Source organism: Verrucomicrobiia bacterium, from assembly GCA_036268055.1.
In the GTDB taxonomy this organism is placed as follows: Bacteria; Verrucomicrobiota; Verrucomicrobiia; order Limisphaerales; family Pedosphaeraceae; genus DATAUW01.
Genome location: DATAUW010000004.1, coordinates 1 through 57,671, shown reverse-complemented (window position 1 = coordinate 57,671; position 57,671 = coordinate 1). Strand labels below are relative to the sequence as shown.

Here is a 57,671-nt window from a genome sequence, read left to right as displayed (position 1 = left end):
GTTCGACATGCGCGAGAAGGACACCGACTCCGGCTTGAACACGTTCAACTCGCGCGACCAGCGGATCTTGCTCGCGAATGTTTATCGCCAGGATTTCATCTGGCACGGTTACACCGCGCAGGGCAGCATCCTCGCGAACTTCGACAACGGTCCGACGCATTACGACGAGAACGGCAACCTCGTTCGTCCCGAGCCGATCGGCACGATTCAGCAGCACAGCCTTCACGCGTATTATCTCGGCTGGGCGGGCGACGGACATATCGGGCGTTTCAATATCAGCCATCAATTTTATCAGGCGCTCGGTCACGACGATTTCAATCAACTCGCCGGCCATCCCGTGAACATCAATGCCCAGATGGCCGCGGTGGAACTTTCCTACGACCGCGATTGGATCCGTTACAAGAGTTCGGTCTTTTACGCGTCGGGCGATCACAATACCTCCGGCGGCACGGCGACGGGTTTCGATACGGTGATGGACAATCCCAATTTCACCGGCGGCCCGTTCAGTTATTGGGTGCGGCAGGGATTCAACCTCGGCGGCACGGCGGTGAATTTGAAGCAGCCGAACAGCCTTGTGCCCGACATCCGTTCGAGCAAGACCCAGGGGCAGGCGAACTTCGTGAATCCCGGCGTGCTCATGTTGAGCCTCGGGACGGAAATGGACATCACTCCAAAACTGCGGACATTTTTCAACGTGAATTATATCCGCTTCATGGAAACCGATCCGATCAAGGAAGCGCTGCTGACCGATACCGTCGCGCACGAAGTCGGCTGGGACTTGAGCGTGGGTTTGCAATACCGCCCGTTGCTGACGGACAACATCATCATCTCGGCGGGCTTTGGAACTTTGATTCCGGGCGCGGGATACAAGGACATTTACCGCACCGTGACCACGCCGGTGCCGGGCTACAATCCTCCGGAGAACGCGGGCCACGCGGATGATTTTCTTTACAGCGGAATTCTAGCAGTCACATTTACTTATTAACGGACAAACCGATGACTTCACATCAGACAAAGTGGTATCGGACGCTGCCGGTCTTTTTGGCAGTATTTTTCCTCGCCTTGGGTGCGGCCCGCGCCGAGGAAGAACCGTTTGGCCCGCCGATTTCCGTTCCGCACGATCTTCCCGCGCCGGGCGAAGACAAGCCGCATAATTGGATTGACCAGACGCGCGCCGAAGCGCACTTGAAGAGCGCGGGTTGCCTCGAATGTCATAAAGGCGTGGATGAACATTCCATGCACGCCAGCCCGAATGTCATCCTTGGCTGCACGGATTGTCATGGCGGCAATCCAACGCCCGGCCTGACCGAACGCAAGGCGCACGTCGCGCCGCGCAATCCGATTTTTTGGGAAAGCTCGGCCAATCCCAACGAGTCTTCCGTTCTCCTCAATCACGAATCCGCCGAGTTCATTCAATTCGTCAATCCCGGTGATTTGCGCGTCGCGGAAAAAGCCTGCGGCCTGTGCCACAAGGAATCGGTGGATCACGTCTGGCATAGCATGATGAACCATGGCGCAATGCTCTGGGGCGCGGCGTTATATAATAATGGTGGATCGCCTTACAAGAATTACCAGTACGGCCAGGCCTATGGTCTCGATGGTGTGCCGCTGCGATTGGTGAATCCTTATGTGCCCACGCCGGAAGAAACCTTGAAGCATGGCGTGTTGCCTTACCTCGATCCGCTGCCGCATTTTGAAGTGAGCCAGCCGGGAAATATTTTGCGCATCTTCGAGAAGGGCGGCGAGAAGCAGCTGACGCTCGGCATCCCGACGGTTGACGAAATGCCGGGCAAGCCGGACCACCGTTTGTCCGAGCGCGGCCTCGGCACGCTGATCCGCACCGACCCCGTTTATCTCGGCTTGGTCAAAACGCGCTTGCACGATCCGCTGCTCGGTTTCATGGGCTCGAATAATCATCCGGGCGATTATCGTTCCAGCGGTTGCTCGGCCTGCCATGTAATTTACGCCAATGACCGTTCGCCGACGCAATCGGGCTATTACAGCAAGTATGGCAACCAGGGCTTGAGCTTCACCGAAGACCAGATGATCCCGAAAAATGAGCGTGGGCATCCTATCAAGCATCAATTCACCCGTGCCATTCCCAGCAGCCAATGTATGACCTGCCACATGCATCAGGGAAATCTCTTCGTGAATCCGTATCTCGGCTACACCTGGTGGGACCAGGAATCCGACGGCGAATTCATGTATCCCAAGAAGCAGAAGAATCCGACGGAATCGGAGATCGCCACTTCCTTGCGCGAGAACCCGGAAGCCGCCGCCGCCCGCGGAAATTGGGGTAATCTCGACTTCCTCGAAAAAGTTTCCGAACTGAATCCCAAGTTGAAGGAAACCCAGTTCGCGGATTATCACGGCCACGGCTGGGTTTTCCGCGCCGTGTTCAAGAAAGATCGCAAAGGCAATCTGCTCGATTTGAATGACAACGTCATTCCGCATGACGACGACCATAAGTTCGCAAAAGCGGTTCACTTGAAGGACGTGCATCTGGCCAACGGCATGCAATGTGCCGACTGTCATTTCCTCAACGACGTTCACGGCAATGGCAAGCTCTACGGCGAGCCGCGCGCGGCCACGACCATCGAATGTATTGATTGCCACGGCACGATCAACCAGCGGCCCACGCTGACCACGTCAGGCAACGGCGGCGCGTTTGATTTGTTGAACACCAGTTCCACCGCCTGGGGCCCGCGCTTCGTGTGGGAAGGCAAAAAGCTTTATCAACGCTCCAGCATGAGCCCGGATGTGCGCTGGGAAATTCCGCAGACGATGGACACGATTGACCCGACGTCCTCGCATTACAACGCAAAATCCCGGTACGCAAAAACCATGCAGCGCGACGGCAAAAGTTGGGGCGCCGTTCCAGCAAGCGAAGCCGAGTGCAAACGCAATCTCGCGCACGATAACTCGAACATCTCCTGCCAGATTTGCCATACCTCATGGGCAACTTCCTGTTTCGGCTGCCACTTGCCGATGCGCGCGAACCAGCACGTCGCACTCAACAAATACGAAGGATTAACCACGCGCAATTATACGACCTACAATCCGCAGGTCATTCGTGACGACGTGTTCATGCTTGGCCTCGATGGCACGGTGAAGAGCAACCGTCTCGCGGTGCTGCGCTCGTCGAGTGCAGTCGTGGTGAGTTCGCAAAATTCAAACCGCGAATGGGTGTATTCCCAGCAGCAAACCATTTCGGCGGAAGGCTACAGCGGCCAGGCCGTGAACCCGCACTTCCCGCACACGACCAGTAGCGTCGGCACAACAAAGAATTGCACCGACTGTCATTTGTCCAAGGAGAAAGACAACAATGCGATCATGACTCAGTTGCTCGGCTTCGGCACGGGCACGGTGAATTTCTTTGGCCGTTATGCTTATGTGGGCGAGGGCAAACACGGCTTGGACGCGGTGATTTGGACCGAGCAGGACGAACCGCAGGCGGCTATCGGCAGCCATCTCCAAAAGCTCGCGTATCCCGACAATTACCAGAAACACGAAGACAAGCACGAGATATTGCAGGACGCCCATCATCACGACGGCGAAGATATTCTCGATCTGACCTTGCGCGGCGAATATCTCTACACGGCCAATGGCGCGGACGGTTTCCGCGTATTCGACGTGGCGAACATTGATCAAAAAGGCTTCTCGGAGCGCATGACCACGTCGCCGGTTTCCCCGCTGGGCCAGCGCACTTATGTGCATACGAAATTTGCCACGTCCGTAGCCGTGCCCTCGACGCTTGCGCTCGACCCGGCCCGCAAACGCCTGCCGGAAAATCAGGAACAGCCCATCCATTTCCTTTACGCTTACGTTTACATCACCGACCGCGAAGAAGGTTTGGTGATGGTGAATGTGGCGACACTCGTGGATGGCAATCCTGAAAATAATTTCCTGAAAAAAGACATCGTCTTCAATCCCGATAACAAACTCGCCGGCGCGACGCATTGTTTCATCGCCGGTCATTTGGTTTACATCACTTGCGCGCGCGGATTGGAAATCGTGGACGTGAATGAGCCGGCGAAGCCAAAGCTCGTTGGCGAATTGCTCGGCTTCAAGAATCCGAAACAGGTCGGCGTGCAATTCCGCTATGCGTTCGTCACCGATGACGACGGCCTCAAGACCATTGACATCACCGAACCCACGCAGCCGAAGTTCGTCCCGGGCGCCGTGGTTCCGCTCGCGCATGCCCAGCGCTTCTATCTCGCGCGCACTTACGCTTACGTGGCGAACGGTCCCGAAGGCCTGGCCATCGTGGACATCGAGAAGCCTGAGGAACCCAAGCTTTTCCAGATGTATAATGCCAATGGCGCGTTGAATGACACGCGTTCCGTGCAGATCGGTTCCATCAATGCCTCGATGTATGCGCTCGTGGCCGATGGCAAAAACGGCTTGCGCGTGCTGCAAATGATTTCACCGGAAAACGTGCCGGGCTACATGGGTTTCAGCCCCACGCCAAATCCGAAATTGATCGCAACCTATCCAACCCGCGGACCCGCCGTGGCGGTTTCTCGTGGCCTCGATCGCGATCGCGTGGTGGATGAAACCGGCGACCAGACGGTGGTGTTCGGACGGCGCGGCGCGCGGCCATTCCACATTGATGAAATGGAATCGTTCTATAAACATTATCCCAACCTGAATCCCGACAGTGGTTCGCGCGATAACGGCGAGCTTTACGAAGTCGAGGATGTCGTGACGAAAGACGGCAAGCTGGAAGGGCGCGACGGCTCGGCCCTGGGCAATCCGCTCGACTTCAAATCACCCGATCCCGAAGACACCGCCCCGGTCAAAGTGGCGGCTCGCGACCGGTTAGTGCGGAGGGGGCAATAATGCCGGTGAGGCCGCATATTTTTCGCGCCCGGAACTTCGCGTTCGGGTTGTGCGCGGCGAGCCTCGTGATGGCATCGAAGTCATCGGCGCAGGAAGCGGTGACAACGCTGGCGGGTTCCGTGCTCACCAGCGGCAGCGTGGACGGTCCGGCTGCCAGCGCGCTTTTTGGTGATCCAACCGGCTTGGCGATGGATGCCAGCGGGAATATTTACATCACCGATAATCAGAACAATACCATCCGCAAACTTTCCGCCGCCGGGCAGGTCACCACCATTGCGGGCCGCGCCGGTCAAATGGGCAGCGCGGATGGCGTCGGCACAAACGCTCTTTTCAACGGCCCATCGGGAATCGCGATTGCCGCGAACGGCGTTTTGTATGTCACCGATACCGGCAACAATACGATTCGCGCGATCTCAACCAGCGGCGCGGTGACGACCATCGCCGGTTTGGCGGGTGAAGTGGGCGCGACCAATAATGTTGGTTCGCTCGCGCGGTTCAGTTCGCCGCTGGGCATCGCCCTGGATGCGAGCGGCACGATTTATGTCGCCGACAGCGGCAATCATCTCATCCGCAAAGTGACTTCGGCGGGTGCAGTCACGACCTTCGCAGGCATGGCGCAAGTCTGGGGCACGGCGGACGGCGCCGGAACCAATGCTCTTTTCAATGGCCCAGTTGGTTTGGCTTTCGATGCGAGCGCGAATCTTTTTGTTTCGGATTCCGCGAATCATACGATCCGTAAAATCACTTCCGATGGCGTAGTCACGACTTTCGCGGGAATGGCTGGCATGGATGGCACGGCTGATGGAACGGGCAGCGCGGCGCGTTTCGGCAAACCGGCGGAATTGCGGATGGACCGCAATAATAATTTATTCGTGGTGGATTCGTTCTATCACACGATCCGAGAAATTTCCCCGGCAGGCGTGGTCACGACGGTCGCGGGTTTGGGCGGTGCGGGAGGTTCGGCCAACGGTCTCGGCAGCGGCGCGCGTTTCTTTAATCCGTACGGCGTCGTTATTGATCATAATGGCAACCTGCGCATTTCCGATACCTACAACGAGATCATCCGCTTCGTCTATAGTCCCATTCCCGTCACGCTCACGCAAAACGCCTCTGGTTTCGTCATCAACTGGCAAGCCGTTTCCGGCGATACTTACCAGGTGCAATTTCGCGATGCCTCGACCGGCAACGCTTGGCAAAACCTGGGTTCGCCAGTGACTGTGACCGGCGCTCTTGGTTCGTTTACCGATTCTTCCACCGCCTCCGCGCAACGCTCATACCGGGTCAAGTTGGTTCAGTAGTTTAAAGTGCTCAACTGTAGCGGCGCTTTATGAGCGCCGTTTTTTTGCACGAGCAAGGCGGTCATAGAGCGCCACTATAGAAGAAGGATAAACTTCACCCGCAAAAATGTCACAAGCATGGATGGAAATTCATCTCCCGCGTACAAAGGAAAAGGCCCGGGAAAAATTTCCCGGGCCCTTTATGAATCAGATCAAATCTCTTAGTTCAACACGTGGTTGGTCGTGGAGATTTTGCAGAGGGGAGCGGTCGAGAGGTTGCCGACAGTATAGCTCGTGTCGAAGGTGTTCTGCGAGTCGAGCGGGCAGGTCGGGAGCGATCCGCCAGCGCCACGGCCCATATAAGGCTGGATGTTGCTGTCAGCCGGGGTGGAGGTAGCAGACGCTTTGTTTTCCAAAGCCCATTCCTGCTTCGCGCCGTCAATCTGGCGGAGGTTGTTGATGCAAGCATTGGCCTGCGCGGTCGTGCGGGCGTGCACGAAGTTAGGGATGGCGATCGCAGCCAAAAGGCCGATGATGGCGACAACGATCATGATTTCGATAAGGGTGAAGCCCTTCTTGCTGGAGCGGTTGAGTTTCATACGATTTACTTTTTTTTCGCGCGGCGTGAACGTGGCAAGGGCTGGTTATTGTTATTATTTATTGCATAAGGTCGTTCACAAATTGCCCATTGCCGACCGCGACTCCTCTTGAGCAAACCGAATGCCATACACTAAGACACTCGGACGCGAAAAAAATCCGCAGAAAACACCAGCAGTAGTGTAGGTACGCGTGAAGCCCCAACAATTTTACCCCTGCATTGTCCCGAACTCGTGGACAGTGTCCAAAAATATGGCACGGCCCGGCAAAATTTTTTTAACTAGTCGAGGTGATGGTCTGTCGGCGAAATCAGGCAGGTCGGCGCGGTCTGAAGATCGTTCAGGCTGTAGCTCGTCGCGAAGGTGTTCGCGGGATCGGCAGGGCAGGTGGGGGCGGTTCCCTGAGTGCCGCGGCCAAGATAGGGCTGGATGTTTGCGATAGTCGGAACGGTGGCTTGGGAAGCGCGATTCTCGAGCGCCCAGGTTTGTTTCGCACCGTCAATCTGGCGCAGGTTATTGATGCACGCGCTTTGCTGGGCCTTGAGGCGGGCGCGGACGAAGTTGGGAATGGCGATGGTGGCGAGCAGGCCGATGATGGCCACGACGATCATGATTTCGACGAGCGTAAAGCCAGCGGCGCGGGACAATTTAATCTTCATGTTGCGTTCTTTCATTGCCGTGGCGCGAACGAGGCGGCGGACGGGTTTTTCCGTGTTCAATATTGTCCGCGCCCGCCACGGCGTGATCTGGCTGGGCCAGTCCACTGAATATAACACCAAAGTGGGAAACAAGTTGCAGCGAAAAAAGAAATACAATCGTGAAAAATGACTGCCGTCGGCGACGCCAAAACCCTTGCCGCTTAATTACTTCGTGCCCTTGAGCAGGGCCACGCTGTAATCGCGATTCATTTTGGCAATAAAACTGAGGCTGATTTCCTTTGGACAAACCGCCTCGCACGAACCGGTGACGGTGCAATTACCAAAACCCTCGACATCCATTTGCTTGACCATGTTCGCGACGCGCTGGTCTTTCTCAACTTGCCCTTGCGGCAACAAACTCAGATGCGAAACTTTGGCGGAGACGAACAGCATCGCTGAAGCATTCTTGCAGGCAGCCACGCACGCGCCACAACCGATGCATTGGGCGGCATCCATCGCGCGGTCGCTTTCGACCTTGCCGACGGGAAGCGCATTGGCGTCCGGTGTGCCGCCGGTATTCACGGAAACAAAACCACCTGCCTGGATGATGCGATCAAACGCGCTGCGGTCAGTAACCAAATCTTTCAACACCGGAAACGCCCGCGCGCGCCACGGCTCGACGGTGATGGTATCGCCGTCTTTGAACCGGCGCATGTGCAACTGGCAAGCCGTCGTGCCTTCCTGTCCGCCGTGCGCCTTGCCATTGATGACCAGCGAGCACGTCCCACAAATGCCTTCGCGGCAATCCGAGTCAAACGCAATCGGCTCTTCGCCGCGCGCGATCAAGCCCTCGTTCACCACGTCGAGCATTTCGAGGAACGACATGTCGGGGATGATGTCCTTCGCCTCGTAGGTCTCGATCCGGCCCGCATCCTGCGCATCCTTCTGCCGCCAGATTTTCAAAGTTAAATTCATAATTGCGGATGGTTGGTTGGGCGCGGTTATTTGTAACTCCGTTGCGACATGTGCACGTCCTCGTAAACGAGCGGCTCTTTGTGCAACAACGGTTTTTTGTCCGGGCCCTGATATTCCCACGCGCTGACGAACGAGAAATTTTCGTCGTCGCGCTGCGCCTCGCCGTCGGGCGTCTGGTATTCCACGCGGAAATGGCCGCCGCAGGATTCCTCGCGCGTGAGGGCATCGAGGCAAAGCAATTCGCCGAATTCCAAAAAGTCCGCCACGCGGCCCGCGGCTTCGAGATCCTGGTTCAGCGAGCCATTCTCGCCGGTGACTTTCACATTTTCCCAGAACTCCGCGCGCAACTCGGGAATGCGCTTGAGATTTTCCTCGAGGCTCGCCTTGGTGCGCGCCATGCCGCAGTTGTTCCACATCAATTTTCCAAGCTCGCGATGGAACGACGTGACGCTGCGCTTGCCGTTGATCGAAAGCAATTTTTTCGTCAAGGTCTGCACGCCTTCGAGCGCCTTCTTGAACTCAGCGTGATCGGTCGTGACCTTCGCAGGTTTGCTGGACGCAAAATAATTTCCGATGGTGTAAGGCAAAATAAAATAACCGTCGGCCAGGCCTTGCATGAGCGCGCTGGCGCCAAGGCGGTTCGCGCCGTGGTCGGAAAAATTCGCCTCGCCCACCACGAACAACCCCGGGATGCTGCTCATCAAATTATAATCCACCCACGACCCGCCCATCGTGTAATGCACCGCGGGATAAATGCGCATCGGCATGCGATAGGCATTTTCGCCGGTGATCTTTTCATACATGTCGAAAAGATTTCCGTAACGCTCGCGCACCACGTCTTCGCTGAGGCGCTTGATGGAGTCGGAAAAATCGAGATAAACCCCAAGTCCACCGGGCCCGACGCCGCGGCCTTCGTCGCAAGCTTCCTTTGCGGCGCGCGAAGAAATATCGCGCGGCGCGAGATTGCCATAACTGGGATATTTGCGTTCGAGAAAATAATCGCGCTCAGCTTCGGGAATTTGCGCGGGCGGACGGTTGTCGCCTTTTTTCTTTGGCGCCCAAACGCGTCCGTCATTGCGCAGCGATTCCGACATCAACGTCAGCTTGGATTGATGATCGCCGCTGACGGGAATGCACGTCGGATGGATTTGCGTGTAACAGGGATTCGCGAATGCCGCGCCTTTTTTATACGCGCGCCAGGTCGCGGTGACATTGCAGCCGCGCGCATTCGTCGAGAGATAAAACACGTTGCCATAACCGCCCGTCGCGAGGACGACCGCATCGGCCGCGTGCGAAGAAATTTCTCCTGTGACCAAATCGCGGACGACGATCCCGCGCGCCTGGTTGTCAATCACCACCACATCGAGCATCTCCGTGCGCGGAAACATTTTCACCGTGCCCAATCCGATCTGCCGGCTCAACGCCTGATAAGCCCCCAGGAGCAACTGCTGTCCCGTCTGTCCGCGCGCGTAAAAAGTTCGCGACACCTGCGCCCCGCCAAACGACCTATTCGCCAACAATCCCCCATATTCGCGCGCAAACGGAACTCCTTGCGCCACGCACTGGTCAATAATATTCACACTCACCTGCGCCAGACGATACACATTCGCCTCGCGCGACCGAAAATCCCCGCCCTTGATCGTATCGTAAAAAAGCCGGTAAACACTATCGCCGTCGTTCTGGTAATTCTTCGCCGCGTTGATACCCCCTTGCGCCGCAATACTATGCGCACGCCGCGGGCTGTCCTGAAAGCAAAAGCACTTCACCTTGTAACCCAGCTCCGCCATCGTCGCCGCTGCCGATGCCCCCGCCAAACCGCTGCCCACGATAATGACATCGAACTTCCGCTTATTCGCCGGGTTCACAAGTTTCATGTCGAACTTGTGCTGGTCCCACTTGCTGGCGAGCGGGCCGGAGGGAATCCTGCTGTCAATTTTCATTTCAGCACCTCTTTCAAATAACTGCTGCCGTAGCCAAGCTGAATGGCGATCGGTATGATCGCGTAACCCGCAAAAATCAACCACGCCACCACCCGCGCCCCCCTGTCCAGGCACGGCCCGTAAGCCGGCGTCTTCCAGCCCAGCGATTGAAACATCGCGCTCAAGCCGTGGCTCAAGTGCAGGCACAACAAAAACATCGCAAACACATAAAATGCCGCCACCAGCGGATTTTGAAAACCCAGCACCAGCATCGCGAAAATGTCATGTTGCTGCTTGGCATCATGCAAGTCCGCAAAATTTTTCCCCGTGAAATTGATTCCCGGCACCTGCGCCGTAAAATGCAGTAGATGATAAATGATGAACGCCAAAATGATCAGTCCGCTCATCAACATCGTGCGCGAAGCATAGCTTGCCGCCACTACTTCATAATGCGCGTAAGCCTGCGGTCGCGCCGCACGATTCTCCGCCGAAAGTTTGATCGCCGCCCAGATATGCAAGCCCACAATGACCAGCAAGCCGATGCGCGCCGGCCAGATCAGCTCGATATTCGTCTGCAAAAAATTGCCGTAACGATTGATGGCTTCCGGTCCGAGGAAGACTTGCAGATTTCCCGCCAGATGGGCCACGACGAAGAGGAAAAGCAGCAGGCCGGTGATGGCCATGATAAACTTCTTCCCGATGGAGGACGCAAATAAGTTCGTAAAGTTCATTGGGAACCGGCTAAGTTTGGCTAATTCATGTCCGACACGACGCCAAACGTGAGGCAATCTAATAATTCCCGCCCGCAGCGTCAATGAATCTTAACCAGTTATAAGCCCACCTTCGCCATCTGTTACGCCACCTTATCAAGTGCCAGCTCACTGGACGCATTCTTTCCGCAATCCGGCCGATGCGGTTGGCTAATCCGATTCATGCAAGGTTACTTGATCACCCATGAGTTCATTCCGATGTCCTGCAAACTCCACAGAAAGATGCAGAGCAAAAATACCGGCAAATGAAGCTTGGGAAATTTCCAGTGGCAAAACCAAAGCGTTAAGCAAGTGATGGCAGTTTCCAATCCTAACTCAGACACAATACGAATTATTTGAAAACCGGGAACCCACAGTTCTGCCAATATCGGCAAGCCTCGGACGCTTGAGTCGCGTAAATTTCCGTGATGGAACAACACCCAGGCCAATTCGATTACCGCAGCGGCGATCACAACCACAAAAGACTGCAATACCGCCAAAAAGCCCGGTGACAGCCTTAAATCCCTTAACCTGAACAATCCTCCCAGTCCCATAATCACCACTCGCACGCCTGATTGTTTTGTCAATCCGCCAAAGTAAGTAACGAGGGCATATTGTCCCAGCCTCCGATTCAAGTCCCCCCATGGGACGAAAGAATTCAATGAAAATGAGCGCGGCGTGCGCCGGGATAATTTCAGAAATGTTTCTTTCGTTGCTGGCGGGACTTGGATTGAACGGGACGAAGACCCCACCACTAAGTTCGGTTGTCCCTGCGGACTTCGACGGCGCGGCCGCGTCATCTTGCCATTTTGGGGCCAGTGCACGGATACGCCCGGAAAACAATGCGCAAGGCTCTCGGGAAAAATCCGCATTGTTCCAATCCAGCGGGCGTAATCTCAAGAACAGTGAGGAGTTGAGCGTCAAACCAGTGGCTGATTCCGATTGCGCTTGAATAATTCCAACCCGCAACTTAGACCAGTCATTGCGTGAATGCAGAAATGACCGTCCGGTTGGAAGATGTTGCCTCGCGCCATCGCATGACAGAAAAAACCACCACCGCGGCCATCCCCGGAGCGCCCGTTTCCAAACGGCTCATGTCGGTGGATGCCTTGCGCGGATTCGACATGTTTTGGATCATCGGCGCGGATTCGCTCGTCTATGCGCTCAACCGCATGACGAAATCGCGTCCGACCCAAATCCTCGCCGATCAGCTCGAACATGCCGAATGGTCTGGGTTCCATTTCTACGACCTGATTTTTCCGCTGTTCATTTTTATCATGGGCGTCTCCATCGTGTTTTCGCTCACGAAAATCCTCAAACAGGAAGGACGCGCTGGCGCCTTGAAACGCATTGCGCGCCGGAGCATTTTGCTTTTTATCGTCGCCTTGATTTATTCCGGCGGCGTCTCGCATCCGTGGCCGGACATTCGTCTGATGGGCGTGTTGAACCGCATCGCCATCTGTTATTTTTTTGGCGGAATCATTTTTTGCTTTTGCAATTTGCGCGCGATGGCGGCGATCGCTGCAAGCTTGCTGATTGGTTATTGGGCGCTGCTGACCTTCGTCCCGTTTCCCGATGTCCGCCCGGTTCCCGGCAGCAACGAAGTCATTACACAGGCCAATTACTCCAAGGTTTCACAACTCAATATGGACAGTACGAACAGGATTCGCGGTTCGTACCTTCAAGGTGTGAATCTCACCGATTATCTTGATCAAAAATATTTGCCCGGCAAGAAATGGGACGGCACGTATGATCCCGAAGGTTTCCTGAGCACGCTGCCGGCGATTGCCAGTTGTCTGCTGGGAATTTTTGCGGGCCTGCTGCTGGCCAACACCAATGTGCCGGACAATAAGAAAGTGATTTACCTGCTGGGCTTTGGCGTGGTAGGCGTGGCGCTCGGCTTTTTGTGGGGCACGCAATTTCCCGTGATCAAAAAAATCTGGACGTCGTCGTTTGTGCTCGTCGCGGGCGGTTATAGCGCAATATTGCTGGGAACTTTTTATTGGATCGTGGACGTACTGAAATTTCAGGCGTGGTGCCAGCCGTTTGTCTGGATGGGGATGAATTCCATCACGATTTACCTGGTAAGAAATTTTATCGGCGGCTTTGGTCCATTGAGTCAGCGGTTCGCCGGCGGGGACGTCAAAGCCTTCTTCGACACCCACGTGACCCAGGGTTTTGGCGATCTCATGATTTCCTTCGTTGGGCTGGCGCTCGCCTTCTGGCTCGTGCATTTCCTCTATCGCCGGAAGATATTTTTGCGCCTCTAAGATTCGCGAAAAATATTTCAAACATTTTTGCGACTTTCCTGTCTCTATATTGTTCCATAATTAGTTCTCATGGATTGAGAGAGATATTTGCGCTCGGACGGGCAAATTGCGGGTGCAATATGATGGAATCACGCGCGGTCGCAGGTGGCGAATCCAGCCACGGCTGCTTTCCACCGTCTATCCAGCGTTGCATCGCGCTCGCGTGAGGCGAATTGAAATCATTTCGCGATATTTTTTGCCCGGTGCATTTCCATGCGCCGGGATGCCGAGGAGGAACGGGAAGGGGCGCCACCGCAAGGTTGCGCACGGGATTGATGTGGAAGCGAGGTTTGCCTTCCACATCATCCCTTTTTAATTTTAAATGACCTTCGCCATGTTTGCGTCCCTTGCGTCCCGGAAAAATTCGGTGTTGATCGTGATCGCTCTTTTGCTTTTCTGTGCCGTCGCAGTTTTTGCCGCTGATAGTTCTGGCGAAGATTGGCCAAACTTCCTCGGCCCGCGTTCCAACGGCACTTCGACCGAAACCGGCCTGCTCGATAAGTGGCCTACCAACGGCCCGCCGATCGTTTGGGACAAAGCCCTCGGCGCGGGTTACGGCGCTCCCTCCGTCCTCGGCAATCGCCTCGTCGTGCATCACCGTATCAACAATGACGAAATCGTCGAATGCCTCGCCGCCGACACCGGCAAATCGCTTTGGCATTATGGTTATCCCAGCCAATTCGTTGATCCTTATGGCTACAACAATGGGCCGCGCTGCACGCCGCTGCTCACCTCGAATTTTTGTTTTACGTTTGGCGCGGAAGGGAAATTACTTTGCCTCGATCTCGCAACGGGAAAACTGGTTTGGCAGCGGGATACCGCCGTGGACTTCAAAGTGCCGGAAGCGTTCTTCGGCGTCGGCAGCACGCCGATTCTCGAAGGCGGTTTGCTGCTGGTGATGGTCGGCGGCCAGCCGAATTCCGGCATGGTGGCGTTCGACCCGGCGACGGGCAAAACCGTTTGGGAAAGCGTCGGCCAAAAAAATTGGGAGGGCGTGCCGATGACCGGCTGGCCCGGCGAACGCGTGGTGCATTGGCAGGATTGGGAAAAACAAGCGAGCTATTCCACCCCCATCGCGGTGACGATTCACGGCCAACGCCAGGTGCTTTGCCTGATGCGGCAAGGCCTGGTTTCGCTCGATCCGAAAACGGGCGCGGTTAATTTCAGTTTTTGGTTTCGCTCGGCGGCGAATGATTCCGTCAATGCGATCACGCCCGTCGTCGTGGACGATCTGATTTTTATTTCCGGCGCGTATTACAAAGTGGGCTCGGTCGTCCTGCGGGTGAATCCCGACGGCAAAGGCGTGAGCCAGGTGTGGCGCGGAACCTCGCTGGAGATTCATTGGAACACCCCCATTTATCATGACGGTTATCTCTACGCGTTCAGCGGGCGCAACGAACCGGACGCGCGGATGCGCTGTGTGGAGTTTGCGACCGGCAAGCTTATATGGGACGTGGATGAAAGCTGGGTGAAACACAGCACACTCACGCCCGCGGTCTTCGGGCGTGGTTCCAGCATTTTTGCCGATGGAAAAATCATCTCAGTCGGCGAAGGCGGAATCCTTGGACTGTTCAAACCGAATCCCCAAAACGCCGAAGAGATTTGCCGCTTTCAAGTTCCTCAACTCCATCATCCTTGCTGGGCCGCGCCCGTCCTCTCGCGCAAAAAACTTTATTTGCGCAGCGAAGACCATTTGGTGTGTGTTGATCTGGCAAAATAACGAAAGCCGCGTCTCGCAGATTGCAAGCTGAGTCCATCTCGAAACTTTTCTACGGGACGAGGTAAAAATGCATCCATTGGCCCACATGTCCGCCCTTTTTCATTGACTTTAGCCGCATTTAAGTGACCATCGGTGCTTACTAGATGGCCAAGCAATCTCAGGATTTTGCCGCCTCGCCAAAGACGTGAAAAAACTTTATCCACTCCGCTGCCTCGCACGATTTGTTTCGTTATTCTTATCGCTTCTGGCGATTGGTATTTCGCCCCTTGCCCTGGCTGGCTCTTCCACCGATGTCGGCAATCTCGTCAATGGCCGCCAGTCTGCAACCGCCACGTTATTGCCCAATGGCAAAGTCCTCATCGCCGGTGGTTTTGATACCAATACTTTGGCTCTCACTGATTGCGAACTTTACGATCCCGCGACCCAGACTTTCACCACCACCGGCCCGATGGCCCACGCCCGGTACAAACATTCCGCCACCCTTTTGTTCACCGGCCAGGTCCTCGTCACCGGAGGCATCAATGACTCCAACGATGTGCTCACCGCGGAACTTTACGATCCCAGCACCGAGGTCTGGACGAACACCGGCGCCATGAGCAACGCCCATGTCGGCAGCAGCGCGGTCTTGTTGAATTCCGGCCAGGTGCTCGCCGCGGGTGGCGGGATGTACACGAATATGTTTTCGGGCGTCGCTGAAATTTATGATCCCGCCACGGGCGTCTGGACCAACACCGGTTCGCTGATCCAACCGAGAGTCTCCGCCGCTCTCATCCCTTTGCCCAGCGGCAAAGTGCTTTTGGCGGGTGGCAATTTTCAAGGCGGTCTTCTCGCTTCCGCCGAGCTTTACGATCCCGCCAGCGGAACCTGGACGAACACCAATCCCATGCTCGAACCGCGCCAGCTTTTCAATGCCACCATCCTGCATAATGGCATCGTGCTCGTCGCCGGCGGCGATGGCCAAACCAATTATCTTTCCACCACCGAACTCTATAATCCCACTACTCAAATCTGGACCAACGGCGCTCCGCTCGTATTTCCCAGCGGAGGCGGTTCGCTCACGGTGCTCGTGGACGGCACGGTGCTCGTCGCCGGTGGTTCGCCCAATATTTTCCTGAATAGTGGCAGTCCTTATTTGCAGGTTTACAATCCCACCACCGGCGCGTGGACGCTTTCCGGCGCGCTCAACCAATCCCGTTCGGATTCTACGGCCACGGTGCTTCCTGATGGCACGGTGTTGATCGCCGGAGGCAGTGAAGTGTTTGCCGAGCCCACCGCAGAAATATACAGCACCGCCAACGGCTGGAACAGCGGCCCCGGAATGAGCATCGCGCGCGACGCCCATACTGCAACGCTGCTGCCAAATGGCAAATTGCTCGTCGCGGGCGGTTTTGGAATTCCGCCCTTTCCGGGTATTGCGCTCGCGCTTGCTTCGACGGAAATTTTTGATCCGCAAGCCGGGGTATGGTCGCCCACAGCTTCGATGCTTGAGCCTCGCGCCGCGCACACCGCGACCTTGCTCGCTGATGGCCGGGTGCTGGTCGCTGGCGGCGCTTCCGATGACACCAACACTCTTGCCACTGCGGAACTTTATGATCCGATTGCCGATACCTGGACAAACACCGGGTCACTGAATGTCGCGCGGTTTAGCTGCACGGCGACGTTGTTGCCAAACGGAAAATTGCTCGTCGCGGGCGGCACAGCTGATCAGATAAACGGTTTTTCCAGCGCCGAAATTTTCAACCCCGCCACCGGCAAATGGAGCCTGACCGGCTCGCTGAACGTCCCGCGTTTTTCCCATAGCGCCACGCTGTTGCCCAACGGCCACGTTCTCGTCGTGGGTGGTTACAACCAGACAGGACCGCAGCCCATTGACAGCGCCGAATCCTACGATCCTTCCACCGGCATCTGGACTTCCGTAAAATCCTTGCCCGAACCGCGCGGCAGCGGCATCAGCATACTTTTGACCAATGGCCTCGTGCTGGTCGCGGGTGGAGCCGATACAAACTTCAACGAGTTGCCCGCTTGCTTGCTCTATAATCCCGCGAACGATACCTGGACTGCGACCGGTTCGCTGGCTGAACCGCGAAGGGTTCCTTCCGTCACATTGCTGCCGGATGGCCGCGTTCTCCTCGCCGGTGGCTCGGTTGACTTCACCGGTATTTCTGATTCCGAAATCTATTCTCCCACGCAAGGGACCTGGAGTCCTGCCGGCAATCTGACTGCCCCGCGCGTGGAGCACACTGCCACGTTGCTGGCCTCCGGTGATGTCATCGTGACCGGCGGTGATGTCGGTTCCGGCCAGCCACAATCAACCACTGAAATTTTTTCCAACGAACGCTTCATGGCCGGTGTCGCTCCGCAGATTACTGCGGTGACATCGCCCGCGGCCCTTGGCAGTTCGATCACCCTGACCGGCTCGATGTTTCAAAGTTCCGGCAACACGAATTCGCCCGTGGTTCAACTGCACCAGCTCGAAACGGATTACACTCTGATCTTGAGCCCGGCGTCGTCAGCGGCATTCTCCGGCACGAATTTCATCTCCAGCGCGCTCGCGCATTTCCCGCCGGGGTATGCCTTCGCCACGGTGTTTGCGAACGGCATGCAAAGTCTTGCGAGCATCATCCAGGTTCCCGCGCCGATTACCGTGCCCGCCCTGATGGTTCCAGGTGTATCTCCATCGGCTGGTACTGCGCTGTTCACCTGGACCAACGCTCCCGGCTCGCTCTTCACCGTTCAAACCACTGCGAATTGGACGAACCTCCTCACCACCTGGTCCATCCTTGGCGGCGCCACCGAAACCTCTCCCGGCCATTTCCAATTCACCGACACCGTCGTGACAAACAGCGAACGCTTCTACCGTTTGCGCTCCCCGTAAACGCATTTCGCGGTGAACATTCTTGCCACCACAAAAAGCGCAAGACCGCCGCAAAAAATCCCAGACGCACTTGGTTCGGGAACTACAAGGTTGGAAAATTGGATCGAGTCTATCTCCCAAAAATTATTATTCCCTTGTGACGCCTGAAATTTCAATTCCTCAACCTGCCCCGCAAATGCGGAAATATCGGCTTCATACGTCGTAAAACCGGACCCAACTGACAGGACGGAATACGGAATATTTTGGCCGCCTAAACTGAGCAATAATGGACCGCCCGGCGGCGCGCCGTGTGTGCCGGCTTCAAAAAGGATGGTCTTCACATCCGCGGGAAGCATCGCCGTCTGGCTGATGGCTGCGCCTCCTGCCGGTCCCCTCCACGCCACCGTATAAATCAATGCTGTAAATTCCAGCCAGTGGCTGAAGGCCATAAACATTATTTTTGTCGAGGATGGCGATGCTGGTTGATCCTGTGGATAATTGATTATAAAAAATATCCGTCGTCATAAAGTCGGTGGTTGTCCATCCGGGAATTGCGTCGCTCGACGATACCGCTATTGGATAATAAACACTCGACGTATCCGGAACAATCGTTCCCTGATCAAAACCCAGATTGATAAAATCCTGCGCCGCGGCCTTGAACCCACAAGTTGCGGAACAAATTACGAAGCACGAAACGATTAGAGTTTTCATAATTGTAAACAATTAAATTAACCCACTAATTTCTATTTTCTTTTTCGCAAAAAACCTGAGATTTACTCTACCAACTTTTCCCGCACCGCATAGCGAATAATATCCGCATTCGTCTTGAGTTTCGTCTTTTCCATGATGCGCGTGCGGTAGGTGCTGATGGTCTTCACGCTGAGCGAAAGTTCGAAGGCGATTTCCTTTACGCTGCGGCCTTGCGCGATCATGCGCATCACCTGGTATTCGCGGTCGGACAACATTTCGTGCGGCGCTTTGCCGGCGGGAGCGTTCAGGCTCGTTGCCAGATTTTCCGCCAGCGCGGAACTGACGTATTTTCCGCCAGCCAAAACTTTTTTCACCGCGCCGATGACTTCTTCGGACGCCGTGTTCTTGGTGATGTAACCCGCCGCGCCGGTCTTGAGCACGCGCACCGCGTATTGATCTTCCGGGTGCATGCTCAACACGAGCACCGCAAGGTTGGGTTGCGCCTCGACCATTTGCTTGAGCACGTCGAGGCCGCTCTTGCCCGGCATGGTGATGTCCAGCAGCACGACGTCCCACGGTTGTTTGGCGACTTGTTCCATCGCGTGGTTCGCCGAAGGCGCTTCGCCAAAGGTGGCCTTGGGAAATGCGTCGGCAAGAATCTGCCGCAAGCCCTGGCGGATCATCACGTGATCGTCCACGATCAAAATGCGGATTTCTTTTTCCGCCGCGGAACGTGGCGGCGTGCCCCCGGTTGTCGCACCCTTTTTATTCATAGAGTTCTTTTTTTATTTTTCCGTTTTTTTCGGCTCACGCGTTTTGCGCGCGGCCGGTTCAGAAACAATTTGCTTCACTTCATCCGCCGCGGCTTCGCCGTTGGCTCCAGGCAGCGGCATCTTCACTTGCACCGTCGTGCCTTTGCCCGCCGCGCCGCGGATCTCCACTTCGCCGCCCAGGATGAACGCCCGCTCGCGCATGCCCAGCAGCCCCAGCGATTTCGCCCCCGCCAATTCGCTTTTCTTAATTCCCCGCCCATTATCTTTCACCATCAACGTAATCAGGTGCCCGGTTTTTTCCAGCGCCGCCTCGACGCGCGTGGCCTTCGCATGCCGCGCCACGTTCGTGAGGATTTCCTGGAAGATGCGGAACAGCGCAGTCGAGCGTTCCGGATCCACTTCCACTTCCCCCAGTTCGTGCCGCACTTCACACGCGATGCCCGTGCGGCTCTGATATTCCCGCGCCTGCCATTCCAACGCCGCCGTCAAACCCAAATCATCCAAAACTCCCGGCCGCAATTCCGTGCACAGCTTCCGCATCAAATTCGCCGTCTCGTCCAGCATCTTTCCCATCGTCGCGATTTTGTCGAGGATGGATTGCCGGATGACGCTCCATTCCTCCGATTGCATGCGATTGCGCATCCACGCCAGGTCCATCTTGAAACCGGTCAATGCCTGTCCCAATTCATCGTGGATCTCGCGCGTCATCACCTTGCGCTCTTCTTCGCGGACGGATTGCAGATGCGCCGCCAGCGCGCGCAGTTGTTGTTGCGACGCTTTTAAATCTTCCCGTACGCGCATGCGTTCCAGCGCGCCGCCGCAATAATCGGCCAGCGTCTGCAACGTCTGTAAACTCACATGGTCGTACGCCCTCAACCGGTAACTCTGCACCGACAATACTCCAATCACGCGCGTGCGATAGCGGATGGGCACATAGAGCAGCGAGGCCGACGGCCGGTTCAAATCTCCCACCGGCACCGCGCCATCCAGCATGCCCGCGCCCGGTTCGCGCAAAATTAATTCCGCGCCCTTCTCGATCACCCGGTGCATCACCGCGCTCGGCGCGCCATCCACGATTCGCGAGGGCACGTCCTGTTTTTCGCCGTCCACCGTGTCCACATTCAACACGGACTGGACCTGATCTTCCTTCTCGAAATACAAGTCGAGCGTGAAGGCATCCCACTTGAATAAATCGTCGGCGATGCGCCCAATCACGCGCGCCGCATCCAGCGGCGTCATCGCCGAGGCGAGGCTTTGGCCCAGTTTCGAGAGCGCCGCAACCGAAGTTTCCGCGCGGAGGCGCTCGGTGATGTCGCGCGCGATTTTCGCCGCGCCCACGACCGCGCCACTTTTGTCGCGAATCGGGGAAATGGTCAGCGACACATCAATGCGCCGCCCGTCTTTCGTGACGCGCACGGTTTCAAATCGTTCGACGATTTTTCCCGCGCGGATGCTTTTTAAAATATGTTCCACCTCGCCCGTGCGTTCCAGCGGCACGATTCCGACCAGCGGACGCCCTTCCATTTCCGCCGCGGTATAGCCGAACATGCGTTCCGAGCCAGCGTTCCAACTCGTCACGATGCCATCCAGGGATTCTCCCACGATGGCGTCGCCCGAAGATTCGACGATGGCCGCTAGCCGCGAATACGCTTCCTCGACATGCCGGCGCTGGCGGCGCGTTTCGGCATCGCGCAGTTCGCGCTCCACCGCCGGCACGAGGCGCGCGAGGCTGTTTTTGAGAATGTAATCGTGCGCGCCGGATTTCATTGCCGCCACCGCCGTCTCTTCGCCGATCGCGCCGGAGACGATGATGAACGGCAAATCGAGTTTGCTTTCCTGCAACAGGCGCAAGGCTTCGATCGCGCTGAACTGGGGAAGATTATAATCGGCGATGACGGCGTCCCAATGACGGTTCGCCAGCGCCGCCTTGAATTGCTTCTCCGTCTCGACGCGCTCGAACACCGGCTCGAACCCGCCGCGCTGCAACGTCCGCACGACAAAAATCACATCATGCTCGGAATCTTCGACAATCAAAATATGCAAAGGCTGTCTCATCCGGATTATCTGTCGCTCCCCGCCATAGGTCCCAAGGGAGAAACTTTGGCTAATCCTCGCATGTAAGCTGGCCAAAGAAAACCGAAAAGAATGTCACCTATAACCAGTGCGGAATGCGGAGTGCGGAGTGCGGAATTTTAAGAGGCGTGGGGAAATTTTTCGCGATGGGAAACTTGAAGCCAGGTTTTAGTTCTCATTTTTGCATAAATTATTTTAGCGTCTCAATTTTTCGAGAGCGTGATAAACGCTTCCGAAATTCCGCACTCCGCACTCCACACTCCCCATTGCCAGGACTCCGCACTCCGCATTCCGCACTTGACGAAGTCGGAGGTTGTGCTTGATTACCAGCGAATGAAACTAAAAATTAAAATTTTAGGATTGGTGCTGGTGAGCGCGCTGGCGGGATTGGCCACCGGCTGTGTTGACACTGTGGACGGCCGTTCGCAGGCTGGCGTGCCCTTCATCAAGGACACCATCACCGGCAGTTACGAGCGTTCCGTGCCGCAAGTCTTCGCCGCGGCCAAGGCGGTTTTGAAATTCAATGGCCGGCTCACCGCCGAGAATACCATCAACAATTCTCTCGAAGCCAAAGTCAATCAGGCCACCGTCTGGGTGCGCGTGGATGAGATTGATTCGATGAAGCCGGTGTCGCGTGTGGAAGTCCAGGTGCGCAATAACGCCGGGGGAAGTAATATTGATCTCGCCGCCGAAATTGAAAAACAGATCGCCTTGAAACTCGCCGGGCAATAAACGGCTTTTACAAATTGACTCCTTTTAAAGCGGCGCTGCGGCGCCGCTTTTTCGCGTACGCTCAATGCCGCATATTGGCGAAGTAAAGCGCGAAAGCCATGCCGAGCGAGACGATCAGTCCCGCGGCGATGGACCACGCGAGAAACATGGCGCGTTTGCGCCGCATGGCCCTTCCTCCCTGGCCGGGGAGCAGATAGAACCGCTCCTTTTCCTTATCACGTTTAAACCACATCAGCTCGTATTGATAAAATTTTGGTCGGTTAAGTTGCGCTATCAATGACACTAATGCCAGCAATTTCTTCATTTTCCGGCGAGTCGGCGCGGCGCGCCGAGCCAGACGAAACTTGGCAAATCGCGATAAAAGCGTTAAGCAACCAGCAGATGCGTTTATTGAAATCGTTTTGGCCGGTATTTGTGGTGCTGTTGCTGCTCAGCACCGCCGGCTGCGGCACTTTCATCGCCAATCAACTGACGCAGGCTCCCAAGGCTTATCCCACCTGGTTCGCGCCGAAAGCCCGGGTGATGCTGGGCTTCAGCCCAAAATTTCTGACCAGCTTTCCGCGAGAATATGTGCCGGTGGGACCGCCGGAAGCGAAGCTTTGTTATCGCGTGGTCGAGCCCGCCGATTATAACCTGCGAGCGACGGAGACGAATTGGTTCGAGCACGGCCATCACAAATTTGATTTCACTTTCGCGGCGGATTTTCCCGCGGCGCCCAATCGCTGGACGGCATCGCCGCGCGGGACGGTCGTCCTGCTGCATGGATACGCGCTCGCGCAATTTTCCATGGCACCGTGGGCGTTGCGGCTCGCGCAGGATGGCTGGCGTTGTGTGCTCGTGGACTTGCGCGGTCACGGGCGCTCCACTGGGGGACGCGTTTACTTTGGGTTGCATGAAACGCACGACCTCAGCCAGCTTCTCGATCAACTGGACCGCGATGGACAACTCACTGGACCGGTCGCCGCGATGGGAGAATCTTATGGCGCGGCGCTCGCCTTGCGCTGGAAAAACGAAGAGCCGCGCGTGAAAAGTGTGGTGGCCATCGCGCCGTACGCGGTGCTGTCGAACGCCGTGCTCAATCTCCGCAGCGATTACGCGCCGTGGGTGCCGAAATATTTTATCAAGGCGGGCTTGAAAAAATTGCCGAAGGTTTTGGGCGTGCAACCCGGCGCGCTGGATCCGGAAACGGTGATGGAGAAATCGCCTATCAGCGCACTTTTCATCGCGGGAACGGACGACAAGATCATGCCGCTTGCCGAAGTCCGGCGGCTGGAAAAACTCGCGCGTCCGGACAGCAAACTAATCGTCGTGCCCCATGCGACCCACGAGTCCATCATCTATTTTTTCCCGGACATCGCGCAGCCGATCCTCGCGTGGCTTGACGCGAGCGCGGGTGGGAAATAAATGCGTTTCACCGACTGGCATCCATTTGAGTGCTGTGTTACGCTGTGCTTGCGGACGACCGCGCACATATTGATATGTTGACGACTCCGGAATTGATTCGCGAAGCGACCCAGCGATCGCGCCTCGGCAAGGTATTGCCCGCGTGGCTGGACCGTGTGCCGCTTTATCAATCGCCAGCGTACGCACCGCGCGAATTGCGCACGCAGCTTTCCGCCGACGCTTTGCTGGGCCGCCTGCCGCTCATCACCAAGGCCGATCTGCGCCGCGAATTTCCGCATAACTTTCTCAGCGCCGATGCCGACCTGGATTCGCTCGTGGAAAAAAATCTTTTGGAAGTCGAGCACACCTCCGGCACCGCCGAAGAACGCACGCCGTTGTTGCTCGCGCGCGGCTGGTGGCCGGCACAGGAAGAATTGGCCTTGCGTCGAAACCAATTCGTCGCGGACATTCTCGATGCGAATCCCGAGGCGCGGCGCGTGACGATCAATTCACCGGTTTGCGGCGGCGATATTTGTTACACCGTCCTGCCTTCGCGCGCGGAACGCACGCTGGGAAATAATCTGTTCGTCAGCCTGTCGCGGTTTCCATTTTTGTGGGACGAAGCGGAACTCGAACGCATCGTCGCGGAAGTCGCGGAATGGAAACCGATTTTTCTCGATGTGGACCCGGTCTATGGCGTCATCTTTGCGCGCTTTTGCGAGCGCCGCGGCATACGGCTGCCGTCCTTGCGCTTCATCCTGTGCAGCTACGAATTTGTGAGCGTGGTTCATCGGCGCGTCCTCAATCGCGTTTTTGGCGTGCCGGTTTTTAATCTCTACGGCACGACCGAGACCGGCCATTTGCTGATGGAAAATGAAACTGGCGAAATGGTGCCGAGTCTCGAAACCGCATTTCTCGAAGTGGTGAATACCGATACGCAGGGCATCGGCCAGCTCGTCGCGACGACTTTGACCAATGATTACATGCCGCTCATCCGTTATCGCGTGGGCGACCTAGTTGAACAGCGCGCCGAGCCGTATCGCACGACTTACGTTGTGCATGGGCGCGAGCACGATGCGTTTCATACGCCGAAGGGCCGCGTGACGCCTTGGCAGATTGACGAATGTTTCTCGGACGTGGGCGGTTTTCTGCATTATCAGTTGCTTGAAGAAACCGACGCGCCCTGGCAACTCCGTTACGCTCCGGACGGCGACGGCCCATCTGCAAACGATTTGGAAAAACTTCGCGAGCGCCTCACACAAAAACTCGGACTGGAAAATGGCATCGAGTTTCAAGCCACGGATTTATTGCTGGCGGAAGGTTCCGGAAAATTCCGCCTGGGGTATCCACGGCAGAAGACTTAAAAAATAATTGGAGCTTTTGATTTCTAAGACAATGTGCGCGACAAAAGCTCACTCGAAGTGTCGTTGTAATTCTGGAAGTTGAATCGCTTTTGGAAAATCAGGGAAAAACTCTTGAAAACCAGCGGCAGTAAGACTGTCGCCACTCACAAACTCCCAGTGAGAATCTCCATTTTTTATGCCGAGTTGATAACTCGTTTGTTTAATTGTTTTCCCTGATATTTTCATCACTGACTCATACGGAATGACCGCATAGGTTCTGGATTCTCCCTGGACGTATTGATAGGGTTTTTTAACTTTCCACGAAACGATGACAATATGCTGCTGCTTTGCCTGAGCCATAACCGCTGTGGCGGCCTCGGTCACAGCTTTTCGCCCACCCATTTTTTCTACAATCGGGGTGTAAATGACTTCCGTTGCATAAGAATAATCACCAGCTTTAAAAGAACTTTCGAGTTTGTCCATAACCACGTCAATGGCTTTATCGTCGGGAGTCTCAGTCGAGGAAAGCATTGGTTCGGGCACATGTTCGTCCGAAAGGGCGTCTGGGGTAATCGCCACAATTTCCTTCTCGGTTATCTTTATTATTCGATACGGCGGGCCGATATGACCCGGGTTATAGCCAAGACGCGCTGCATTTTCTTTGTGCATCTGAAACATTTCCAAAATCAAGTCCGCTATCGCAGGGTCTGGAATTTTTTCATCTGCGGTCAGCTGTCGCACAGTTTGGCCAAAACCAGGAGGAACCAGGCTTGTCAATTCCGGTTTTTCCTCCGCAAGCAACGCAAGTAAAAATGTCGGCTCTCCTTGCAGGTATATAGGCTCTGGATCGCTTGATTGCCGATATTCCTTCACGGGTTTGATTGAGCATGTGTTTGTTCCGTCAATCAAACAGGAACTGACAAAAAAACATCGCTTGGATGGATTATAACCGGAAAATTCAAGAACGGTGGGTTGCCGGTCAAAATTCGTTCCGGCAATCTTTTTTGAACCCACGAAATAGGAACGATACTCTTGGTCCAATTTGCTAGTGATGAACTCGATCTTTTTATCCAGATTCATTGAGTTGGTTGATTGTTCGGCGCACAAATGCTCAAGCGAACCAAGAACATTCAAAGAAAAGGCAGCTTTTCCAGACGTGGTCTCAATCTCGTGAGTTGTCAATCCGACTATCGCCGCGCAGCACGTATCAGAGACCTTAAATAATTTTCGAATTGAAATATTAGTTTTGTCGCCAGAATGCCAAGTCGCCAGCGAGTCGCTTGCCAGATAAATCGCATCGTTATGATAAACCGTTATTGTCAGGCTGGCATGGCTTAAGAGTGGAGTTCCAAGCAAGAAAAGCAAAAAGCTTAACGGAAGCATACGACAAGAACGACCGATCTCGGCGAGAAACATTGGCATATTGTTTGCAGTCGTGTTTCCGCAATCGCCTTTACTCCGCGCCGGTCGCGTTGGCGATGTTCCAGCGGATGGCGAATTGCAGCAGCGCGAGGGAATCGTCCAGGTTCAACTTTTCCTTGATGCGGGCGCGGTAAGTTTCGACGGTGCTGACGTCAATGTGCAGCGCGGCCGCGATCTGCCGCGTGCTTTGGCCCGCGCCGATCAATTCGAAGACCTGCAATTCACGGTCCGCCAGCGTGTCCACCGAAGACGTGGTGGCCGCGCGCGTTGCCCGCGCGATTTTGGAAGCGACCTGGGCCGCGGCGCGTTCGCTCCAATAAATTTCTCCGCTCAGCACTTGCCGGATGGCGACCATGATTTTCTTGGTGGCTTCCTGCTTGGTGATGTAGCCGCGCGCGCCCGCGCGAATGGCGCGTTCGGCGTGAAGGGCTTCGTCGTGCATGGAGAGCACGAGGATTTGCACCTTGGGAAAACGGTCGCGCAAATCCTTGATGAGATCCATGCCGTTGGAGGATTTCAGCGTGAGGTCCACGATGGCGAGATGCGGCTTGGCGCTGGCCACGAGTTCCAAGGCCTGTTCGCGGTCCTCGGCTTCGCCGCACACGAACAAATCTGATTCGCGCTTGATGACTTCTCGCAACGAAAGACGCACCAGCGGGTGGTCGTCAACAATGAGGATGCGCACCTCATTGCGTTGATTGGGTTGCTTGCTGTTGTTCAAACCGCTCATGGATTGTACGACGGGTTTTGCTAAAAATAGACGCCTAATCTATCGGCCTTGTTACAGATTTCAACGGATGTTTTCATCCACCCAGTGGAATATTAAGACAGCCCTTTTCGGCAAATGCAAGGCCCAATGGCTTCAAATCGTACGTCTGCGGCCTACTATCCCTGTGGGTTTGTTCCGGCGGCGCGCTAGCGCCGGCCCTATCACCGAGGCTGTGGGCAGATATGCGCCCTTTATGGTTCTATTCGCCGCTGGACGGCTTTCGCCGATACTTGTAACCTTGCGGGGCAATTCTCGGTCTATTACTGAAACCTTGTTCGTTTTATTGAAAGGGCGACCATGAAAACGGTATCCGGCATTTTCCTCCTTTGCCTCGCGGCTTTCACTCTCTGGGCACAGACGGCCACGCCCGCCAAGCATGGCAAACATCACAAGGCCGGGGGCACGAACTCTGCCGCGGGCGCTTCGGATGCCGATTCCCCGACCGCCGACCAAACCGCCCAGGTTCAAAATTATCAAAAAGCTTTCGTGCCGACCGACCCGTGGCGCGTGATGAATGACAAGACCAATTTCGCGCGCGGTGGCGATTGGGTGCAGTTCGAGGGACACGTCGCAAAGGTGTCCACGGAAGGGGTGGTTATTACCGGATGGTTCGATGAGCCGCTCGCCTATTTGCTCCCGAACAATACCACCGGCACGGCCAAAACATTTGTGGTGGTGAATTATCCGCGGCCAGTGGCCGTCGGCCAATTTCTTTCGCGCAACGACAAACTCGTCGCGCTCAAAGCGGGCGACAAAAATGATATGCCAATGCTCGATTACGGCGCAGTCTGGGTCCATCAACTGACCGAAGAAGAAAAAGAGCAAGCCGCCTCCGCCAAATCCAAAACGGAAGCCCGGGTTCTGGCTTTCCAACAGGAACAAGCCGACAAAGGCGATGCCTACGGGCAATATAAAATGGGCATGCGTTATTTGAATGGCGACGGCGTGGACAAAGACCCGCAAAAAGGCCGGGATCTCATCAGCAAAGCCGCCGCGCAAGGCAATAAAGACGCCAGCGACGAATTGACAAAATTACCGACGAACTGAGTCAACGGGAGTGGCGTTTCATCGGGCGTTCTATCGCGTCCTGCTCGGGCAATAGCCTCTCCGTCGGTGGTCGAACGCACGGTAGTGTCCTAATTTGGCTTCTTGCGGCTAAAACCGCTAACCCACATTGAGCACAAAATTCCTATGAAGGCGACCGTATGCAGCCATAAATGCCACCCATTTAGATGAAGGAAGCCGTCAATTATGGTCCAAACGCCAAATCCGGTTGCAAGAATGAAAATACAGAACGCGAAACGATTCATTTCTTCCCTTTCACTTCCGCCGCAATCGCCACCTTGACCGCCGTCTGAACTGAAACCACCGGCGGCAATTCCAGCACGGCCACAAATCTTTCGTCTTTATCATCCGCACCGCTACTGTGCGACCACGCGTAGCAGCGTTGGGCCTTAGGATGGTTCACAAGGGCGAACACTTCCACGGTGCCGTCCCAGATCACGCGACCATTAAATTCCTCACGTACGGGGACAGATGCGAGGTGACTCGCGTCCGTTCCGTGCATGTGAAATATGACTTGTTTTAATCGCTCAATGTAATCGCTATTCGCCACAGTTTTTCACCAGTTCCGCCACAGACCATTGACTGCTTTCGATACCCGCTTGCATCGCGGGCGTGCAACGAATGGCTCCGTGAACTTTGCAGAAGTTGTAATAAGCGAAATTGAGACTGACAGCCGCTTGAAAGTTTTCAAGCTTCTTACTGAAAGCGTTTGTCAGGCGAGCGAGGCGGCGGCAGTGCATACGGAGCGTGTGATTCTGCTTTTCGATATGGCTTGTGCTCACCAGTTCCTTAAGCGGTTTGCCAACGATGCACTTGCGTTCAGTCTTCACCACTTCGGCGGGGCTGTACCGGCTGGCGGCATCCTTGTTGAGATTACTAACGCTAAAGGTTTTTACGATTTGGCCGTAATCAATCTCGCTGCCAAAAGCGCGTTCAACCGCGTCAGGATAAGCCGCCAGCGCGTCCGTGGTAAGCTGGATACGATTGGAGAGGCGTTCGGAAAGGTTGCTCATAAAAGCCTGCGCGTGATACATGTCACGCTTGCCGACCGTGAATTGCGGGATGAGCTTTGAGTCCACATCCAAAGCGATAAACGTCCAGACATCACCGACGCCAGTCACCATGTCTTTAGCGGTGGCGTGCTTCTTTTTCTTGCCGATGAATCCCCACAATTCGTCAACTTCGACGTTGGTGCAATCCAGCTTGCGGAACTTCTCATCCTGAATCTTAGCGCACGCTTCGCCGACACGCACGCCCAAGCGCATGATTGTGTCGCGATGCACGCCGGTGATGCGCTCAATGGCGCGGATGCTTGAGCCTTCGCAGAGCAATGAAATCGCCAGTGTTTTCTTTTCGGTGGAGAGGATGTTTGCCATATCGTTTTAAATGTTGACTAAGCGTATTACGAAAAGTATATTTGGTCAACAATTATTTTCGTCATACGTAAAGTATTTTATGAAAACCAAAATGGGCAGACCAAAAGTTTCAAAGGAAAAACTGCGCGGGATTCTGATTCAGGCGCGACTTTCTCCCGAAGAAAACAAGAAAATCGAGGGGGCAATCAGAGCATCGAACGAATCCAAATCAGATTGGGTAAGAAAAACACTGCTTGAAAAGGCAGCTTAATGGATGCGGCGAGTCTCGGACTCGCGATCAGCGATTGTAAGGAACGCTGGTTTGCCGGTTAACTTACGCACCCAAAGCGATTGGAAAATTGCATGTATTTTGAAAATGTCAAATTAGGCTAATGATGCAAAATAATCACACAGACCAAAATCCCGAACGAGATTCCAATTGCAAAGATAATCAACGAAAGCCTCAAAAATTGAGCACTACTGAAACGAAAGCCAGAAAGAGAAAACTCATCAAGCTTGAGTGGGGGTTTTGGGTGCTGGTTGCCGTCGCTGGAAGTATATTTTTTGTAAATCATATATTAGCTCTGATTTCAATACCGCTATTGTTGCTTGGTTTAATTTCTGGCGCATTTGCGCTGCGACTTTCGCTCATAAATCATGGTGCACGAAAAAGGGACGCAAACTTGGCCTGTGTCTGTGTGGCACTCCCTACTGTGATTCTGTGTGGGTATGTGTTTTGGGTTGAAATCACCAATGGGCCTCCACCAACGAATACAACTGCGGCATGGACACCGCCGGAACTGCCTCCAAATTGCACGAACGTCTATTTGTCTTATGGCGGCAATTCCAGTGAAATGACTCCTGAAGAAATCAAAAAGGCTCACTTTATCAATATAAATGGATTCGAGCCATTTAAATGGAGAGTGGATTCCAACCGATTTTATGTGGATGTTGATATACCGTACGAGGACCGGATAATTAATTTGAGGGGCGGCAAATCCAGTTCGCAATTGCCGCCAATGTGGGATATGAATTTTACTTCCAATGCATTGGAGATTGTGACCATTTCTAACAATCCCATTTATCAAGTTTATTATCGGCGACCAGATGAAATCGCACTCGGTGGAGTTTTTGCGAAAGGTGGCATGATGGTGGCTTTTACTTCCAAAGGTATGGAATGGTGGAGCGGAACGAATAACGTAAGGTCGAATCTTAATGCATTTTATTCCGGTCAAAAACCCACCGGTCTGGCTCCCATTTTTAAATATCCTTCTTTTAAGCATAAGGGAGAATACTCCGATGATTGATGGATGTCGGGGCATAATTCAAATTAGGGCACTACCGAACGCACGACGACCTTGACAGACGCGGAAAACTTTTCAAAATCGGGTTGTGTCTATTCCCACTCAAGCTCGGCCCACCGGTTCACCGGCGGCTGCGGTTTCCCAAGGCCCGCTTTTCGCTGGAGTAACTTTTTATCATTGGCTCGTGTTTGTCATCGCCGCGCTGGGTTGGCTGTTCGATTGCATGGGCCAGCGCATTTTTATTCTTGCGCGTGAACCGGCGATGCGTGAATTGCTCGGCCCGGGCACGGCGGATGTCGTCATCAAAAATTGGGGCGCGTGGGCGACGGCGATCATGATGGTCGGCTGGGCGACCGGTGGAATTCTGTTCGGCATGATGAGTGATCGCGCCGGGCGGGTGAAGACGATGGTGGCCACGCTGCTGGCCTACACGGTTTTTTCCGGGCTGACCGGGTTCGCGCGAACGGGCGAAGAATTTTTGATCTACCGTTTTCTCGGCGGCCTGGGCATCGGCGGAATGTTCGGCGCGGCGACGACGCTACTGGCGGAGAGTGTGCCGAGCCGCGTGCGGCCCATGGCGCTGGGCGTCATGCAGGCGCTTTCCGCGCTCGGCAATATTTCCGGCTCGCTGCTGAGCGGAGTGATTCGTCCGGGGCAGGCGGATTTTTATCATGGTTATGCCGGATGGAGATTCATTTTTTTCGTGGGCGCTTTGCCGGCGCTGCTGGCGTTATTTATTCCGTGGCTGTTGCACGAACCGGAACCGTGGAAGGAAGCGAAGCGTCGCGCGCGTGAGCATAAGGACGCGCCCAAAGTGGGTTCGGTGAAGGAACTTTTCGGCCATCCTTATTGGCGGAAACATTTGCTGATCGGACTGGCGCTTGGGTTGGCGGGCATGGCGGGTTTGTGGGGCATCGGATTTTTCTCGCCGGAATTAATTTCGACCGCGCTCAAGAATGAACCGCAAAAAGTCGTGGACACCGTGAAGGCTTACGGCACTACGTTTCAGGATGTGGGCGCGTTTTTTGGAATGCTCACGTTCACGCTGGTGGCGACTTATCTGGGACGCAAAAAAGCGTTCTTCGGCGCGTTCACGCTTTGTCTCATCATCACCATTTATGTTTTCAACAATCTTCGCAGCGGGTCGGATGCTTACTGGATGCTGCCGATGATGGGCTTTGCGCAGTTGTCGGTGTTTGGCGGTTACTCGATTTATTTCCCGGAATTATTTCCCACGCGGTTGCGCGGCACAGGCATCAGTTTTTGCTACAACACCGTGCGTTATCTCGCGGCGGGTTTTCCGCTGATGCTCACGACGCTCAACGCGCATCTGTTGAAGGCGGGTGTGAACGAGCCGTTCCGCAAAGCGGCGACGATACTTTCCTTTATTTTCGTGCTGGGGCTGGTGGCGCTGATTTGGGCGCCGGAGACGAAGGGCAGACCTTTGCCGGAAGATTGAGCCTGCGGTTTCCGCGACCGGATACGAAAGGTCAACGGCAAGCCGCGAAATGGCGGGGACGCTCCGGACGGCCTGGTACGGGGTCCGGGCCCTTTGTCCGTTTCAAGATTACGACGTCTTGCGCTTTCGAGTTGGGCTCCGCAAAGCGGACGGACAACCTCTTCGAACCAACCGCCGACCGGACGGAGCGCCCGCCATTTAAAACCGCAGCCATGAGATTTTTCGCCTTGGATTTGAATTTCATAAGTTCGATTCAGAATATCTCATGCACACCATCACATCGGCGGGAAATGTAATTTCCTAAATTACGTGACGTAAGAGTTTGGCCGACACGGCAAAACCCATGCGCAAGCAACTTCAATTCAATCATTTGCAAGACATACTACTGAGATCGGGCAGTTGGTTTTCTTTTTTTGACGCAGAGGGGGGAGGCGCAGAGGCGCAGAGAGGAAAGGGAAAAGACGCGCTACGCTGGGAAGTATCTGATACCGTCTTCACGTCAGGGCGACGCTGGCTGCCGTCGGGCCATTTTGTATGCCGGCAAAAGAAATCCGCGCTAATTCCAAATGGATTTTGAATCCTCGTGCGGTTGTGAAAATGCGTTCAATCGCTGGATCAAATAGGAAGCGGGCTCGCCCGGTTGCACCTTATGGGCAAACAGGATTTCGTTCATCGTGACCGGCGTGCCGTAATAAACTTCATCCGCCTTGTCATCCGCGGCGATCATCCCGCCCTTTACCACCGCGCCGCCGTAAAGTCCCTTGCGGTCGGCATAAATCAAAATCGGCGAAGTGCCGGCCTCGACATTGCCAGCCATATCGCCCGCTGTGCCGCGAGCCTCACCGCCAAAATCCATGTTGCCGTTCATCAGGATTTTTGTGGCATTCGTCGTCATCAGGAGGATCGCATAAAATCCCTGCTCACCGCCGATTTGAAAGCCCAGGCTGGCCTCGTTCGCGTTCATGAACGCAGCGGGACTCCATTTGCCCGTGGCTGAATCTTTCGCCATTGCCAATCCGCCGCCGCCCTGGTAACCAAAAATAAATCCGCCCTTCGTGCGGTCCAACAGAACGATCGCCTGGGCTTTGCGCAGCAATTCGGGGGGGATGCGTTTATCGGGCTTGTGCTGCATGGCTTCGAATTTGGCCGTCAGCATTTTGATGCGATTATCCAACTGCGATGGCTCCAGCGCGAGCGCACTCCCGGCGAAACTCAGCAAAAATAATCCGAGCAATATCGTCTTCATAAAAACCTTTCGCAGTGGATTTCGATTGTCCATTAAAATTAAACCTTGTCCGTGGCCTTGCAAACTAAATTCTTTGTGCGCTTCGGTCCGATAAAGGCGGCAACATTCTTGCCGCTTGATAATGCCGCCGCACGCTTTATACATATTCCAACGATGCGTATTCATCTCGCCGTAACCATTTTTGCCCTGCTCTTTTGGCTCACCCTCGCGCGCGCGGATGAGCACGGCATGAAGCCCTGGGTTCCGCAAAACACCAACACCGCCGCCGTGTCTGCGACTGCGCCGGCGGGTCCGCAAGTTTCCATTGTCGTCACGCAACCGCCCAGCAGCCCCGTTGCTGTGCATGCTTATAATTCTGAAAATGAAAGACAGCGTCCGCGCCTGCTAGTGTTGATGATTTTTCTTTTGCTGCTCGCCTATTGGCATTTATTTTTGCGCGGCAAACGCAGCATTTCTGCCGATTAATTCTCCCGGCTTTTGAGTAACTCCCCTGAGTAACTCCCCGCCCTTGACTTACTCGGAAAATCTGATGACGATGCCCCGGCTGGTTTGCAGTTTGTTATGACAAAATTCTTTTGGCCTGCGTCGCGGCACGTTTTCGCTTTTGCGTTCGGACTGATTCTCCTTGCCACCGGTTGCGCCACGAACTCCCATCGCATCGGCGCGATTGAGCCGCGCACGGGGGATGAAATCGTCGCTGCCGGCCAATTTTTTCATACCGGCACGCCGGTGGTGTTATGGATGGACCCCGGTGGTTACGATGCCTATCGCGTCGAGCGCCGTTTTTCGCCTTATGAGGATTCCAGTTGGCGCGCTTCGTCCGAGCAGGTCAAAGACCTTAGCACGCCCAATCGCTATGGCTTGCGCACGAATAATCTGACTCCGGCAGAACTTGATCGCGTGCGCGGCGGCGGGTGGGATTTACCTTTGCTGCAATCCAAGATTGATCAGTTCGTCATTCATTTCGACGATGCCAGCGTCAGCCGCCAATGTTTCAAGGTGCTTCAGGACGAGCGTGATCTCAGCGTCCACTTCATGCTGGACATTGACGGCACGATTTATCAAACGCTCGATTTGAAGGAACGCGCGTGGCATGCCACGACTTCCAACAATCGTTCCGTCGGCGTGGAGATCGCGAACACCGGCGCGCATCATTCGCCTGACGCGAAGCAACTCAAGGAGTGGTATCATCACGAGCCCGGGCTGACGACGATCACGATTCCCAAGGAACTCGGCGATGGTGGCGTGCGGACGCCGGGATTTGTCGGGCATCCCGCGCGGCCGGATTTGATCGAGGGCAAGATACAAGGCAGCGATTGGTTTCAGTATGATTACACACCGCAACAATACGCGGCGCTCATCAAGCTCACCGCGACACTCTGCACGATTTTTCCCAAGCTGGAGTGCCGCTATCCCACCGATGCCCACGGCAAATTAATTCCGCATAAATTACCCGACGAGGAATTGAAAAATTACGAAGGCGTGCTTGGACATTACCATATCCAAACGAACAAGGAAGATCCCGGCCCGGCGTTCCAATGGGAATATGTGATCGGGAATGCGCGCCGGTTAATGAATCACGGCTTCAGTTCCCAGGCGAATGACGTGTCGCTGGGCGAAATGCGCAATCGTTTTTAAACGAACGCCGCTGCGTTCTTAAAATTAAGCGCGGAAATTTAAAATGCTTCCGGCGACGTGCGAAGGGCCGTTTGAGATGCGGCCAGCGCCGGACAATGAGCGCGCTGAGGAACTGCTGGAACTTGAGTGATTCGTCAGTTGCGTCACGGAATTGATGTCCTGCTTCAAGGTCGCAAATGCAGTTTGCGCACCGTTGAGGTCCGCCGACTTCAAGGCATTTCCGAGGAGTTGCAAATCTTTGCCTGGCTGAGTGCCGGGTGCGAAAATGGTTTTTGCGCCGGTGGCGGTGGCTTTTTGCACTTCCTGTTCAAAGGCGGCGAAAGCGTGCTGGGCGTTGGTGATGTTGCCGGATTGGAGTGCGCTTTGAATGGAATTCAATTCGGAATAGCGCTGGGACGAATCGGTGGGGGCAATGGCGGATACGTTCATAATTCTATGTCAATCTCTTCACTATCACCCAACCATATCGGCGCGAGGCTGAGAAAACTTTAGTTTGTGAATCACTTTCCTGACGGGCCGCGGGTCTGCGACCCGCAGTGATTCACGAAAAGATTGCCGCGTCGGGCTGATTCGACAGTGGCTTGACCGTATGGATCTTGCTGCGGGTCATAGACCCGCGGTCCGCTCGAAATGGCCATTTGCCCGTTAATTTATTTTTACCACGGTGAGCGTGATGCTCGGGCGGGTGCTGGCGGTGCCGTTGGGAACGAGGGTTACGCCGGTGGTGGGCGCGGCGAATTGAAGTTTGAAAACATCGTTGACGTTGATCTGCGCGAGAAACGTGTGGGAAAGAATTGCGACACTATTGGTGCCGGAGAGCGTCACCGCGGATTCACTGCCGGTGATTTCAGCATTGTTGTTCAGCGTGGCTTTAATGTTCGCGACACTGCCGTTCGTGCCGGAAACCTGCGCCTGATATTGAAATAAATAGAGGCCGGCGTTAGTGGCCGTGAAGGTGCTTGAGCCGGGGCCGATTTGCGATAGCGTCCAGCCATTCAGCAAGGTTCCCGGCACGCTAAAGGTGATGGGTTGATAAGTGTTGGCGCTGGGGAAAGTTTGCGTGGTCAAATCGTATGCGAATAAATAACCGGTGCGCGTCGGGGAATTGGTCAGGCTGGTGCTGTTCGTCAGCACCACGGCGGGCGGCAGGTTCGTGACTGAAATAATTCCCGTGACCGTGCCAGCGCTGGGCGCATAAAGGGCATAGGGCGACGCGGTCAGTGGTTGTCTCGGCGAAAGTTCGGAAAAGGCGCCGCCGCTGCCGGCCGGGCGCACGGCGATGTCCAGCCAGAACGAGGAGCCGTTGAAAGGATTGCTGAAATCAAGCGTGGTCGTGAAGAGGCCGTTGGTGACGCCCACGGCGAGGTTTGTGAGAGTGGCGGTGGCGGTGCCGTTGGACACGACAGGGTAAAGAGCGAATTGAATATCGTAACTGCCGCTGACGGGCGCGCCGTTTTGTTGCAGATTGCCTTGATAGGTGAACGCGGTATTCGCTGCCTGGCTCACAGGAGCAAATGCGAGCGATGCGACGGCAATCAGGCTGGCGAAGGACAAGAGTTTTTTGTTCATAGGAAGATGGAAGCTCTTTCGTTTTTCACCATCGCGATCTACAACCATCTCGACAGTGCGAAAACGCTACTGCGGCGTGGTCCAAAAATCAAGGGGCAAAGCTCACGAAAAGGCTGATTTTACGTGTCAAAAACTTGGACACATCCCTGGAGCAAAGCGTGAAAAAAAATTAGCCACAGATGGACACAGTCTGTATATCTAAATCAGATTTCAATAAACTAGCGAAAACCATTGATATTACAATGCAAATTCGCTCTAACTCGTCACTATTTTCGGTAACTTTCTGCTGCTTTCACTGACACTTTTACTGACAGTTTGTGGTTTCAAATATCAAGCGGTTTTCAAATCGGCGGCAAAATAAGAGCCGTATTTGCTGCGCGGGTCTTGCGGGTGCGAAGCGAAAGGCGCACACGCTCCGCAAGGGTGCTGCCACACGCAGCGGCGTTGATTCCAATGGAAGCCCAAACGGTGGAGCGCATTAGCGGCGGCGCGGTTGCTGGCCTTGGGAAATTCCAGCCATATCCATTTGCCAACAATTTCCGCCAACTCGTATTGCTGCGGCAGTTGCGCCCGCAAAAACTCCAAAACCTTTAGTGTCGGCAATTCGCGGTTGTAGTTGTATTTCGTTACCCGCTCGGCGCGGGTTGATGATTGCTGGACGGCGTTTGCTGGTGCTGCTGCTTCACCTGATAATTTGTTTTTCATAAGCTTTTTTTTGATGTTCGCCGTCCGTGTCTCGCCGTATGCCGCTTGCTTCACCTCTGGCGGAGACGTTTTTTGAACAAGATCAGTTTTATTTCCGGCGTGCATGGGGCATGACAGCGAAAGTTTCGGCGTTACCTGATAGCCGGGTCGCTGGCGTGGCCCATGCCCTTCGTCGCCGGAAATAAAACGCCCCGCGATAGCGGAAAATGAAAACCCTGAAAAAGATGGCGTAGCGGCAAGCGGGCTACGGTGAGACCTCGAAGGCGCTCCCCCTGAAAAAACGCGCCATGCCAAAAACACTAAACAAAAATCCTCTAGCCTCGCAGAGTTGCCAAAGGCTCAAATCCGGCCTGTTCTGACTTTTGGCTGGCGGTGTGAAGCAAGGGAGCCGTGGCTTGCAGGGTGAAGGGCAAGCCGCAAGGCGGACGGCGAAACACGGACGGCCAAATGTCAGACTCACATGGGAGAGGACAAGTGGCACAAGTTGCGCGGTGGCTTGCCACGCTGAAAGCGAGCGGCTGCTTGTGCCTCTTGGACGGCGGGGCGTGTCGGGAATTTAGCCCCGCAAAGGCAAATTGGTATTCTAGCTTCCGGGCGCAGACTCGTCTTCGTCTTCCTCGTCGTCAACGGCAGGGTCTGTGTCCTCGGTGTAATTGAATTCGACTTTGCTCTGCTTCACAATTTCATCAAGGATAGCAGGAAGATAACTCTGTTTGACCGCTATCTTGAAGCATTCTTTCAAACTTGGGACATTGATTATTTCTTCAATGCAAGCCATGTAGCTACGAACAATTGCGTCCACAACATATTGTTCTTTTGCTCCTTGTTCGAGACGCGCTCGCAAAGAGGGTATTGATTCTTCGGACTTGATGACGAACGAGATCGGAAACCTTTCAAGTTTATCTATATCGAGGAAGTATTTCTTTACGTCCAAAGTTTCTGTAACTTGAAAGAAGCGCCCAAGTGGTTTCATCACAAAGTCAATGCCACCATCATTGGCATTTGTTCGGCCAGTTTTGAACAAACGCAGATGTTCCTTTTTGACTTCTTCCAGTGTAAATCCAAAATAAACGAATTGTTCGTGGTAGAAATACTTGAGGATAGCAAAACTCACAATTTCAAATAGGCGAGCATCTACATTTGGTGCCAACAATCCAAGAATGTAGGTTTCGACTGCGTCAGGGGTCTCGCCCATAAGGTCTTTCAACTTTGTGCAAGCCTCGATGAAAGTGTTGAGCGAATCTCGTTTTGCGCCGATATAGGCGTCAATGATGCCGATGATTGATTCCGCAAGATTGTAGTTTTGACCCCCTACCGTGACCGCCAATAAATTGGTGTTAATCCAATAACGGTTCGTGCTGGCGTCCCGCATAATTGGCGTAAATTTGCACGTTGGAAAGAATTTTTTGAATTCCTCATTCATGCGGTGGTTAAGCGCGTGATTTTGGAGTTTCGCCCCAAAGGGCAATTGGCGTTGTCTGCGTAAAAGGTCGCTAAAAATTGCTCCGGCGTATTTGGAGTAATCACCTTTTTTGTGGAATTCCTTTGCGATGTAGTCTTCGACGAGGACATAAATCGCGTATAGGTTCGCAAAACTGCCACGGGATTTCGAGCCACGGTTGGCAGATTTTGTTTTTACATTGATGTATTGGAGAAGGTCGCTCTTTTCAAAAATCTCCTCTGAGGCTCCCTCAAAGTGTTCACCCAAGACTTGACGTATGTTCTCCGTGAATGCGTGATCAATCATAGATTCAACAATAAACTTTCTTCTTCTGGCCTCTTTTTTGCACCGTTTTTGCGCGTATAAGCCTTATCCGGGCGAATGATTGGGACTCCATTCAAATGGTCTTGAATGCCAAGCCTACGCAAACCGATTTTTACATAAGGTTCCTGCAATTCTATACCAATGGATTTCCGTCCAAGTTTTTTTGCAGTGTAGCTTGTTGTAAAAGTCCCCGAGAATGGGTCAAGAACCAAATCGCCAGAATTGGAGCTTGCCTTGATAATCCGTTCAAGCAATGCGACTGGTTTTTGGGTTGGGTGTTCTTCGTATTCATCCATCCGGTAGCGGACACGAGGTAATTCCCAGACATTGCCCGGAACTTTTTCAGTATTATAGGGCGTAGGCACAGGCTTGCGGTAATCAATTAGCTTTCGCTTCGCGCCGGTCTTGGCTTCAACTAAAATATCTTTGGAGTTAAATGTGTAATTTTTAGGGTCTTTAACGCAGTATAGAATCGGTTCGTAAAGGGAGCCAAAAAATTTACGCGCCTGAACTCCTGAGCTGTCATAAAACCAAACGATGCGAGACAGGACGGTCATCCGCTGACGGAAATACATGTCAAAAAATGGCATACATTGAGTTGATGCCATCAAATAAAAGCTGCCGCTGGGCTTCAGTTTCCGAATGCAAAGGTCAATCCATTTGTAGCACCAATCCAGATATTCTTCATCGGTTGGCCAACTGTCTTTGTGACCGTTGAAATTTTTCCCGATATTGTAAGGAGGGTCTGCAAAAATGAGGTCCACGGTGCCGTCAGGCACACGTTCGTTTAGGGCATCAAGCGCGTTGCCCCAAATAATTTTATGTTCGCTGTTCTCAAAAACCGTCATAACGCGAGCATAGCACCTTGGAAAATTCAATCAAGGTGGCAGGAGAGATTCTTCATTCGGAGGGATTTAGGCCGAAAATTCGTGTAATGTCCCGGCTCAAGCGGTCGTTTGCCAGCCCGATGCGGGCCAAGTCCTTGCTGGTTTCCAAGGCGTGTTCCCGGACAACCGGATCATCAAACGCCTCCCGGCTGATTTGCTCGGAAGCCAGACTTGCCGTTAATTTGGTCATTTGTGAGTGCGCGTCTTGGAGCGCCATTGTCCGGCTGTTGGCGTCAGTCTCGGTTTCCAGAACGCGGATAAACTGGTCAATGCTGCCAAGTCGCATAATCAATTCCTGTTTGGATTGGGCGAATTTTGAAAGCTTGTCCTGCTGGTTGCTCTGTTCGTCCATGTCCTCCATTTGCTTTTGAAACTCGCGCTGCTCCCGCTGATTCTGTGCCTCCAGCTTCCGCTTGGCGGCATCTTCCTTCATGGAAACCTGAACCCCCGCAATGATGTGGGCGACAAAAAATACGCCAATCAACCCGAAAACACCGCCGATGATGTAGCTCATGCGGGCGTTGTCGGCGTCACTGTTAAAGATGCCCGCGCCGCTTGACCAGAAATGGGAAAAGCCGGTTTTGGTCGCGGTTTCCGCTGCCGTTTTATTGTAGGCGTCGTTTCCCGCGCCAATCATCAACATCATCCACGGGACAGACAGCACGAAAAACCAAATCCACCGCGCTTTCTTTTTGTAATCGTCGTAGTCCATTGTCATTACCCTTTCACCACGGCAAGCGCCTTTTGATCTTCGCCAGACATGGGCGGCATAGAGCCGCCGATGATGAGAATGACACGCATCATTTCCCGGTATAAAGCGGCGGCGTCGCTGCGGATACCTGAAAGCCGCCGATCTGCCGGAATTTCTGCAAAAGCTGGAAACCTATGACGGCACTATGGACGGCGCTTTACAAACCAAGCTGGCCCTTCGCTTGTTGCTGCTCACTTTCGTCCGCACAACGGAATTACGGGCGGCAGAATGGCCTGAAATAGATTTTAACAAGGCCGAGTGGCGGATTCCAGCCGAGCGGATGAAAATGAAGGAACTGCATATTGTGCCGCTTTCGCGTCAGGCCGTGGCCGTGCTGCGGGAATTGCAAAAGCACACCGGCAATCGGCAATATATTTTCCCAAACCAGCACAATCCCGTTTCCTTCATGAGCGAAAACACCATGCTTTATGCGCTTTATCGGATGGGCTATCACTCGCGGACAACCGGCCACGGTTTCCGCTCCACGGCCAGCACCATTTTGAATGAAAATGGCTTTATGCCGGACGTGATTGAGCGCCAGCTTGCCCACGGCGAGCGCAACAAGGTCCGCGCCGCCTACAATCACGCTCAATATCTGCCGGAACGCCGGAAGATGATGCAATGGTGGGCTGATTATATTGATGGCATAACACCGAAATCCAAGCGGCGGCGTTAATCTCTTGGCGACTTGAAATCAGGTCTGTCCTCTCTGCCCCCTCTGGCGTGAACGCGAATAATCTCTAGCCGGTGTCTCACAACGTCCAAGGCTGTTTGCTTCCGCGCTGCGCTTGTGCAGCTTCACCCCTCGTCCCGGCGCTACGCGGCCTTTCCCGTTCTGTCTTGCTACCGGCTTTCAACCTCGCTCACGTCACGCCAATCAAGGCGGACAAACGAGGAGAAAACCATGAAGATTATCACTATCGCTTTATTGATTAACGCAATCGCGGAGCTGATTGCCGCTTTCGCAAAATTCATCAATGCAATCCGGCATCGAAAATAATTCATAGAAATACGCAAGGATCACGTTTAGGAGTCAATACTGTTGCACGGCTCATAGCTCGCGTGACTGCTACGCGCAGAACCAAACGAGCCTGAGCAATATCCTTGTCTGAGGCATTCTGGCGGACTATCCGGCCTTGATGACTGCCCTCATATACAATTACTTCATCGAATTCCTTTCCTTTCGATTTATGAATTGTCATTACATGAATACCCGTCCATTTCCTTGTTGAAGCCGAGAAATGCTCTTGCAGCAATGCCTCACGAACCAAAGCGGCAGCACCAGAGTAATCCCCATTTTTTCTCCAAAGTTCACTGAGCTTTGATCTAAGGATGGCCCCTTTGTGGAGCAATCTGAGGTATTTTGCATCTTCTGCAATTTGCACAATGGATGCCGCAGCGGAGTTTCCAAGCAACTGGCGCACAGCAAGCCAATCCTCCCAAGGGTCGCCTGACATAGTTAAATTAATTCGCTCCGTAGCGATACGTTTGCACTCATCAACTACAAGTGTTCGCGCCGAACCTCTTATTACACCTGTTCCAACGTAGTCCCCTAATGCCCCGACAAGTTTCAATTCACCTTGCGCGACTGGCTTATCACCTTTGCGCCCCCGGATGTGTTCGCAGAGGCTAATGACAATACGCTGGGCCAATTCCGCAGATGTTGGACAACTCTCCAAAAGTCCGGCGATGAGAACCGCCGCAAGCGATGGTGCTGTTGATTCAAGCGCCACTTCGTGCGAAAGAACCGGCAGTTTTTTGCCTCCATCAAAAAGTTGTTCTTGCGACAAGTAATCAGAAACATCGAGCATTAACTGCTTTGTTGGCACAAGCACCGCAAGTGACCAAACAGTCTTTCCAGATTTTTGAAGCCGTTGACACGCCTTAAGAATTGAAAGCTTTATATCAAGATGGAATGCAATTCCCTTTCGCAATTGATATTTAAGCACCGATACATCGTTATACGTTTTCGTTTTGTTAGCTCCGCTTAACAAATCGTTTCCGAATACTGCAATGTCAGTGCCGTTGCTGCGATTGTTTTCCGAAGCGAAATCAAATTGTGTTGGCGCAAAAGTCTTAATGAACTCTCCAATGCGTTTCGGATCGGCTCCCCGAAATTCATAAATCCTCTGTTCTGCATCCGCCAATGCGATCAGCCGACTTTTTTTGCCCAATATTTGAATCAACTGCCACTCGTCTGAGTTCGTGTCTTGAAACTCATCGAGTATGATGATGGGATAAGCATCGCAAATGATTCGTGCTAGTGCCTTGCTCTTGGAAAGCAATTCGCCTGCTACTGATGCAAAAAGATCAAAATGTAACAATCCATCTTCGAGAAAAAGACGCCGCTTTTCTGCTGGTCTTGCGGCGGTATCAATTTCCGCGAGGCGCGATGCCGCTTCAGGTGGCGGAAGTAGGCGCAACGGCTTTCCGGTTTTGAGCAAATAGGCATGACTGCGTAGGATATTCCATTCAAAGCCGTGATAAGTATTCATCTCAAGCGAATCCCGGTGAGAGCTTGAGACCAGAGTTCCGGCTTGCTGTGCAACCTGTGCTATCGTAGCACGAGCGAAACCAAGAAAAAGAATCCGTTGCCCACGCAAAAGTTTTGCCGAACGTAGTTCATGTTCCGCTTTAACTAGCGCAATGAATGTTTTGCCAGAACCCGGCCCGCCCAGGGCTAGAATATGACCGTTGGTATCAAGTAGCCGTTGCTTTTCGGGATTCAATGCAATCACGAAACGCCTTTCTCTACTGCTGTTTAGGCTCTACTGCTTGTGGAGCGGGTGCCGCTTGTGGGGCCGGTGCAGGTGGTGGCTCGGCAATATTTTGAATCGCTGAAAGTGTGTCCAAGATGAACTTTGGCATTTCATCGCGAGTGCATTGCCCAAGCAAGTCTGCCGCAGTTCCGTGGCCCTTTGACCACGAAAGGTAATCAGATAATGTGCCTTTAAGATCATTCAGCGGCATTGCTGCCGTTGGTTTCTTGGCTGCTAGATGTGGCGGCCAATCCCCCTCTGTTACAAGGGCCAGCCCAAAACGCCGTAACGCGGCTTCTGCCGTTTGATTTAAGATAACTTTTTCAAATGATTTTTCGGGTGCTTCAAAACAATGAGGAATTACTGCCTCAATAGCTGCTTTTTGCGCCGGGTCTTGCTTATCAAACACGGCAAACACTATTTTCCCCAATTTTTTGAAGTGTTCCCCAAGTGGTGCAACTTGTGAATCTGTTTGTGCATCTATCCAAGCGATGCCAAGGGCTTCCAATGTCTTAAAATCGTTTGGGTGAAGCTCATGCAATCTTCTCGCTGCTGCGGGCATCGCGTCAAATTCCGTTCGTCCTTCACATATTAAAACTCGGCGCGCCAATAATGCCTCGCAGAAACGACTGCGAAACTCGGTGCGGTATGCTTTGGGTTTAACGGTTGGCGGGTAGTCCGCCAATACCCCGGAAAGAATTCCTTGATCGCGCCGGAGAACTAACACCTGAGACGGCTTAAATTCCCCAATAACATATGGCGAATGTGAAGTAAAAATCGCTTGGGCAGATTTCTTGCATACGCTGTCAATGATTCGCTTCTGTGTATGCGGTGGAATTGCAATTTCTGGTTCCTCCATCGCGAAGATTACGTTTTGCTTAAGGTCAGCAATCAATGAAAGCAATGCGAGGACAAGCGCATTAATCGTTCCGGTTCCTTGGTGCTGGAATGGGGCGGCATGGTCTGTTCCGTCATCAAGTTTTGCTCCTGTGCCCATGAAAACGGTCAAAGACCGGCGCAAACTCTCACGAGTGAGGTCTGACACACGCATACATGGATTGTCCGCCCAATCAGATGGCACGAATGACCTGACCGCCGCCTGAACGCTTGATAAAATATCGCTAATGCCAAGCTCCTTCTTTTCCGCAACCGGAAGTTTGCGAAGTTCTTCCAAAACTTCTTCCCACATTTGAAGCTGCTTGTCCTGCAACCTTAGAATAATATCGAGCAGCGAGCCGCGCTCCAGACTTAATGCTCGTGAACCAGTGCGAAGTGTTCTTAAAAAGAGAAACCCACAGCGGCGTTTATCGGAGGTCTTGAAAAAATCATGTCCCCCATCTTCACGAGCGGGAGACAGAAAATAGGTGCTGCCTGTAAAATCATCTTCTTCGACGTCATAAACACCAGTAAAACCAACGCGAAGCGCCGGAACAACACTTGGTTGGTCTGTGCCTTCCGGTGGCGGACTGTCCAGCAAGGTGTTGTCTGCTTCGTTCCACCACTCTATGTGATTTCTAAATTCTCGTGCTTGCTCATCGGACAAATCTACGACAACAACTTCGATTTTAATTTCGACCGGCTTTTTTTCTGCATCAATGTAGCGGCCAGCATAAAAATCGTGTTCGTCAATAATAGGGTGGCGCGAAAGTCGTTCGGGGCCAAGGCAAAGGTCAATAGCCTCAATCACGGTTGATTTTCCGCAATTGTTGTCGCCAACCAAAACCGCATACTTTGGGAAAAATAATTCTCCGCTTTTTATGCCTCGAAAATTTTGGATTTTGATTCGTGAAATTCTCATTGCCTACCCCTGATTTGGGTCATTTATATTTGAAATATGGGCAGGCTTAAAGGCTTTTAACGCTCTATGCCGGGTTCCGGCGGCTTCGGCTTCTGGTCTTTCGCGGGACTTGGCGCGGGCTTGCTGGCGGTCTGCTCCTGTTCCCATTGCTCTCGCACGGTGTTCTTGACCGATTCAAGGCTTTTGTCCGGGATGGGATGTTTCTTGGCCCAGCCCAGTCGCACCCGATGCCCTAGCTTTTTCAAGGCGGCTTCGGCGTCTGTGTTTTCGTTTGGCATGGTTAGGAAACGAGCGACTTAGCTTCTTCCAAGCATCGCCCGATTTTCATTCTCACGTTATCGTAATTCAGGTTTTGTTCCTCGGCAATCTCGCCGTAATCGAATCCGATCACATAATGATTCCAGAGATAACCCCGGCATTCGGGTTTTGAACTATCCAGCAAATTCAGCGCGTATTCCAAATCGTGCCGGTCAGCCGCCGTCAGAGGCGCAACCTGTGCCGATGCGTCCAGCAAATCTAAAATCTCGTCATGGGGCATGGGTAGGAGGCGGTCGCGGTCTCTTTTTTGTATATGGTCATATATCCGCCGTCGCGCAATCATGTAGCACCACTCCCAAAATTGCCCGTTTGAATTGCCTTCAAACTTCTTGAGGCTGGCTGCGATGCTTATTAAAACCTCCTGTGACACATCTTCGGCGGCTTGCGGCACGATGGCGCTGAATACGAAAGCGCGTAAATCTGGTGCAATCAGGCGGAAGATGGCTTCCGCCAGCCGCAGCCGTTCAGCCAGTCCCGCCGTCACCCGGTAGGTGCGGACAAGTTTAATCAGGTCGTCCATAATGCCAGAAAAAGTCTGATCGTTTTGCTAAAAATAAAGCAATAGGTCAATCCCTTTCAAGAATCTTCCAGTCACGATATGAGCTTAATTTGGTCAAATAACCATGCCCTGATTTGCTGGCATCCTCGTCCATGTAAAAAAGTCGGCGCTTGTTGGCAGCACTGCGTTGTTGCTTAATTTTGCCCGGAGTCTCAAGCCATGTATTGAAATCTTCAATCAGCCAGCCCTCAAGAACTTTAGTTGGCACAATGTAAAATTGCGGGAATTCGTCGTGGCTTTCAGGGATATCAACAAGAATGCAAAAATCATCTGCGCCAATCTCGCCAAATATTCTGCCATCTGGCTTCGCATTCCACTGAAACACAAGGGCGTCAGATGTTTTGGTTTTGACTCGCAAGGCAACTTGGCGTGAATCTTTTCGCGCCAAAATATCATAAAGCCGTGTATTTCTCGCCGTTTGTGCCGCAGTCCATCCATGCCGACTCAACTCAGCCAGTGCATAAAACTCGCCCGTATTTCCCTTTAACACACTATCAACGCCAGATTTTGTTCGCTTTTGTTTCATATTTTCCTCAACCGCTTTGAAGTGAAAAATTTATTTGTTCTATTTCGGCTCATTATAGCGACTGGTATTTTATATGAAAGAGGATCAACAACGGTTCTTGTCGCTTTTAGGACAGCTTCCCGCCCGCCTCACGGCGGAACAAGCGGGATGGGTGCTGAACTGCCAGCCGCACGATATTCCCGCGCTGGTCAATGCCCGGCTACTCAAGCCGCTCGGCAATCCCTCATCGAATTCCACCAAGTATTTCGCCACGGCGGACGTGCTGGAAATGACGAAAGATCGCGGTTGGCTGGTCAGAGTCAGCAACACTATTTGCCAGCACTGGCAAAAGCAGAACGCCCGCAAAAAAGAGCATTCCTTTAGCAGCGTGGCGAACGGTCACGCTTCCTTGGCGGCGGTGTCCTAGCCGCTGCTCCTTCCAAAACATTATTCTTTCCGCCGTGCGGAAAGCTGCGCGTCAGCGATCAGGCCAGCGCGAGCGGATGACGGATTCCAAAGGGCAACGCCCTTTGGCGCGGGGCTTGGGGATGGCGCAAGTCCCCAAAACCACAAAAGCGGTTGAGCCGATAAGCTCAACCGCTTTTCTATTTGTGCGGCCTCACGCCGCAACTGCCTGTTGTTGTTTCGCTGTCGCTGCCCTCGCTTCGTATTCCTCAAGGCTCGGCGCGATGATTTGGGCTTTCTTCGCGTAGGCGCGGTGAATCGCCTTGCTGTTATGCCCAAGCGCAGCCTGGGCAAAACGCTCCGGCATCCCGACAACCTTTGCCCGCTCCGCCCATGCGTAGCGGTAACAATGCAGGGTTACGCCCGTCACGCCCGCCTTGTGGCAACGACGGCGGAAACGGCTGGCGCGGTCGTTGGCCGAAAACTTGGACAGGTGCGGGAATAAAACGCCGGTCGTCGGCAAGTGGCTCAACACGGTTTCGAGTTTCTTGCTGATGGTGAACTGCGCCAGCGAGCCGGTTTTCATGCGGAAATAAGAGATTGTCCGGCTCTGCCAGTCAATGTCCTCCGCCTTGAAATTAACCGCGTCGCTCTGCGCCGCGCCGGTTTCCCAAAGCAATTCAAGGTAAAGTTTCCACTCGGCTTTTTTCTCATGGGCAAGGATGCTTTCCTGTTCCGCTGCCGTGATGCCGCGCCGGTCTTTCGGCTCGTATTTCGGCCAAAGGTAGGGCGCGACAATTGGAATGGCAATCCAGCCAAGATGCACGGCGAAGTTATGCAGCCGTTTCAAAAACTCGTTAATGGCAACTTTGTTTTGTTTGAACACGGCAAAGAAATCGTCGGCGGTGGTTTCCATCAATTTCTTGTTCCGCAAGCCGTCATAGCAGGCGGACTTGAACACGCTGGCGTAACGCTCGCGGCTGCTCTCTTTGCCTCTGGACTGCATCTGTTCCATGACCACGCTCCAAGTGCGTTCCACAAAGGCGGGGTCGCTGGCGGTCAAATAGGCGCGGGCAAGGTGCAAGTTTAGCACAGGCTGCCGCTGCGCTGCGTTGCGGGCTTCCAATAGGCTCTTGGCCTCGGTTTCGTCCTTGGTGTGTAGGCTGGTCTGTTTGCCGGTCGCGCTGTCCTGCATGTAAAACATTTCGCCGCGCCGGAACATCGTGTATTTCGTTTTCATAACTGGCTTTCTCTGTTTCGAGATACCAGTCCTGTTTGAACGGCGGTTTTGAACGCGCGTTCTGGCGAAGTTTCAGCAAGTTCTAGCCAGTTTTGGCGAATTGTTTTACCATCCGCCCCGTGACTGACATTTTTGCTGACAGTGGCCGTCCATCGTGTGAGCAAACCCTAATAAACAAAGGGTTTAATTAAACCCGCCACAGATGGACACAGACTAAACACGGACAAAAATCTGCTGATCGGTGTTTAATCCGAGTTCCAGCCGTGGCTCGAAGTTTTGCCTCTTCGCTGCGCCTCTACGTCAAAATGGGCTGACCAAATTTAATCTTAGGCCGGTTGCGCGGGGGCGGCGCCTTCGGTGGCTTCGGTGGCTTCGGATTGGATGTCGGCCGGATTCGCAGCGGAGTTTGCCGCGGCGGGTGAGGAAGATTTTTTGGGCGCGGGTTTGTGATTCTCCTCGCTGTCGTCATCGCCGTCATCTTCGTCAGTGTCGGCGTCGCCGGGACCTTGATGCGGTTTTTCGTTGGGATTCTTCGCCCGCTTGTTGCGCGGCAGCGGGCTCAACATGACGTTGATCGCGCGGCCAATGAGTTTGGGCGTGGAATCGGGGTGACCGTAAGGGGTCACGTCTTTGAGAAATTTTTCGATGAGTTGAAAGCCGAATTCGGTGTGGGCCATTTCGCGGCCGCGGAATTTCAGGACGATCTTGACCTTCATCTCTTCGCAAAGGAAATCAATCGCGTGGCTCAACTTCACGCCGAGGTCATGCGGGTCAATCTTGGGACTAAGCTGGATTTCCTTGACCTTATTGGCGTGCTGATGCTTCTTGGATTCCTTGTCCTTTTTGGCCTGTTCGTAGCGGAACTTGCCGAAATCAACGAGGCGGCACACCGGCGGCGTGGCGGTCGCGGCGATTTCAACCAGGTCCACGCCGTTCTGGCGCGCGAGGTTGATGGCATCACCGAGGCCGATGATGCCGAGTTGTTTTCCATCCACTCCGATGACCCGGACTTCACGTGCGCGGATTTTCCCGTTGACCCTGACAAAGGAAGCGGAAGAAGAAGAAGAGCGTGGTGCAAAAGGGCGACTCAAGAGGCCCCCGCCAGTTTAAACTTGTTCATGCAGTTCGTTCGCAAAACGGACAGGCTTCATGCCTGGCTAATTGTAGCATTTGTATTAAAGCACAGCGCGGCCAAATAACAAGAAAATAATCGCCGGTCACTTCGTTGTAACATTAGTTGTCATAATGACTCGCGCATCAGTTTTCTGGCGGTGGCGGAGGGTTTCCGTTAAGCTCGCGCGGTGAAAATTATTTCGTGGAACGTCAATGGCATCCGCGCGGTGTTGCGGAAGAACTTTTTGGAATACTTAGCCGGGGAAGCGCCGGACATTTTATGCCTGCAAGAGACCAAGGCGACCGCCGACGATGTCGAACAGCTTTGGCCTTCGACCTATACGACTTATTGGAATAGCGCGCAGAAAAAAGGTTATGCGGGCACGGCGATTTTCACGCTGCATCGGCCGCTCAAGGTGACGCTGGGCATCGGCGTGGATGAACACGATGCCGAGGGCCGCGTGCTCACGGCGGAGTATCCTGATTTTTATCTGGTGAATGTTTATGTGCCGAATTCCAAGCGCGACCTGGCGCGGCTGCCGTATCGCCAGAAATGGGACGTGGATTTTTTGAAGTATTTGAAAAAGCTGGAGCGCAAGAAGCCGGTGATTTTTTGCGGCGACTTGAATGTGGCGCACACGGAGATTGATCTGACGCATCCGAAACCGAATGTGCGCAACCACGGTTTCACCATCGAGGAGCGCACGGGATTTTCGGCATTTGTGGAGGCGGGTTTTCTGGACACGTTCCGGCAATTTGAACCGGGCGGCGGCCATTACACGTGGTGGAGTCAGATGTCGAATGCCCGCGCGCGGAATGTCGGCTGGCGGATTGATTATTTTCTCATGTCGAAATCGCTCAAGCCGCGGTTGAAGCGGGCGTTTATTCATCCGCATATTTTAGGGTCGGATCATTGCCCGGTGGGCATTGAGCTTGAGTAAATCGCCTGCCCGGCAGCAGGTGAATGGTGGGCGCTGGATTCCCGTATTTTTTTGCGGCGTCCGGACGGTTTTACGCCGGGCGGTAGTGTCCTAATTTGGTTTAACATTTGCATCTATTTCGGCTCTGCCAAGGAAAGATGCAGCCCTAATTCGATGATTGCCATCCGTTATAACCCCATTTAAATCAATGGTTATAGGGTCAGACCATCCATTAACGATTAAATAAGCTATCCTCTGGGCGTGATAAATTTTTTGGAGACGACCCATTTCGGTATCGTTGCCATTAGCCGCGTTATTCCACTCGTTGAGAAGTCCGTTTTTATCAGCCTGATCGAAAGACCGCGACTCAAATTGCTTATTGGATATGGCGGTACAAATTTCGGATGAGGTTGGCTCGCATGAAATATCTGTATGCGGCAGGCCATAATTACAACGATGCAATTCAGATATTTTTCGTATCACTTTATTCCTTTCACGTCCTTCACAATTTGAACCTGAACGGCCTTTTGCGCTGAATCCACAGGCGGAATTTCCAAGACCGCAACGAACCGCTCCCGCTCATCCTTTGCGCCGTCGAGATGGCTCCAGGCATAGGCACGTTTCGCTTTTGGGTGTCCGTGCAGATCGAATACCTCCACATCCCCTTGCCACACCGTCTTGCCCTGAAATGTTTCGTGGACAGGCACGGTAGCGCGATGAACCGCCCCGCAGTCATGCAACTGCGAGACGGCTACTTGTAAGCGCGCTATGTAATCGGATTTATTCGCCACAGCGTTCAATCAATTCGGCAACTGTCCATTGGCTTTGCTCAATTCCCGCTTCCATTGCTGGCGTGCAGCGGATGGCCCGATGCACTTTGCAGAAATTGTAATAAGCGAAATTGAGACTGACAGCGGCTTGGAAATTTTCCAGCTTTTTGCTGAAAGCGTTCGTCAACCGCGTAAGGCGGCGGCAGTGCATCCGCAACGTGTGATTCTGCTTCTCAATGCGAGAGGTAGAAATCAATTCCATATCTGGTGCGCCTTGAACAACCGTCTTTTCAGTTTTAACCACTTCCGCAGGGCTGTAGTGAATATTCGCCGGAGCGTTATTTACGAGGGCGAGTGAATAGGTTTTTGAAATCTGTCCGTAATCCACCTCTGCGCCGAAACCCCTCTCAACGGCGTCGGCATAAGACGCAAGGGCATCGCTACTGAGTTGCACGCGGCATTTGAGACGTGCGGCCAGATCAGCCATGAAAGTTTTGGAATGGTAGGCGTCGCGCTTTCCAACGAGGAAAGAGGGAATCAGCTTGCTGTCCACGTCGAGAGCAATATACGTCCAGATATCGCCACGGCCCGCGACCGTATCAAACACACTGGCGTTTTTCTTTTTCATCCCGATAAAGCCCCAAATTTCGTCAACCTCAAGACGCTTGCAATTCAGGTCTTTCATTTTCTCATCCTGAATCTTAGCGCACGCCTGACCGACGCGAACACCCAAGCGCATGATGGTATCGCGGTGAATGCCGGTGATCCGCTCAACGCTGCGGATGCTGCTTCCTTCGCAAAGCATTGCGACCGCTTGCGCCTTCTTTTCCGTTTTCAGTTCGTTTGCTATAGTTTTCCTATTGACTTTTGAATAAAGTAATATAATATTCAAAATATGTCAATGAAAAATGTTGAACGGCGTGGCGGGGCAAGAAAAGGCACTGGCCCCAAAAAGGGAAGCGGAAGAATGACCAAAATTTGTATTTCCGTGGATTCGGCTAACTGGCAGACTGCGCTATCGCGATGGCAAGACAAAGGCTCTCGCTTGGTTGATAGGCTTGTTTGGCGTTACATTGACAGCAACGGCAAAATCCTGAAACCAGAGGCGATGATATGAGCAACCAAATCGAAATAAAAATTTCTGCGAAAAGACTTAGCCCTGAGAAGTTTTTAGAAGGAGCGAAGGACTTTTTTGCAATGGTTCAAGGTGTTGCAAAAAACGTTACCAATTCCACCATTAATTGGACGGTAGAGGTAGATAAAGGGAGCGAAATATTGAGAATGCGGATCGAAAACCCAACTCGTGAATCCGAAAAGTCTTTGGATATTGTGTGTCAGGGTATGCGGTCAATGCGGAGCGGAATAAGGCGCATTCCTAATGGATTCACTCGCAACGAGGTATCTGCGGCGCGCAGATTAGCAAGATTAAATGACGGGGATGATATTCAATCTGTAACCATAAAAAACGGTGGCCCGGTCGAAGATGTGCCGATGGTAGTCGCTGAAACGGCGGATGCGATTTTATCCGGGCAACCCCAAATAGCCTTTGGCGGAATCGAGGGCGAGATTATTTCTTTGTCTGCGAGGCATGGACTGTCCTGCACGATTTACGACCCAATTCAACATAGGGAGGTCACTTGTTATCTTCAAAGCAAAGAGGCTCAGGCCGATGCCGTTAAGGGCTACACAAAAAGAATTCTGGCTAGCGGTCTGATTCACTATGCGAAGGAGGGCCATGCGGTAAGCATTACAGTAGACAGTATGCGCATTTTCCGGCCAGACCATGAATTGCCCACAATTGAGGATGTGCAAGCGATGTTCAAACAATATAAATAAATGCCAAAATCGGTTTACTGGGATGCTTGTGTTTTTCATGCCCTTTTCGGCAGCGAAAAGGGAAGGGTGGATGCCTGTATGCGCATTGAGAAGGCTGCTCAGGCAGGGGATGTCAGAATTTATACTTCCGCCGCGACATTCGTTGAATGCGTTTGGGTAAAAACTATTACCGATCCAACGGGAAAATTAAACAAGCTTTCGCCCGAGCATGAACAGATTTTGAGTGAATATTTTGAGCGCAGTTACATTATTCCGATCAATTGCGACCGAAACATCGCCGAAGCTGCCAGAAAACTGCTTTGGAAACATTCCAGGCTGAAGCCAAAAGATGCAATCCACCTTGCTAGCGCAATAGCTCAACAAGTGGATTTTATGCATTCGTACGACAACGATGATCTGGTAAAGTTGGACGGCACGCTCGGTTTGCCAATCAAAATCTGCGTTCCGGGCAATGGGGATGGGTTCGGCCCTCAACCAACCCAATCGGAACTAAATCCAAGTACCTAATCCAAATTAGGACACTACCCGCCGGGTCATAACCTTGACGAACCTTCGGTAAAACGGGTATGATATTGCCTTTACTGCACGGCAACTTGTCGCACCGGGCCGTGTTTCAGAAAGGCCAGGTCGTCCGCATCCAATCAGCCAGCTCAAACGTATGAATCCAAGAATGAACTGCCTTTCACGAATTGTATTTGCCGTGCTGACGCTGGGATTGATTCTGGCTTCCGGTGCGCAGGCGCAAACAGTGAACATCCCCGATCCGGCGCTTAATCAGGCGTTGTTGGAGGCGTTGAAGCTTGACTCAGGCCCGATCACCGCGGATGAAATGTTGACGCTCACGAATTTCAACGCGGATACGCGGGGCGTGACGGACACGACGGGGTTGGAGTTCGCGCGCAATCTTCAAAATCTGGTTTTGAACAGCAATCCAGTCACCAATTTTTCCGGCTTTGTGGGCCTGACGAATCTTACTGAGGTGGATTTCATCAGCAGTTTTTTGACGAACATCTCGTTCCTGACGAACGCGCCGAATCTGAAAGTCACTTATTTGTATAATAACCTCATCACCGATTACAGCCCGCTCACGAACCTGACCGGTTTGCAACTGCTTAATATTTACGCCAACCAACCTATGAACGTCGCAGTGCTTGGTTCGCTGGTGAATCTCACGAATCTGGATATTGGACTTAGCAGTATTACGAACATCAATTTTTTGACGAATTTTTCGATGCTGCAAAGCATCAGTTGTTACGGCGATTCCATTACGGATGATTCGCCGCTCGCGAGCTTGACGCAAATGGGCCAGCTTGATTTGGATGGCAACGCGATCACAAATCCTACCGTCGTTGCCAACCTGACCAACCTGACTTTTCTCGCGTTCAACAGTGCTTCACTGACGAATATTTCGTTCATCGCGGGACTGACGCAGTTACAGCATTTGGAACTAGACGGCAATTTGTTGACGAATTTTTCGCCGGTCGCGGGATTGACGAATCTGACCTACGTAAGCGCGCAGAATAATTTATTCAGCAATGCCGCGCCGTTGAGTGGGCTGACGAATTTGACTTTTTTATCGCTGCGCCAAAATCAATTCCCGGATGTGTCTCCGCTCGCGGGTCTCACCAACCTGACTCAACTGGACGTGGGACAAAATCTGCTCACGGACATCACGGCACTGGCGGGGTTGACCAATCTGCAATATTTAACGGTGAATAATAATCAACTCACCAATCTCTCGCCCGCCACGAATTTGATTTCTTTATATTCTCTGGATGCAGACGCGAATTTGGTGACAAACCTTCCAGTGTTCCCGAATCCGCAACTGATTTCATTGGATCTGGCGCTCAATCAAATCACGGATGTTTCACCGCTGGCCACCGCCTCCCGGTTGATCGCCCTGGACCTGGGCGCGAACTTCCAAATCACCAATGTCGCGCCACTGTCCGGCTTGACTAATCTTACGCTGCTGTTTCTGGAATCGAATCAAGTCACCAATCTGGCGCCGATCGCGAAGCTTACGATGCTGACGTACCTCTATTTGAACTACGACCAGATCGTTGACATATCGCCATTGGCGGGATTGACCAACCTGACGAATCTTGAACTGGACAATAATCAGATCTATCGCGACGCCCCGCTCGCGGGACTTACCAATCTGACCATGCTGACGTTGAATGACAATTTGCTCGCGAATATCAATGTCCTGACGAATCTGACTTTGCTGACTTCACTTGACGTGCATGACAACACGCTCGATCTCGATTCCGGTTCCGCGTCGCTGAATGTGATCAACTTTCTCCTCGGCCAAAATGCGGCGGTGAACTATCAGCCGCAGGATCCTTCGCCGACGGTCCTGACGCAGCCAACGAACGCATTCTTCAATGCCGGCCAAGCCGTCACTTTCAGCGTCACGGCGACGGACACCAACGGCACGACGAATCTCTTTTATCAATGGTATTTCAACGGGACGCCTTTGACGGATGATGACACTATTTCGGGCTCGTTTTCCGACACTTTGACCATTACCAATGCGACGGCCAGTGACGCTGGTGATTATTTTGTCATTGTGTCGGATGATTTGGGTTATCAGGTTTACAGTGACGATGCGATGCTGATTCCCATTGGCGGAGCGCTCTTTCCCGATCCGAATCTGCTCACGGCTATCGGCCAGATGCTGAACATTCCGACGAACGAAATTACTCCGGCGGATTTAGGGACGCTGACGAGCCTCATCCTCGATGATCAAAATATTACCGACGTCACGGGTCTCAATTATGCGACGAATCTCACGAAACTCAGTTTGAAGGACGATCAGATAATGAATCCGGGCGCACTTGGAGACTTATATGCGCTTACGGAATTGGATTTGGATAATTGCGGCATCACGAATTTGGATTTTCTCGATTCGCTGACGAGCATTTATCACCTGGAGTTGAATGATAATTTTTTCACCGACCTTTCGCCGGTGACGAATCTGGCGGCGAATCTCGGCGAATTCCAGATGGAAAACGACGCGGTCACGAACGCGCAGGTGCTGGGAGGATTGGCGAATGTCAATAACCTGGATGTGCATGGTATTGGCCTCACCAACCTGGCGTTCGCCTTGACGTTGACGAACCTGATCACCTTCGACGTCTCACAGAACTCGATTTCGAATATCACGCCGCTGGTGGGAATGACGCAACTTAACGGCCTGTATCTGGGGAATAATTTTGTCACCAACGCGGCATCACTCGCGCCATTGACGAACCTTGCCGCGCTTTATCTTAGTCAGAACCCGGTGACGAACGTGGATTTCGTGACGAACATGACGGGCATGCAACTGTTCGCGATTGATAACACGCCGGTGACGAACATCGCGTTCCTCGAATATCTGCCCAATCTTTATTATTTGGATTTGAGCTATATTCCCGTGCAAGACCTCACGCCGCTGAAGCATTTTCCCGCTCCGGAAAGAATTGGTTTTCTGACCTTCCCGGGAATCGGGTTGACGGATGTTTCATTCCTCGCGCCGATGACGAATCTAGCGGTGATCGAGTTTGAAAATAACCACATAACCACCCTGCCTTCGCTGACGCTCGCGAGCCAACTGTTTTTTGTTCTCCTGCAACAAAATGACCTCACCGATATTTCGGCTCTGGATGGACTCACCAATCTCCAATCGGTTTCCCTGGATAACAACCCGATTCAAAGTCTCGCGGTATTTGCCGGCGATACGAAGCTTTCGGCGTTGAGCATCGTCCACATTGGCATAACGAATTTGTCCACGCTGCCGGCGCTGCCGTTGACGTATTTTGATGGGTCGTCCAATCATTTGACGGACATTTCCAAGCTGGCGACTTATACGAACCTCAACACGCTCTATCTCGAAGGGAACGATTTGCAGTCCATTGATGCGGCCACGAACCTTACCCAACTCGGAGTGATCAATCTCTCGTTCAACTGGCTTGATCTCGGGGCTAATTCTGAAGCATCGCAAGTAATACAGGTACTTCAAGATCGCGACGTGGTGGTAACTTATCAGCCGCAAAGTTCCATCATGCTCAGCGGCGCCACCTGGCTTTCGACCAATCAATTTCAGTTCACCATCAGCGGGCTCGAGAACGCGATCGTGCAAATCCAAACGTCGTCTGATCTCATGAATTGGACGGCGTTGCGCACGGTCACGAATAGTGGTGGGAGCACGCTGTTTCTCGATTCATCGGTTACGGGCGCAAAAAGATTTTATCGGGGGATGGTGGGGCCGTGAACTTATAAAGTTTCCCCAGTCCGAACGCTTCGGGCGCATTCGCGCACTGCCCCAAATGGCAAGGTGGCGCCGCTCCGCCGCCCGCAGTCCGCAGGGACGTAAGAAATATTTCTGAAATCGTCTAAGCGCACGCCGCGCTCGTTTTCAACGATTCTTTCGTCCCTGCGGGACTTGAATCGTAGGCGAAATAAAACCCAGCCATAAATGGCTGGGCTAAGCTCTTTCGTCCCTGCGGGACTTGGACGGCTGCGCGGCAGCGCAGCCCTGCGCTAGATTGTCGGTCGTCCCTGCGAACTTGGTGGAGTGGCGGGTTCGTCCTGCGGTGCCGCGAAATATTTGTGGGTTTTGTTGAGTGATTTGGGAGCTTTTGGTCTAGTCACGGCTCGCG

The 57,671-nt window shown here is 53.4% G+C and carries 52 protein-coding genes (1 of these 52 running past the window's edge); 22 read left to right on the top strand and 30 right to left on the bottom strand.

The features are described 5' to 3' along the window. The 3 genes in view from VH413_01890 to VH413_01880 are tightly spaced (at most 56 nt apart) and all read left to right on the top strand, a layout consistent with a single transcriptional unit that may run on beyond the window. Positions 1–985, top strand: partial view of a hypothetical protein gene (locus VH413_01890; GenBank protein HEX3797425.1) — the end only. It extends 1,382 nt beyond the left edge of the window; only the last 985 of its 2,367 coding nucleotides appear in the window; the start codon falls outside the window, past its left edge; its stop codon occupies positions 983–985. A gap of 56 nt (positions 986–1,041) precedes the next feature. Next, complete coding sequence (locus VH413_01885; GenBank protein HEX3797424.1) at positions 1,042–4,842, top strand: hypothetical protein; 3,801 nt, start codon at positions 1,042–1,044, stop codon at positions 4,840–4,842. A gap of 5 nt (positions 4,843–4,847) precedes the next feature. Then, positions 4,848–6,140, top strand: a complete 1,293-nt coding sequence (locus tag VH413_01880) for an NHL repeat-containing protein (protein ID HEX3797423.1) — start codon at positions 4,848–4,850, stop codon at positions 6,138–6,140. Positions 6,141–6,340: 200 nt separating this feature from the next. Here the strand turns inward: VH413_01880 and VH413_01875 are convergent, their stop codons facing one another. From VH413_01875 to VH413_01850, 6 genes are all read right to left on the bottom strand, one after another. Then, on the bottom strand, positions 6,341–6,718 hold the full coding sequence (locus tag VH413_01875) for a prepilin-type N-terminal cleavage/methylation domain-containing protein (GenBank protein ID HEX3797422.1): 378 nt from the start codon (positions 6,716–6,718) through the stop codon (positions 6,341–6,343). Positions 6,719–6,996: 278 nt separating this feature from the next. Then, positions 6,997–7,479, bottom strand: a complete 483-nt coding sequence (locus VH413_01870; protein HEX3797421.1) for a type II secretion system protein — start codon at positions 7,477–7,479, stop codon at positions 6,997–6,999. 99 nt (positions 7,480–7,578) lie between these two features. Next, positions 7,579–8,328, bottom strand: a complete 750-nt coding sequence (locus VH413_01865; GenBank protein ID HEX3797420.1) for a succinate dehydrogenase/fumarate reductase iron-sulfur subunit — start codon at positions 8,326–8,328, stop codon at positions 7,579–7,581. Positions 8,329–8,354: 26 nt separating this feature from the next. After that, positions 8,355–10,268 carry a fumarate reductase/succinate dehydrogenase flavoprotein subunit gene (locus tag VH413_01860; protein HEX3797419.1) on the bottom strand — a complete coding sequence of 638 codons (1,914 nt, stop codon included), beginning with the start codon at positions 10,266–10,268 and terminating at the stop codon, positions 8,355–8,357. After that, the gene (locus VH413_01855) at positions 10,265–10,978 is read right to left on the bottom strand and encodes a succinate dehydrogenase cytochrome b subunit (GenBank protein HEX3797418.1); all 714 of its coding nucleotides are present in this window, start codon (positions 10,976–10,978) and stop codon (positions 10,265–10,267) included. The genes VH413_01860 and VH413_01855 overlap by 4 nt, the downstream gene beginning before the upstream one ends. Positions 10,979–11,187: 209 nt before the next feature. After that, on the bottom strand, positions 11,188–11,583 hold the full coding sequence (locus VH413_01850; GenBank protein ID HEX3797417.1) for a hypothetical protein: 396 nt from the start codon (positions 11,581–11,583) through the stop codon (positions 11,188–11,190). Positions 11,584–11,982: 399 nt separating this feature from the next. Between VH413_01850 and VH413_01845 the strand changes: the two genes are divergently transcribed. The 3 genes from VH413_01845 to VH413_01835 all read left to right on the top strand — a co-directional run bounded on the left by VH413_01845 (position 11,983) and on the right by VH413_01835 (position 17,900). Continuing rightward, the gene (locus VH413_01845; GenBank protein ID HEX3797416.1) at positions 11,983–13,266 is read left to right on the top strand and encodes a DUF5009 domain-containing protein; all 1,284 of its coding nucleotides are present in this window, start codon (positions 11,983–11,985) and stop codon (positions 13,264–13,266) included. 373 nt (positions 13,267–13,639) lie between these two features. Further along, positions 13,640–15,025: a PQQ-binding-like beta-propeller repeat protein gene (locus VH413_01840; protein ID HEX3797415.1), complete on the top strand. Its 1,386-nt coding sequence runs from the start codon at positions 13,640–13,642 to the stop codon at positions 15,023–15,025. Positions 15,026–15,209: 184 nt separating this feature from the next. Continuing rightward, the gene (locus VH413_01835) at positions 15,210–17,900 is read left to right on the top strand and encodes a kelch repeat-containing protein (GenBank protein ID HEX3797414.1); all 2,691 of its coding nucleotides are present in this window, start codon (positions 15,210–15,212) and stop codon (positions 17,898–17,900) included. A 300-nt stretch (positions 17,901–18,200) separates the two neighbouring features. Here VH413_01835 and VH413_01830 read toward each other — a convergent pair whose 3' ends face one another. From VH413_01830 to VH413_01820, 3 genes are all read right to left on the bottom strand, one after another. Beyond that, a complete protein-coding gene (locus tag VH413_01830) occupies positions 18,201–18,590 on the bottom strand; it encodes a hypothetical protein (protein HEX3797413.1) in 390 nt (129 codons plus the stop codon). 62 nt (positions 18,591–18,652) lie between these two features. Beyond that, a complete protein-coding gene (locus tag VH413_01825; GenBank protein ID HEX3797412.1) occupies positions 18,653–19,342 on the bottom strand; it encodes a response regulator transcription factor in 690 nt (229 codons plus the stop codon). A gap of 12 nt (positions 19,343–19,354) precedes the next feature. After that, positions 19,355–21,397, bottom strand: a complete 2,043-nt coding sequence (locus VH413_01820; protein ID HEX3797411.1) for a PAS domain S-box protein — start codon at positions 21,395–21,397, stop codon at positions 19,355–19,357. A 351-nt stretch (positions 21,398–21,748) separates the two neighbouring features. On the opposite strand from VH413_01820, the gene VH413_01815 reads away from it, so the two are divergent. Continuing rightward, positions 21,749–22,147, top strand: a complete 399-nt coding sequence (locus VH413_01815) for a hypothetical protein (GenBank protein ID HEX3797410.1) — start codon at positions 21,749–21,751, stop codon at positions 22,145–22,147. A 61-nt stretch (positions 22,148–22,208) separates the two neighbouring features. On the opposite strand, the gene VH413_01810 is transcribed toward VH413_01815, so the two are convergent. Continuing rightward, positions 22,209–22,379: a hypothetical protein gene (locus VH413_01810; protein HEX3797409.1), complete on the bottom strand. Its 171-nt coding sequence runs from the start codon at positions 22,377–22,379 to the stop codon at positions 22,209–22,211. A 53-nt stretch (positions 22,380–22,432) separates the two neighbouring features. Between VH413_01810 and VH413_01805 the strand changes: the two genes are divergently transcribed. Both VH413_01805 and VH413_01800 read left to right on the top strand, forming a co-directional pair. Further along, positions 22,433–23,551, top strand: coding sequence for an alpha/beta fold hydrolase (locus VH413_01805; protein HEX3797408.1), 1,119 nt, complete (start codon positions 22,433–22,435; stop codon positions 23,549–23,551). Positions 23,552–23,625: 74 nt separating this feature from the next. Beyond that, the gene (locus VH413_01800) at positions 23,626–24,894 is read left to right on the top strand and encodes a hypothetical protein (protein ID HEX3797407.1); all 1,269 of its coding nucleotides are present in this window, start codon (positions 23,626–23,628) and stop codon (positions 24,892–24,894) included. A 48-nt stretch (positions 24,895–24,942) separates the two neighbouring features. On the opposite strand, the gene VH413_01795 is transcribed toward VH413_01800, so the two are convergent. Both VH413_01795 and VH413_01790 read right to left on the bottom strand, forming a co-directional pair. Continuing rightward, positions 24,943–26,295, bottom strand: a complete 1,353-nt coding sequence (locus VH413_01795) for a hypothetical protein (GenBank protein ID HEX3797406.1) — start codon at positions 26,293–26,295, stop codon at positions 24,943–24,945. Positions 26,296–26,326: 31 nt separating this feature from the next. After that, on the bottom strand, positions 26,327–27,025 hold the full coding sequence (locus tag VH413_01790; GenBank protein ID HEX3797405.1) for a response regulator transcription factor: 699 nt from the start codon (positions 27,023–27,025) through the stop codon (positions 26,327–26,329). 336 nt (positions 27,026–27,361) lie between these two features. On the opposite strand from VH413_01790, the gene VH413_01785 reads away from it, so the two are divergent. Next, positions 27,362–28,111 (top strand): SEL1-like repeat protein, encoded by a 750-nt coding sequence (locus VH413_01785; GenBank protein HEX3797404.1) that lies wholly within the window; start codon positions 27,362–27,364, stop codon positions 28,109–28,111. A 259-nt stretch (positions 28,112–28,370) separates the two neighbouring features. On the opposite strand, the gene VH413_01780 is transcribed toward VH413_01785, so the two are convergent. Further along, on the bottom strand, positions 28,371–28,679 hold the full coding sequence (locus tag VH413_01780) for a hypothetical protein (protein HEX3797403.1): 309 nt from the start codon (positions 28,677–28,679) through the stop codon (positions 28,371–28,373). Continuing rightward, positions 28,669–29,505, bottom strand: a complete 837-nt coding sequence (locus VH413_01775; protein HEX3797402.1) for a hypothetical protein — start codon at positions 29,503–29,505, stop codon at positions 28,669–28,671. Before VH413_01775 ends, VH413_01780 begins: the two co-directional genes overlap by 11 nt. Before the next feature lie 79 nt (positions 29,506–29,584). Here VH413_01775 and VH413_01770 point away from each other — a divergent pair, with 79 nt between their 5' ends. The 3 genes from VH413_01770 (at position 29,585) to VH413_01760 (ending at position 32,247) form a co-directional block, all read left to right on the top strand. Continuing rightward, a complete protein-coding gene (locus tag VH413_01770) occupies positions 29,585–29,755 on the top strand; it encodes a hypothetical protein (GenBank protein HEX3797401.1) in 171 nt (56 codons plus the stop codon). A gap of 121 nt (positions 29,756–29,876) precedes the next feature. Continuing rightward, on the top strand, positions 29,877–30,791 hold the full coding sequence (locus VH413_01765) for a hypothetical protein (protein ID HEX3797400.1): 915 nt from the start codon (positions 29,877–29,879) through the stop codon (positions 30,789–30,791). Positions 30,792–30,876: 85 nt separating this feature from the next. Beyond that, the gene (locus tag VH413_01760) at positions 30,877–32,247 is read left to right on the top strand and encodes an MFS transporter (GenBank protein HEX3797399.1); all 1,371 of its coding nucleotides are present in this window, start codon (positions 30,877–30,879) and stop codon (positions 32,245–32,247) included. Positions 32,248–32,803: 556 nt separating this feature from the next. Here VH413_01760 and VH413_01755 read toward each other — a convergent pair. Then, on the bottom strand, positions 32,804–33,493 hold the full coding sequence (locus tag VH413_01755; GenBank protein HEX3797398.1) for a lipid-binding SYLF domain-containing protein: 690 nt from the start codon (positions 33,491–33,493) through the stop codon (positions 32,804–32,806). A 153-nt stretch (positions 33,494–33,646) separates the two neighbouring features. On the opposite strand from VH413_01755, the gene VH413_01750 reads away from it, so the two are divergent. Beyond that, positions 33,647–33,958, top strand: coding sequence for a hypothetical protein (locus tag VH413_01750; protein ID HEX3797397.1), 312 nt, complete (start codon positions 33,647–33,649; stop codon positions 33,956–33,958). A gap of 96 nt (positions 33,959–34,054) precedes the next feature. Continuing rightward, entirely contained in the window at positions 34,055–35,131 is a 1,077-nt protein-coding gene (locus tag VH413_01745) for a peptidoglycan recognition family protein (GenBank protein ID HEX3797396.1), read from the top strand. A 24-nt stretch (positions 35,132–35,155) separates the two neighbouring features. On the opposite strand, the gene VH413_01740 is transcribed toward VH413_01745, so the two are convergent. From VH413_01740 to VH413_01715, 6 genes are all read right to left on the bottom strand, one after another. Then, on the bottom strand, positions 35,156–35,560 hold the full coding sequence (locus tag VH413_01740; protein HEX3797395.1) for a hypothetical protein: 405 nt from the start codon (positions 35,558–35,560) through the stop codon (positions 35,156–35,158). 216 nt (positions 35,561–35,776) lie between these two features. Beyond that, entirely contained in the window at positions 35,777–36,700 is a 924-nt protein-coding gene (locus VH413_01735) for a hypothetical protein (GenBank protein HEX3797394.1), read from the bottom strand. A gap of 330 nt (positions 36,701–37,030) precedes the next feature. Then, positions 37,031–37,699 (bottom strand): hypothetical protein, encoded by a 669-nt coding sequence (locus tag VH413_01730; protein ID HEX3797393.1) that lies wholly within the window; start codon positions 37,697–37,699, stop codon positions 37,031–37,033. 289 nt (positions 37,700–37,988) lie between these two features. Beyond that, positions 37,989–39,152: a restriction endonuclease gene (locus VH413_01725; GenBank protein HEX3797392.1), complete on the bottom strand. Its 1,164-nt coding sequence runs from the start codon at positions 39,150–39,152 to the stop codon at positions 37,989–37,991. Then, positions 39,149–40,018: an adenine-specific DNA-methyltransferase gene (gene yhdJ / locus VH413_01720; GenBank protein ID HEX3797391.1), complete on the bottom strand. Its 870-nt coding sequence runs from the start codon at positions 40,016–40,018 to the stop codon at positions 39,149–39,151. Before yhdJ ends, VH413_01725 begins: the two co-directional genes overlap by 4 nt. Positions 40,019–40,070: 52 nt before the next feature. Next, a complete protein-coding gene (locus VH413_01715) occupies positions 40,071–40,697 on the bottom strand; it encodes a hypothetical protein (protein HEX3797390.1) in 627 nt (208 codons plus the stop codon). 172 nt (positions 40,698–40,869) lie between these two features. Between VH413_01715 and VH413_01710 the strand changes: the two genes are divergently transcribed. Further along, on the top strand, positions 40,870–41,484 hold the full coding sequence (locus VH413_01710) for a site-specific integrase (GenBank protein ID HEX3797389.1): 615 nt from the start codon (positions 40,870–40,872) through the stop codon (positions 41,482–41,484). A gap of 325 nt (positions 41,485–41,809) precedes the next feature. Here the strand turns inward: VH413_01710 and VH413_01705 are convergent, their stop codons facing one another. The 5 genes from VH413_01705 to VH413_01685 are packed head-to-tail and all read right to left on the bottom strand — an operon-like array spanning position 41,810 to position 46,768. Beyond that, positions 41,810–43,546 (bottom strand): UvrD-helicase domain-containing protein, encoded by a 1,737-nt coding sequence (locus VH413_01705; protein HEX3797388.1) that lies wholly within the window; start codon positions 43,544–43,546, stop codon positions 41,810–41,812. Positions 43,547–43,559: 13 nt separating this feature from the next. Then, positions 43,560–45,365: an AAA family ATPase gene (locus tag VH413_01700; GenBank protein HEX3797387.1), complete on the bottom strand. Its 1,806-nt coding sequence runs from the start codon at positions 45,363–45,365 to the stop codon at positions 43,560–43,562. Between the two features lie 56 nt (positions 45,366–45,421). Beyond that, positions 45,422–45,643, bottom strand: a complete 222-nt coding sequence (locus VH413_01695; protein ID HEX3797386.1) for a hypothetical protein — start codon at positions 45,641–45,643, stop codon at positions 45,422–45,424. A 2-nt stretch (positions 45,644–45,645) separates the two neighbouring features. Further along, positions 45,646–46,203, bottom strand: a complete 558-nt coding sequence (locus tag VH413_01690) for an RNA polymerase sigma factor (GenBank protein HEX3797385.1) — start codon at positions 46,201–46,203, stop codon at positions 45,646–45,648. Between the two features lie 46 nt (positions 46,204–46,249). Beyond that, the gene (locus VH413_01685; GenBank protein ID HEX3797384.1) at positions 46,250–46,768 is read right to left on the bottom strand and encodes a hypothetical protein; all 519 of its coding nucleotides are present in this window, start codon (positions 46,766–46,768) and stop codon (positions 46,250–46,252) included. A 73-nt stretch (positions 46,769–46,841) separates the two neighbouring features. Here VH413_01685 and VH413_01680 point away from each other — a divergent pair, with 73 nt between their 5' ends. Beyond that, complete coding sequence (locus VH413_01680) at positions 46,842–47,174, top strand: hypothetical protein (GenBank protein HEX3797383.1); 333 nt, start codon at positions 46,842–46,844, stop codon at positions 47,172–47,174. 192 nt (positions 47,175–47,366) lie between these two features. Here VH413_01680 and VH413_01675 read toward each other — a convergent pair whose 3' ends face one another. Both VH413_01675 and infC read right to left on the bottom strand, forming a co-directional pair. Beyond that, positions 47,367–48,392, bottom strand: coding sequence for a tyrosine-type recombinase/integrase (locus VH413_01675; protein HEX3797382.1), 1,026 nt, complete (start codon positions 48,390–48,392; stop codon positions 47,367–47,369). Positions 48,393–48,718: 326 nt separating this feature from the next. Beyond that, the gene (gene infC / locus VH413_01670) at positions 48,719–49,483 is read right to left on the bottom strand and encodes a translation initiation factor IF-3 (protein HEX3797381.1); all 765 of its coding nucleotides are present in this window, start codon (positions 49,481–49,483) and stop codon (positions 48,719–48,721) included. Positions 49,484–49,693: 210 nt separating this feature from the next. Between infC and VH413_01665 the strand changes: the two genes are divergently transcribed. After that, on the top strand, positions 49,694–50,446 hold the full coding sequence (locus VH413_01665) for an exodeoxyribonuclease III (protein ID HEX3797380.1): 753 nt from the start codon (positions 49,694–49,696) through the stop codon (positions 50,444–50,446). 458 nt (positions 50,447–50,904) lie between these two features. Here the strand turns inward: VH413_01665 and VH413_01660 are convergent, their stop codons facing one another. Together VH413_01660 and VH413_01655 are read right to left on the bottom strand one after the other, a co-directional pair. Beyond that, positions 50,905–51,216: a hypothetical protein gene (locus VH413_01660; protein ID HEX3797379.1), complete on the bottom strand. Its 312-nt coding sequence runs from the start codon at positions 51,214–51,216 to the stop codon at positions 50,905–50,907. Continuing rightward, a complete protein-coding gene (locus VH413_01655) occupies positions 51,206–52,087 on the bottom strand; it encodes a hypothetical protein (GenBank protein ID HEX3797378.1) in 882 nt (293 codons plus the stop codon). The genes VH413_01660 and VH413_01655 overlap by 11 nt, the downstream gene beginning before the upstream one ends. A gap of 9 nt (positions 52,088–52,096) precedes the next feature. On the opposite strand from VH413_01655, the gene VH413_01650 reads away from it, so the two are divergent. From VH413_01650 to VH413_01635, 4 genes are all read left to right on the top strand, one after another. Further along, positions 52,097–52,312, top strand: coding sequence for a hypothetical protein (locus tag VH413_01650; GenBank protein ID HEX3797377.1), 216 nt, complete (start codon positions 52,097–52,099; stop codon positions 52,310–52,312). Beyond that, a complete protein-coding gene (locus VH413_01645; protein ID HEX3797376.1) occupies positions 52,309–53,031 on the top strand; it encodes a hypothetical protein in 723 nt (240 codons plus the stop codon). Before VH413_01650 ends, VH413_01645 begins: the two co-directional genes overlap by 4 nt. After that, positions 53,032–53,538, top strand: a complete 507-nt coding sequence (locus VH413_01640; GenBank protein HEX3797375.1) for a PIN domain-containing protein — start codon at positions 53,032–53,034, stop codon at positions 53,536–53,538. A gap of 163 nt (positions 53,539–53,701) precedes the next feature. Next, positions 53,702–57,283, top strand: a complete 3,582-nt coding sequence (locus VH413_01635; GenBank protein HEX3797374.1) for a leucine-rich repeat domain-containing protein — start codon at positions 53,702–53,704, stop codon at positions 57,281–57,283. Positions 57,284–57,671 lie beyond the last annotated feature (388 nt).

Excerpts from the sequence above, each read along its gene's own strand:
- VH413_01875 (HEX3797422.1), bottom strand. The coding sequence starts at position 6,718 with ATGAAACTCAACCGCTCCAGCAAGAAGGGCTTCACCCTTATCGAAATC.
- VH413_01865 (HEX3797420.1), bottom strand. The coding sequence starts at position 8,328 with ATGAATTTAACTTTGAAAATCTGGCGGCAGAAGGATGCGCAGGATGCG.
- VH413_01860 (HEX3797419.1), bottom strand. The coding sequence starts at position 10,268 with ATGAAAATTGACAGCAGGATTCCCTCCGGCCCGCTCGCCAGCAAGTGG.
- VH413_01855 (HEX3797418.1), bottom strand. The coding sequence starts at position 10,978 with ATGAACTTTACGAACTTATTTGCGTCCTCCATCGGGAAGAAGTTTATC.
- VH413_01840 (HEX3797415.1), top strand. The coding sequence starts at position 13,640 with ATGTTTGCGTCCCTTGCGTCCCGGAAAAATTCGGTGTTGATCGTGATC.
- VH413_01830 (HEX3797413.1), bottom strand. The coding sequence starts at position 18,590 with ATGAAAACTCTAATCGTTTCGTGCTTCGTAATTTGTTCCGCAACTTGT.
- VH413_01825 (HEX3797412.1), bottom strand. The coding sequence starts at position 19,342 with ATGAATAAAAAGGGTGCGACAACCGGGGGCACGCCGCCACGTTCCGCG.
- VH413_01820 (HEX3797411.1), bottom strand. The coding sequence starts at position 21,397 with ATGAGACAGCCTTTGCATATTTTGATTGTCGAAGATTCCGAGCATGAT.
- VH413_01815 (HEX3797410.1), top strand. The coding sequence starts at position 21,749 with ATGAAACTAAAAATTAAAATTTTAGGATTGGTGCTGGTGAGCGCGCTG.
- VH413_01810 (HEX3797409.1), bottom strand. The coding sequence starts at position 22,379 with ATGTGGTTTAAACGTGATAAGGAAAAGGAGCGGTTCTATCTGCTCCCC.
- VH413_01805 (HEX3797408.1), top strand. The coding sequence starts at position 22,433 with ATGCCAGCAATTTCTTCATTTTCCGGCGAGTCGGCGCGGCGCGCCGAG.
- VH413_01800 (HEX3797407.1), top strand. The coding sequence starts at position 23,626 with ATGTTGACGACTCCGGAATTGATTCGCGAAGCGACCCAGCGATCGCGC.
- VH413_01795 (HEX3797406.1), bottom strand. The coding sequence starts at position 26,295 with ATGCCAATGTTTCTCGCCGAGATCGGTCGTTCTTGTCGTATGCTTCCG.
- VH413_01790 (HEX3797405.1), bottom strand. The coding sequence starts at position 27,025 with ATGAGCGGTTTGAACAACAGCAAGCAACCCAATCAACGCAATGAGGTG.
- VH413_01785 (HEX3797404.1), top strand. The coding sequence starts at position 27,362 with ATGAAAACGGTATCCGGCATTTTCCTCCTTTGCCTCGCGGCTTTCACT.
- VH413_01775 (HEX3797402.1), bottom strand. The coding sequence starts at position 29,505 with ATGGCAAACATCCTCTCCACCGAAAAGAAAACACTGGCGATTTCATTG.
- VH413_01770 (HEX3797401.1), top strand. The coding sequence starts at position 29,585 with ATGAAAACCAAAATGGGCAGACCAAAAGTTTCAAAGGAAAAACTGCGC.
- VH413_01765 (HEX3797400.1), top strand. The coding sequence starts at position 29,877 with ATGATGCAAAATAATCACACAGACCAAAATCCCGAACGAGATTCCAAT.
- VH413_01755 (HEX3797398.1), bottom strand. The coding sequence starts at position 33,493 with ATGAAGACGATATTGCTCGGATTATTTTTGCTGAGTTTCGCCGGGAGT.
- VH413_01750 (HEX3797397.1), top strand. The coding sequence starts at position 33,647 with ATGCGTATTCATCTCGCCGTAACCATTTTTGCCCTGCTCTTTTGGCTC.
- VH413_01745 (HEX3797396.1), top strand. The coding sequence starts at position 34,055 with ATGACAAAATTCTTTTGGCCTGCGTCGCGGCACGTTTTCGCTTTTGCG.
- VH413_01740 (HEX3797395.1), bottom strand. The coding sequence starts at position 35,560 with ATGAACGTATCCGCCATTGCCCCCACCGATTCGTCCCAGCGCTATTCC.
- VH413_01735 (HEX3797394.1), bottom strand. The coding sequence starts at position 36,700 with ATGAACAAAAAACTCTTGTCCTTCGCCAGCCTGATTGCCGTCGCATCG.
- VH413_01725 (HEX3797392.1), bottom strand. The coding sequence starts at position 39,152 with ATGATTGATCACGCATTCACGGAGAACATACGTCAAGTCTTGGGTGAA.
- yhdJ (HEX3797391.1), bottom strand. The coding sequence starts at position 40,018 with ATGACGGTTTTTGAGAACAGCGAACATAAAATTATTTGGGGCAACGCG.
- VH413_01700 (HEX3797387.1), bottom strand. The coding sequence starts at position 45,365 with ATGAGAATTTCACGAATCAAAATCCAAAATTTTCGAGGCATAAAAAGC.
- VH413_01695 (HEX3797386.1), bottom strand. The coding sequence starts at position 45,643 with ATGCCAAACGAAAACACAGACGCCGAAGCCGCCTTGAAAAAGCTAGGG.
- VH413_01690 (HEX3797385.1), bottom strand. The coding sequence starts at position 46,203 with ATGGACGACCTGATTAAACTTGTCCGCACCTACCGGGTGACGGCGGGA.
- VH413_01685 (HEX3797384.1), bottom strand. The coding sequence starts at position 46,768 with ATGAAACAAAAGCGAACAAAATCTGGCGTTGATAGTGTGTTAAAGGGA.
- VH413_01680 (HEX3797383.1), top strand. The coding sequence starts at position 46,842 with ATGAAAGAGGATCAACAACGGTTCTTGTCGCTTTTAGGACAGCTTCCC.
- VH413_01675 (HEX3797382.1), bottom strand. The coding sequence starts at position 48,392 with ATGAAAACGAAATACACGATGTTCCGGCGCGGCGAAATGTTTTACATG.
- VH413_01650 (HEX3797377.1), top strand. The coding sequence starts at position 52,097 with ATGAAAAATGTTGAACGGCGTGGCGGGGCAAGAAAAGGCACTGGCCCC.
- VH413_01645 (HEX3797376.1), top strand. The coding sequence starts at position 52,309 with ATGAGCAACCAAATCGAAATAAAAATTTCTGCGAAAAGACTTAGCCCT.
- VH413_01640 (HEX3797375.1), top strand. The coding sequence starts at position 53,032 with ATGCCAAAATCGGTTTACTGGGATGCTTGTGTTTTTCATGCCCTTTTC.
- VH413_01635 (HEX3797374.1), top strand. The coding sequence starts at position 53,702 with ATGAACTGCCTTTCACGAATTGTATTTGCCGTGCTGACGCTGGGATTG.